Raw genomic sequence first — 57671 nt, 5'->3', positions numbered from 1 at the left:
ACTGAGGTCACTCCGGCAGTGAGCGCCGCCGAGGCACGGCGCCGGGTGATGGCGCTGCTTCGCGAGCTGCGCACCGAGGCCGCGACCCGGCCGCGCTATCAGGGCGCGGGCAGGGGTCTGGTGATCACCTTCCCCGGCTATACCCTCTCGATCAACGATCTGCCCCCGGACGGCATGGTCGAGCAGTGGCAGGCGGACATCGCCAACCTGGTCGATCAGTATAATCTGATGAGCTACGGCATCGGCACCGCCTGGAACCAGGCGGGCTGGTACTCCTGGTTCAGCAGCCCGATCTTCGGCGCGAGCGGCACCACGCCGCGCGATCTCGCCACGAGTGTCGCTGCCTTCGAGAAGAGCGGGGTGCCGCGCGGCCGGATCGGCATCGGCATCGGCTTCTACGGCATCTTCTACGGACCCACGATCACCGGGCCGCGCCAGGATACCGAGCATAACGATATCTTCGAGGTGCAGGACGTTCCGCTGCGCTACTCGGAGCTCGTCCGGCTCGGCTATCTGAGCAACGGCACCTATCATTGGGACGCCATCTCGCAGGTCGGCTATCGCAGCTATGCTAACGGGGGATTCACGCCGCCGGGCAGCGGCATCCGCCCCGCCGGCTTCCTCTCCTACGAGGACGCGCAGTCGATCGCGGCCAAGGCGGCGTGGGTCCGCCAGACGGGGGTCGGCGGCACGATCCTGTGGGCCATCAACTATGACCATATGCCCGATGGCACGAACCCGCTGCTCGCCGCGGTCAAGCAGAGCTTCCAGCCGACCCCGCCTTGATCTCCCCGTTTCGGACGAGCTCTGTTCCATCGCGGAGGAAAGGCGGTAAGAATGTCGTCGAGGGGGAAGCCGCATGGTCGCGAGCGTTTCGACGGTGGCGTATCTGGGGCTGGAGGCGCGCGCGGTCGAGGTCCAGTGCAACCTCGTCGCGGGGCTGCCCAACTTCATCGTGGTCGGGCTGCCCGACAAGGCGGTGGCCGAGAGCCGCGAGCGGGTGCGCGCCGCGATCGCCTCGATCGGCCTGGCGCTGCCGCCCAAGCGGATCATCCTCAACCTCTCGCCCGCGGACTTGCCCAAGGAGGGGGCGCATTTCGACCTGCCGATCGCGCTGGCTCTGCTCGCCGCGATGGGCGTGGCCGACGCGGAGACGCTGTCGGGCTATGTCGTTGTCGGCGAGCTCGGCCTGGACGGGCGGATCGCGCCATCGCCGGGGGTGCTGCTCGCGGCGCTGCATGCCTCGGAGGAGGGCAAGGGGCTGGTCTGCCCGGCAGCGCAGGGATCCGAGGCGGCATGGGCGGGATCGGTGGAGGTCGTCGCGGCGCCCGACCTGATCGCCCTGCTCAATCACTTCAAGGGCAACCAGTTGCTGCCCGCGGCGCCCGCGGGCGAGATGGAGGTGCCCGGCTATGGCCCCGATCTCGCCCAGGTGAAGGGGCAGGAGACCGCCAAGCGCGCGCTCGAGATCGCCGCGGCGGGCGGGCACAACATGATCATGGTCGGGCCGCCCGGGGCGGGCAAGTCGCTGCTCGCCTCGTGCCTGCCCGGAATCCTGCCGCCGCTCGATGCCGCCGAGGCGCTAGAGGTGTCGATGGTCGGCTCGGTGGCGGGGACGCTGAGTGGCGGACGGCTGACGCGCACAAGGCCGTTCCGCTCGCCGCATCACTCGGCCTCGATGGCGGCGCTCACCGGGGGAGGGCTCAAGGTCAAGCCGGGCGAGGTGAGCCTAGCGCATCTGGGCGTGCTGTTCCTCGACGAGCTTCCCGAATTCCAGCGCGCGGTGCTCGATTCGCTGCGCCAGCCGCTCGAGGCGGGCGTGGTGAGCGTCGCGCGGGCCAATGCGCACGTCACCTTTCCGGCGCGGGTCCAGCTGGTCGCGGCGATGAACCCGTGCCGTTGCGGGCATCTGGGCGATCCCGCGCTCGCCTGCGCCCGCGCGCCGAAATGCGCGGCGGACTATCAGGCCAAGGTCTCGGGCCCGCTGCTCGATCGCATCGACCTGCATGTCGAGGTGCAACCGGTGACTGCCGCGGATCTCGTTCTGCCGCCGCCGGCCGAGGGATCGGACGAAGTCGCTGCGCGCGTGGCGCAGGCGCGCGCGGTCCAGACGGAGCGCTATCGCGACGCGGCGGCACGAACCAATGCCGAAGCCGAAGGCGAGACGCTGACCGCGTTCGCGACGCCCGACGAGCCGGGCCGCAAGCTGCTTGCCCAGGCCGCCGAAGCGATGCGGCTGTCGGCGCGCGGCTATACCAGGGTGCTGCGCGTCGCGCGGACGATCGCCGATCTTGCCGGTGCGGAGGGCGTGGGGCGCATCCATGTCGCCGAGGCGCTCAGCTATCGGCGACAGGCGCCGCGCGCCTGACAAGTCGAAAGCCAATTGCAGAGGAACAGCTTTCATGTTCCTCTCGCATGGTCGGCCAAAGATAATGAAGCAGGGGAGAGACGACATGGAGTGGATGACGCTGCCGCTGAAGCGGTATTTCGACTTCGCGGGACGTTCGCGTCGCAAGGAGTTCTGGATGTGGGTGCTCGGCGTAGTCATCGTGACCATCGTGCTCAGCCTGATCGACACGATGCTCGGACTGGGCGGTCGCTCGGCGGTCGATACGACCGTGACGCCCGACGGGTTGAACTACAGCGCCAGCGCCTGGACGAGCGGCGGATGGCTCACGAACCTCTTCGCGCTCGCCATCCTGATCCCCAACCTCGCGGTGGGCGTGCGGCGGCTCCACGATACCGGGCGCTCCGGCTGGTGGATCGTGCTGCCGATGCCGTTCTACCTCGTCGGTCTCGTCGCCGCGGTGATGGCGATGTTCGGGGGTGCCGGCGCGATGGCCGGGCTGTTCGGGATCGTGATGTTCGCGATGCCGCTCGGCTTTCTCTGCGCGCTCGTGCTGCTCGTGTTCTTCTGCCTCGAGGGAACGCGCGGCCCCAATCGCTACGGGCCCGACCCCAAGGCTTCGGAAGCCGCGCCCGCCGACGGACAGGCGCTGAACTGATGCGGGCCTTGCGAGGGCGGGGCGCTTCGTCTAGCGCTCTGCCCTCGCTGCCCCTGTGGCGAAATTGGTAGACGCGACCGACTCAAAATCGGTTGCCGCAAGGCATGCTGGTTCGAGTCCGGCCAGGGGCACCATTCCTTACTAGACCTACGCGCCCCGAACTGGGGCGGCTGCGCAACGCGATGAGCCGCCGCGGTTCCGACCGGCGGATTACGCTCGAAAGATCGCATTCGATGCGGTACAGTCGGCGGGCAGGATGAAGACCGTGCTTCGCGGCCTCCTGCAGTGAGAGGATGCAATGTCGGAAGGATCGGGCGGGCCGTGGACCTCGGCGGGAGCGCATCTCTCCGCGCCGCCGCGCGAGGCGGACCTCGTGGAGTCGTTCGAGCCGCGCGAGGGGCGTCTGCCGGCTTTCCCGACCGAGCGCGCCGAGCGCGGTATCGAGATGCTCTCGCGATTCGCCGGACCGACGATCTTCTTCCTCGCGCTCGGCGGAATAGCCTGGTGGCTGATCGAGTAGCGAATCCGCCGGGCATTCGCCCGAAGCTGCCCTGAACGACGAGAAGAGCGGTTCGCAAGCCACGGCGAAGTCTTCCGATACGCGAACGTATCGATGATCTCTCTCCCGGCACGGGTCGTCCCGAAAAGCCCCCTGGTTCGCCGCCGCCCGCTTGCCTTCGCCCGGAGCCTGTGCCCTGCTGCATTGCAGCAAGCTTCTGACGAACCTGCGCGCAGAAGCTGCTGGCCCGCCATGGGTGTGTTGCGTCAAGGAGTTTCGGGGTGTCGCATGTCAAAGATTGACCTGGCGATCCATGGCTTTCCGAGCCGAACGCCATTCGCCTCGGCGGCAAGGCGAAGCGCGAAGGTCTGGCTCTGTTTGGCCCTGATCGGCGCCGATGCGCTCGCGCTGCTCGTCGGCTTCGCGATAGGCGTCCGCGTCGAGCAGCCCGGCACCTTGTCCGGCGACGTGCTGACCTCTTTGGTCGGCGTGATCCTCGTCCATGCCGGCATCTCCTTCCAGAACCAGGCCTATGCCACCAAATGCCTGACCAGCTCGCTGGTCAGCTCGCGCCAGGCCCTGCTGTCGATTGCCGGGACGCTGCTGATCTTCCTGCTGGTGGTCTTCTCGCTCAAGGTGACCGGCCGGCTGCCGCGTCTCGCGCTGTCGGTCGGCATCGTCTCCTCGGTGGTCCTGATCCTCAGCCAGCGGCTGCTGATCTGCCATCTGGTCCGCCGCGCCTACGGCAATCGGCTGCACACCGAATTGGTGATCGTGGATGGCGGAAATGTACCGGATGCGTGCCTTGGCAGCGATATCGTCGATGCCGGGGTCGCCGCGTTGCGCTCGGACCTCGACGATCCGTACATGCTCAACCGCCTGGGCATATTGCTGCGGCACTATGACCGCGTCGTCATCAGCTGTGCGCCCGAGCGCAAGGTCGAATGGGCGCAGGTGCTCAAGGGCGCCAACATCCAGGGCGAGATCATCGTCCCCGAGATCGGGGAGTTGGGGCCGCTCGCGGTGCACCAGCTGAGCGGGACGACGACGGTCGTCGTCTCGCGCGGGCCGCTCAATCTCGCCAATCGCGCGAAGAAGCGCGCGCTCGATATCGCGCTCACCGTGCCCGTGCTGATCCTGCTGCTGCCGCTGATGGTGGCGGTGGCGATCGCGATCCGCCTCGATTCGCCGGGCCCCATTTTCTTCCGGCAGGAGCGAATGGGCCGCGGCAACCGCATCTTCCCCATCCTCAAGTTCCGCAGCATGCGCGTCGAATCGAGCGATTCGAGCGGGACCCAGTCCGCCAGCCGCGACGACGATCGCATCACGCGCGTCGGCCGCCTGATCCGCCGGACCAGCATCGACGAGCTGCCGCAGCTGATCAACGTGCTCCTCGGCGAGATGAGCCTGGTCGGGCCGCGCCCGCACGCGCTGGGATCGCTGGCGGGGGACGAATTGTTCTGGCGCGTCGACCGGCAATATTGGCACCGTCATGCGCTCAAGCCCGGTATCACCGGCCTGGCGCAGGTCCGCGGCTTCCGCGGCGCGACCGAGCATCGTCGCGACATCGTCAACCGGCTCGAGGCCGATCTGGAATATCTCCAGGGCTGGAGCCTGCTGCGCGACATCGGCATCCTCGCGAAGACCGCGCAGGTGCTCGTGCACAAGAATGCCTATTGAACAGAAAGAGAGGCGTGACCGCGCGTTAATCGTCGCGCGAAAGCGTCCGTAAAGGATTTTCGTTCAGAGCTGCGTCCGGGCAAAAAGGATCTCGGGCGTGGCTGAAAATCTGGTGGTGGCGAGGGATGCCAATGCGCGCTCTGCCGATCAAGCGCAGGTGGAGCCGATGTGGCTGATGCCGGCGGATATGGTCCGCGATCCGTTGTCGGAGCGCGTGATCCAGGCCGGATCGCGTTGGGCGGGAATCGCCAGCTTCGTCGTCGCGCTGGGCGCCGTCCTGCTCTGGCTGCTCGGCTGACGCGCCTGGCCTGAGCGATCGGCGGCTCGCCTCGCCGCCCAAAACGAACAAGACGTGCCGTTGGCGCGACCAACCGCATTGGCTGCGGTGGGCACCGACGCTCGAACGCACTAGCATGACCAAATTGCTGCACTGCAACGAGGTCACGAGCGCGTGCTTTGCTCTGGCGAAAGAGTAACCGGTCAAAATTCTCCCGCAGCTGCGAACGGCTGTGGAAATGTGCGGCGACGCGTTGCCGCATTGCGGCGAACGCCGATTCTGCTGCTTGGCGGCGCGCTGCTCTGCGCGGTGCCGATCGGATCGGCATATGCGCAGGAAAAGGAGAAGCCGGAGCCCCGGCAGGGCCTGCGGATCGAGCCGTCGCTGACCGCGGTCTATGACGACAACGTCTATCGCGTCGACTCACGAACCGAGGATCCGGTCGCCGACGTGATCATCACGCCCGCGATCGAAGTCGGCTTCGACCGCGATATCGGCATCGCCGCCTTCAGCCTTCGCGCGCTCGCGGGTTATGACCGGTTCATTTCCGAAGGCGACCGGAGCAAGCCGCGCCTCGAACTCGAGGGTTCGGGCAAGTACGTCATCGCCGGGCAATGCTGGGTGCGGCCGACTGCGAGCTATCGCCAGCAGCGCGCCGATTATGGCGACATCAACAGCGCCTCCGAGAATCTCCAGAAATTCTCGACCCTCGGGGTCTCGGCAGATTGCGAGCGACCCGCGGGCCTCTATCCGGTCGTCGCGTGGCGGCGCGATACCACGCGCAACGGCGACGGCTTCGATTATGCCGACCAGACGAGCAACCTCTATCGCGCGGGCGTCGGCTATGCGCGGCCGAGCTTGGGCAAGCTGACCGCTTATTACGAGCGCGTCACCAGCGAGCGGCCCGCGCTCGGGCTCGAGAATCGCAGCGACGCCTATGGCCTGTCGTTCACGCGATCGGTCTCGCCGCTGACCTCGATCGATGCCGACATTCGCTGGATGCACGTAACGAGCACCGCCGACGCGATCGGCAGCTATAACGGCCCCGGCTGGACGGTGCGCGTCTCGACCATGGCGATCCCGCGCGTGAAGATCACCGGATCGACCGAGCGGACCATCGTCAACGACAGCCTGATCGCGTCGGGCTTCGCGGTGCGGACCGCGCATCGGCTCTCGGCCGAGCTGGCGCTGAGCGAACTCACCACGATCGGCGCGTTCGGCGAGTTGGTGCGGCGCGATTTCCGTCAGGACGCGGCGATCCGTCCCTTCAACTACACCCACGACCGTACGAACCAATTCGGTTTGATCGCGCGTCGCAAGATCACCGAGGCGCTCGCCCTCGATCTATCGCTCACGCATCTCGACCGTGCCACGAACAGCGATGTCTCGAACTATCGGGCAAATCGCGTGTCGCTCGGCGCCACCATGAGGTTCTGAACCTATGAGGTACATCATCCTAGCCCGATCCCTGAGCGTCGCACTCACCGCATCCACCGTCCTCGCCTTGCCGGCGATGGCGCAGACCAACGGAGCGGGCGTCACCCTCGCATCGACGCCGCCGGCCCCCGCCGCCGCGCCGGCCAAGGCCGCTGCCCCCGCCGCACCCGAAGGCTATCGGCTGGGCCCCGACGACGAGGTCAAGGTCGCCGTCTACGGCCAGCCCGATCTCTCGGTCACCACGCGGGTGAAGGCGGACGGCACGATCCGGTTGGCGATGCTCGGCGCGGTCGACGTGCGCGGCAAGACCACGGCCGAACTCGCCGACGCGATCGCGGCGGGCTATTCGAACGGCGGCTATCTCGAGCGGCCCTCGGTCAATGTCGAGGTGTCGCAGTTCGTCAGCCGCTTCGTGACCGTGCTCGGCAACGTGCCGCAGGCGGGCAATTATCCGCTCGACCGGCCTTATACGGTAGCGGCGATGCTGGCGCGGGCCGGCGGCGCGAATGCGACGGGCGCCAATGCGGTGATCCTCACCCCCGCCGACGGCAGTGGCCCGGTGCGCATCTCGCTCGCCGAGATGAACGCGGGCGCGAGCCGCCGGCTGGTGCCCGGCGACATCCTGTTCGTGCCCCCGGCCGAGAAGATCTACGTCTACGGGCAGGTGCAGGGGCCCGGCGCGTTCAACTTCGTCCCCGGACAGACCTTCCGCCAGGCGCTCGCGCTCGCCGGCGGACCCACGCTCGCCGGCTCGACCAAGCGCATCAAGGTGCGCCGCGGCGGCAAGGAGGTCGAGAACCTCACGCTCGACGACGCCGTCCAGCCCGAGGACGTGCTGGTCATCCGCGAGAAGCTGTTTTGAGCGCGACCCAGGATTGGAGGCACAGCATGAGCTGGACCGAGCGACTGCAGCATTGGCTGCGCGGGCTGACGGGGGGCGGTGCCGGCGGGCGTCGCATTCCCGAGCGGCTCGAATATTTGCCTGAGGTCGAGGAGGAGTCCGTCGTGCCGATCTCGGCGGGGCGGGCCTCCACGGCGCAACCGAGCATCGCTTTTCGCCGCAACGCGGTGTTCGCGGCGTTCAACACCGCGGTGCCGGTCACCGATCGTCATGGGCTGGCCGGGCGCAAGAAGGAGCTCAGCCGGCTGCTCGACGCGGTGGTCAAGCAGCGCAAGCACGCGCTGATCTATGGCGCGCGCGGATCGGGCAAGACCTCGCTGGCGCGCGTGTTCGGCGATCTCGCCGACGAGGCGGGGTGCGTCGCGCTCTATGGCTCGGCAAGCGAAGGTGCCGATGTGGACGGGCTGTTCCGCCCGTTCCTCGACGAGCTGCCGCTCCAGCGCGGGGTCGCCGCGACGCTTCCGGCGGACCGGCCGGCGAGCGTCCAGCAGCTCGCCAACCTGTTCGTGCAGGGGGTGAACCAGCGGACGCTGCTGATCGTCGACGAGTTCGACCGCGTCGCCGCCGAACGCACCCGGCACGAGGTCGCGACCTTGCTCAAGCTGCTCACCGACATGCATTCGGCGGTCCAGATCGTGCTCGTCGGGATCGCGGGGAACGTCGATGGGCTGCTCGCGGCGCATCCGTCGCTCCGGCGGCATCTGTTCGCCCAGCCGGTCGCGCCGATCGAGCGCGATGAGCTCGCCGGTTTGCTGCGGCTTTGTGCGCAGCAAGCGGGGCTCTCGTTCGAGGAGGAGGCGGTGCAGACGATCGTCTCCGCCGCGATCGGCTCGCCTTATCACGCGCGGTTGTTCGGGATGCACGCGGCTCTGACGGCCGAAGCGCAGGGGCGCGAGCGCGTCACACTCGCCGACGCGCAGCGCGGCCTCGCCGAGGCGATCGCCGAATGGAGCGAGCTGACGCCCGACGTCTGCGCGGTGTTCGAGCGTGCGCTCGCCCAGGCGGGTTCGCTGCGCGGGATGATCGCGCTGACCGGGGTGCTCGCGGCGCATTCGCCGGTGCTCACCTTCGATCGCATGGCCGCTGCGGGCACCGACCTGTTCGGCGACGAGCTCGGCGGTCCCGCCGCGGTCGATCGTACGATCGGGCTGATCGCGCCGGCGCTGAGCGAGGACGGGATACCGGGCCAGCTCCAGTTCGTGGATTCGCTGTCGCCGCAATTCCTCGTGCTGATGGCCAATGGCGCGACGGCGCGGGCGCGGGAGGATGCGTCGAGGGCGCGCGACACGCTCGACGCGCGTGAGCTTCTGCAGGGAGTCGGGCTATGACGATCAAGGCGGCCGACCTGGTCGAGGCGCTGAAGGCGCGATGGCTGCTGGTCGCGGCGATCGCGGGGGCGCTGTTCGCGCTCATCGCGGGCATCGCATTGGTGCAGCCGCGGCAATATCTGGCAACGTCGTCGCTGCTCCTCGATCTCTCGCAGACCGATCCGACCGACAGTACGCAGCAGCAGCAGGGAAGGATAGAGACCGATTCGATCATCGCGACGCAGCTGGATCTCATCCGCAGCGCCAAGGTGATCAACCTCGTCGCGCAGCGCGCCGGCTTCGTCGATGCGACGCCGGCCGATCTTCCGCCCGAGGCGCGGCTTCAGCAGGCGGCGGCGCGGGTGCGGGCGGGGCTGACGGTCACGACCGGGCGGCAGAGCAACGTGCTCCAGATCCAGTTCCTCGATCCCGATCCCGCGGTCGCGGCGCGCGTCGCCAACCTCGCCGCCGCCATCTACATGCGCGAGCAAGTCAGCCTGCGCGCCTCGGCGGCGCAGGGCTCGGCGCAATGGTTCGAGGCGCGGACGGCGGACGTCCGCCGCCGCTACGAAGTGGCGCAGAAGAAGCTCTCGGACTTCCAGCGCGCGCACGACATCATCGGCATGAACCGCATGGATCTCGAGGCCGAGAAGCTCAAGAACCTCTCGGCGCACCTCGTCCAGGCGCAGGCCGATGCCGCCGCGGCGCATTCCAAGTCCGGGTCGGCGGCGGTGCCGGAAGTGGCTACTTCGCTGGTCGTCCAGAATATCGAGGAGGCGGTCGCGACGCAGGCGGGCAAGGTCGCTGAGCTCGCCAAGACGCTGGGTCCCAACCATCCGCAGATGATCGCGGCCAAGGCCGAACTGGGCGAGCTGCGGGGGAGCCTCCAGGGAGCTCGCGCCAACCAGGCGTCGTCGATGACCGCCAACAGCAGCGCGGCGAGCCGGCGCGAGGCCGAGCTTCGCGGCGAGATGGCGGCGCAGGAGGATCGCATGATCCGCATGTCGGGCGTGCAGGACCAATTGATGGTGATGCAGCGCGACGTCGAGGCGGCGCGGCAGACCTATGACACGGTGCGCCAGCGCTTCAACGAAGCCGCGCTCAAGAGCCAGATCTCGCAGCCCAATGCGAGCTCGCTCGACGAGGCGTCGGTGCCATTGTTCCCGGCCCGACCGAACCTGCCCTTGTGGTTCGTCGCGGGGATCGCGCTCGGGCTGCTCGCGGGCATCGCCACGGTGGTGCTGGGCGAGATCCTCCGGCCGCGCGTGCGGACCGCGAACGGCCTCGCGGCCTCGACCGAAGTCGAGGTGATCGCCGATCTTTCCCCCAAATCCCGGCCCGTCGGCGGCTGGTTCGTTCCCCGAGAGGAGGCAGCATGAGGCTCCGTTCCACTGCGGGCGCCAACCCGCTCTTCGCCGACGCGACGCTCCACCCGGCGGGCGGTGATGCCGACACGCCGGTGCCGGGCGGGCTCGGGCTGCTCGAGGCCGGGGACACGCGCGTCGATCCGCTGGTGACCGCGGCCTTCGATGCCGACGATCCCTATGTCGCCAAGGTCCGCAAGGTGCGCGCCAAGCTGCTGGCGACCGCGCGCGAGGCCAGCGCCGCCGACGGCAAGTTCCGGCTCGCGATCCTTTCGCTCCAGGCGGGCGACGAGGCGTCGATCCTCGCCGCGAACGTCGCCGCGGTGATGGCGCAGATGGACGGCCCGACGATCCTCGTCGATGCCGATATCGAACGGCCCTCGCTCGATCGGCTGCTGCGCCTGCCCAATCGCATCGGGCTCGCCGAGCAACTGGGCGGGATGGCGCTGCGCCTGCCGGTGCTCCAGACCGCGATCGACCGGCTCTGGCTGATGCCCGCCGGGCAGGCCGCGGGCGGCGCGTCGACTTTGGTCGAGAAGGGCTCGCTCGCCGAGGCGGCGGAGGGCTGGAACCTGCCCGACGCCAATCTGCTGGCCTTCCTCGCCGAGCGTCCGCGTGGCGGAACCGCCTTCGGCAACATCCTCGAAAAGTTCGACGCGGTGGTGGTGGTCGCGCGGCGCGGCGTGACGCCCGTCAGCGAGATTCGCCGCGTCATCGACGATCTCGACCGGCATCATATTCCGATCGCCGGCTCGGTGGTGAGCTGAGGGGCGCGCGATGCACGGAACCACGATCGAGCTGGGGCTCGGCGGGAGCGGGACGGACGACAGTGGCCATTCGGAGAGCGTCCGCGTCGGCGGCGTGCCGGTGTCGACGCTGTCGCTCCGCGCGCTGATCGAGAAGATGCTGCGCGATGCGCCGCTGCGGCTCGCGGCGGGCGCGCCACCGCTGCTGGTGTTCGACTGCAACGGCCACGGCCTGTCGCTCAACGCGACCGACAAGGTCTTTGCCGCCGATCTCGCCAAGGCCGACCTGATCCACGCCGACGGGCAAGTGATCGTCAAGGCGTCGCACTGGCTCGGCGGGCCGCAGATCGCCGACCGCTCGAGCACCACCGACATGTTCATCGACAGCCTGCCCGGCGCCGCGGCGGGGAAGGTGCGCTATTACCTGCTCGGCGGCACCGAGCAGGTGAATGCCGACTGCGCCGAGCGGATCACCGGCTCGACGCCCGGGCTCGAGTTGGCGGGACGCCGCAACGGCTTCTGGAAGCCGGACGAGGAAGATGCGGTGATCGACGCGATCAACGCCGCCGCGCCCGACGTCCTCTGGGTCGGTACCGGCAAGCCGCGCGAGCAGGCCTTCTGCGTGCGCAACCGCAGCCGGATCAAGGCCGGCTGGATCGTCACCTGCGGCGGGCTGTTCAACTACATCACCGGCGATTATCCGCGCGCGCCGCTCTGGATGCAGAGCGCCGGGCTCGAATGGCTCCACCGGATGGCGACCAATCCGCGACATCTGGCGTGGCGCTACCTTACCACCAATCCGCACGCGCTCTGGCTGATCTGGAAGCACCGACGTGGCTGAGGCGTCTGCCATCCCTGTCGAGAAGAAACCCATGCGCGCAACGCTGGCACGGTTCGGGCTGGCGAGCATGTCGTCGGCCGCGGTGTCGGTCAGCCATCTGCTCGTCCAGCTCGTCTCGGTGCGGCGGCTGGAGGCGAGCGAGATCGGCACGCTCGCCTTCCTGCTGGTCATCATCCAGTTCGGCTACGGCCTGTCGAATGCCCTGGTCTCGACGCCCTATGCGATCGCGGTGAACCAGCGCGAGGACGGCGAGGACCAGGGCTTCGACTTCTTCTACCCCGTGAACCTGCTGCTCGCTTTGTCGCAGGGGCTGCTCTGCGCCGCGATCGGCTGGATCATGGCGGGGCCCTGGGCCGCCGCGGCGTTCGGGCTGGCGGGACTGTTCTCGCTGCTTCGCTGGTTCGGACGCGCCAATGCCTATGCGCACCACACGCCCGGCGGCGCGGCGGTCTCGGACCTGGTCTATGCGGTGCTGGTCGTCGCGGGCGTGGGCGCGACCCTGGCCGTCGGTGCGCGGCTCGAACTGTTCGGAGCGGTGCTCGCGGGTGCGGGGCTGCTCGCGCTGATCCCCTTCGGCGCGGGCTTCCTCGCGCGGCACCGCCCCGTCGGGCTCGGGCGCGCTTTTGCGAGTTATCGCCCGGTGTGGAAGCGGCAATCGGCCTGGACGCTGATCGGCGTGATCACCACCGAGGCGACCTCGAACGCGCACAGCTACATCGTCACCCTTTTCGCCGGGCCCGCGGCTTTCGCGCCGATCGCCGTCGGCATGCTGTTCTTCCGGCCGGTCAATGTCTGCATCACCGCGCTGACCCAGCTCGAGCGGCCGCGCATGGCGCGTGCGGTGGGGCAGGGAAATGAGCGGTCCGCGCGCGGATCGGTCCGCGCCTTCCTGGCGGCTTTGCTGGTTATCTGGGTCGCGACCGCGGTCACGGCGGCGCTCATCCTGTTCGTCTTCCCCCACATCATCATCAAGCCGACGCTCTCGGTGGAGACGGTGATGATCGCCGTCGCGCTCTGCGCCGCCTTGTCGCTGGTGCAGTGCATCCAGGCGCCGATGAGCGTGCTCACCCAGGCGCGCGGCGCGTTCAAGCCGCTCGCGGCGACGAGCGTGCGGAGCTGCTTCGTCGGCGTCGCGGCGGTGGTCGCGGTTACTTTGCTCGCGCCCTCGGTCTATACGATCGCGGGCGTGGTGCTGGCGCAGCTGGTGATGATGCTCGGCATCTGGCGGCTCGACCGCCGCTGGCGCGCCGAGCGGGCGGAGGCGGAGTGAGCCTCGCGCTTCCCTGGCATCGCGGGCGCGTGCCGCTGCGCGCGACCGGCGCCGCGCCCGCGCGGAACCTGGTCGCCGCGAACCGCGCCGAGGCGCTGATCCCGGTCGCGCAGTTCGTCTATTTCGTCTTCCTGATGCTGATCTTCATCGGCCAGCAGCCCTTCTCGTCGCGCAACCAGGAGCAGCTGGTCGCGATGGCGGCGAACAATGACGGATCGGACCCGTTCAAGCAGGCCTTCTTCATCGGCTTCGCGCTGCTGCTGACCTTGCTCGAGCTTAGCCGGCGCTATCGGTTGCAATATCGCTTCACCTATTGGCCGCTGCTGCTGATGCTGGTCTGGTTCCTGATCAGCTGCGCCTGGGGCGTCGATCCGTTCGTGTCGTTCAAACGCGCGATGCAACAGGTGATCGTGATCTACATCACCTTCCTGTCGCTCGCCTTGCTGGGGCCTGAGCGGATCTACCGCACGCTGGTGGCAGCGCTGGTGACGTCGCTGCTGATATGCTGGATTTCGCTGCCGTTGACTCCCAACGCGGTCCACCCGCCGACGGAGAGCGACAAGGCGCTGATCGGCGCGTGGCGCGGCTTCTTCTTCCACAAGAACATCGCCGGCGCGGTGATGGCGCTCACCTTCGTGGTGACCGCGCACGCCTTCTTCACGTCGCGCAAATGGTATTTCGCCTTGTTCTCGGTGATGGCGTTCGTCTTCGTGATCGGGACGAAGAGCAAGACCTCGCTCGCGCTCTGTTTCGCGATCCTCGCGGTGAGCTCGGTCTACCGGCTGCTCAGCCAGTCGGTCGCCAAGCGGGCGGTGCTGCTGCTGCTCGTCGGGCTCGGCATGCTGCTCTTCCTCGCGCTCTACATCGCCTTCCAGCCGGTGATCGAGCGCTGGTTCGCCGATCCCACCGCCTTCACCGGCCGCGTGTCGATCTGGAAGGTGGCGATCGATTACCTCGCCGACCATCCGTATCTCGGCGCCGGCTTCGGCGGCTTCTGGCAGGTGGGCGATCTTTCGCCCGCGCACGACTATCTCAACCAGCAGTTCCAGCTGCTCACCGCGCATTCGCACAACGGCTATCTCGAGATCCTCGTCACCACCGGCCCGGTCGGGCTGGTGCTGCTTCTCGTCTCGTTCGTCGTCCTGCCGGCTTACTGGTTCCTCACCGGCACCACCCGCCAGAACGCCACGCTGATGGCGAGCGCCTTCGCGATCTGGAGCTTCGTGCTCTACCAGAACCTGCTCGAGACCTCGTTCTTCGACAAGGACCGCCAGGTCTGGGTGATCTTCCTGTCGTCGCTCGCGATCGCCCACGCCTCGTTCAAGGCGGTCGAGCGCCCCCGCTGGCACCGCCGCGCATCACGCACCCCCGAACTGGCCCCGGGAGGTGCCGCATGACCGAGATCGCCATCTGCATCGCCACCCGACAGCGTCCCCAGGGCATCACCCGGACTTTGCGCTCGCTCGCCGATCTGGTGACCGAGCGCGCGGTGACGGTGATCGTCGCCGACAACGACGCGGTGAAGCGCGAGGGGATTGCCGCCGCGGAGGCGCTGCAGGCCGAGGGCTATCGCTGGCCGCTCAAGCTGCTGACGGTCGCCGAGCCGGGGATCCCGCAGGTCCGCAACGCGCTGGTCGAGGCGGCGCTGCGGCTACCCGACATCCGCTTCGTCGCGATGCTCGACGATGACGAGGCGGCCGATCCGCACTGGCTGCACGCGATGCTGGCCTGCCAGGCGGCGACGCGCGCCGACGTGGTCGGCGGCGCGGTGCTGCGCGAGATGGAGGGGGATGTGCCCTCGTGGATGCTGGAGCATCCGATCCTCCGGCCCAAGCAGCGCGGCGCATCGGGCGTAGTCGACCTGGTCGACAGCACCGCCAATGTGCTGATCGCCGCCGAGGCGCTCCGCGTGCTCGGTGACAAGCCTTTCCACGAGGCGATGGCGCTCACCGGCGGCTCGGACAAGGAGCTCTTCACCCGGATGCAGCGCGGCGGGCGTCGCTTCGCCTGGGCCGAGGATGCGCGCGTCACCGAGCTGATCCCGGCGAGCCGGATCACGGCGAAATGGCTGCTGATGCGCGGCTACCGGGTCGGGATGACCGACACGATCACCGCGATGACCCACAGCACCCCGTTCAAGGTCGCCACCGCCGAGGCGCACCGAATCGTCGGCGGCTTCGTGCTCGGCTCGCTCGGCGCGCTCACGTTCGATCCCGGCAAGAGGGTCGTCCGGCTCGGCAAGCTCTATCGCGCGGCGGGCAAGGTCGCCGCGCTTACCGGCCATCGCTACGAGGAATATCGCAAGGTGCACGGCGCATGAGGAACGACACCGGCCAGCCCACCTTCTCGGTGGTGATCCCGCTCTACAACCGGGCGGAGATCGTCACGACGACGATCCGCTCGGTGCTGGCGCAGGATTTCACCGACTTCGAGATCATCGTCGTCGACGACGGATCGAAGGACGATCCCGAGCCCGTGGTCGCCGCGATCGGCGATCCGCGCATCCGCTACGTGCGCCAGGACAATGCCGGCGGTGGCGCGGCGCGCAACCGCGGGATCGAGGAGGCGCGTGGGCGCTACATCGCCTTTCTGGATTCCGATGATCAGTTCCTGCCGGGCAAGCTCTCGATCATGGCGGCGGCCCTGCCCGACGAGAACGACACGGTCCTCTATTCGCAGATGAAGGTCGATCGCGGCGTCGATCGCTACTGGGTGCGCCCCGATCGCGGCATCCGCGAGGACGAGGATGTCGGCGAATACCTCTTCTGCGCCAACCAGTTCATGCAGACCTCGACGCTGGTCGTGCCGACCGCGCTCGCCAGGCGCGTGCGCTTCGATCCGGCGCTCAAGAAGGGGCAGGACCTGGATTTCAGCGTCCGGCTGCAGGTCGCCGGGGCGCGTTTCCGGATGATCGAGCAGCCGCTGACGATCTGGCTCGATGCGAGCGAGGCGGGACGCACCTCCTATGTCCGCGGCTACGAGACTTCGCTCGACTGGCTCGAGCGGTGCGGCCACCTGCTGACCGACCGGGCGCGGCACGGCTATCGCGCGACGGTGCTCGCTTATCACATGGCGCCGATCCGGCCGATCGCGACCGTGCCCGAGCTGGTGCGCGGCCTGTTCTACGGGCGCGTGCCGGCGCGCATCCTCGCGCGGCAATTGCTTCGCTCCTACCTTCCCAAGTCGCTCTACCGCTCGCTCGTCAACCAGTTCGTCCATCGCTTCGGCAAGACCGAGGCGCTGGCTGGCAAGGCGGGCAAGTGAATGGACGCGCGCGCTCAGCCTGAGCCCATGGCGACTGGGGAGGCCCCGCTGTTCACGGTGGTCATCCCCACCTTCAACCGGCGCGACGCGGTGGTCGAGGCGGTGCGCTCCGCGCTCGACCAGAGCGTCCGCGATCTCGAGGTGATCGTGATCGACGACGGCTCGACCGACGGCACCGCCAGCGCGGTCGCCGCTGTCGGCGACGAGCGGCTTCATGTCATCGTCCAGCCCAATGCGGGCGCCGCCGCGGCGCGCAACCGCGGGATCGACTATGCGCGCGGCCGCTACGTCGCCTTCCTCGATTCCGACGACCGCTTCTTCCCCGATCACCTCGCCGACCTGCTGCCCCTGCTCGCGCAGGGCGACGACGTCGTCGCTTATTGCCGCGTGGTCGTCGATCGCGGGTCGGGTCGGCACTTCCTCAAGCCCTATCGCGAGATCCAGAGCGGCGAGAGCGTCGACCGCTACCTGATGTGCGAGCGCGGCTTCATCCAGACGAGCAGCCTCGCGCTCCGCCGCACGCTCGCCAATGCGGTGCGCTACCGCGAGGATGTCGGCTTCGGCGACGATACCGATTTCGCGGTGCGGCTGTCGCTCGCGGGCGCCAGGTTCCTGATGGCGGCGCGCGCGACCGTGCTCTGGGCCGATCGGCGGACCGAGAACCGGTTGTCGCAGGTGCGGGCGAACATCGGCAACCTCGCCTGGCTCAAGGACCTGCGCCCGCACATCTCGGCGCGCGCCTATTCGGCCTATATGGGCTGGCACGCCGCCAAGAGCGTCTGGCCGACCAGCCGGCGCACCGCGCTGCGCTATTATTTCGACGCCTTGCGCCACGGCGCGTTCCGCCCGCGCATCGCCGCTATCGTGCTATTGCAAATCATTATTCCCGATAATCACTATCGCAAGGCGGCCGATCGATGGATCGCACTGACCAGCCGGTTGCGGGGCGTGCGGATATGAAGCGCCGCACCTTCATCGCCGGCGCCGCGGCGGCGTGCAGCGTTCCGCTCGCCTCCAGCGCGGTGCCCTTCGTGCCGCCGATCCCGGATACCAGCGGGCCCGGCCTCGACGCCCGGGCGCGGCGCAGCGGCCGGCATTTCGGCTGCGCGATCAAGTCGAGTCAGCTCGCCAAGGACGCGCCGTTCACCGCGGCGGTGCTGCGCGAGGCGGGGGTGATCGTCCCCGAATACGAGCTCAAGCGCCACGTCACCCAGGCCAAGCCCGGCAAATATGATTTCAGCGGCGCCGACAAGCTGGTCGACTTCGCGCAGGAGCACGGGCTCGCCATGCGCGGGCATACTTTGGTCTGGTATGCGGCGAATCCGCCCTGGCTCGAAGCGACCGTGCCGCAGGCCGACCCGCGCGGCCGCGAGGACCTGCTCGGCGGTTATATCCGCACCGCCATGGGGCGCTATGCCGGCCGCATCAGCGAATGGGACGTGGTCAACGAGCCCGTCGAGCCCAACCAGGGCCGCCCCGACGGGATGCGCGTCAAGAACATCTGGGAGCAGGCGTTCGGCGACCGCTATGTCGACCTGGCCTTCAACCTCGCCCGCGAGGCCGATCCGAAGGCCAAATTGTTCCTGACCGATTTCGGGCTCGAGCACGCCTCGCGCCGCTGCGCCGCACGCCGCGACGCGATCCTGCGGCTGCTCGAAGGCGCGCTTTCGCGCGGGGTGCCGATCGACGCGCTCGGCGTCCAGGGCCATCTCAAGCCTTTCCGCGAGCCCTTTGACGAGCGGACCTTCGCGTCGTTCCTCGATGAGGTTCGCGGCATGGGGCTGGGAATCGCGATCACCGAGTTCGACATCGCCGATCGGGGCGGCCCTGCCGACGTCACGCAGCGCGACGCGCAGGTGGCCGCGGTCGGCCGCGCCTTCCTCGACGTGGCGCTCGACAACCCCGTGATGGAGTCGGTGCTCAGCTGGGGGCTGTCGGACCGCTATTCGTGGCTGTCGACCTATCCCGAATATCGCTGGCCCGACGGGCAGAAGTCGCGCGGGCTGCCGCTCGACGCCGATCTCAACCGCAAGCGGTTATGGGCGGAGATGGCGGCGGCGTTCGACGCGGCGCCGATGCGCAAGGCGGAAGTAAAAGGGCAGGGAGTGCCGGCATGAGAATCGCGTCCTTGACCGGCCTGCGCGGCATCGCCGCAGTGGCGGTCCTGCTCTACCACATTCCGCATTCGCCTGCCTTCCAGGATTACGCGCTGGGGCTGTTCTCGCGCGCCTATCTCGCAGTCGATTTGTTCTTCGTATTGAGCGGCTTCGTCATCTCGGTCGGATATTACGAGCGCGTGGTGAAGCGGCCGAGCGCGGCGAGCTATGGCGATTTCCTGCTCAACCGGATGGCGCGCGTCTGGCCGCTCCACTTCGTCGTCGCGATGGTGTTCCTCGCGCGCATCCTCGTCAACGTGTCGGGCGACCAGCCGGTGGCGCTGACGCCCGCGAACCTCTTCACCAATTTCTTCATGATCGAGAGCTGGGGCTGGGGAACGCAGGCGCTCGCCGGCAACAGCTGGTCGGTGAGCACCGAACTGGTCGCCTATCTGCTCTTCCCGCTGGTCGCGATCCTCGCTTTCTCGCGGCTGGTCTGGCTTGAGGTCGCCAGCGCGGTGCTGCTGCTGATCGTCGTGGCGACGTACGGACACGGCTCGCGCGGGCCGCTCGACGTCAACGACGGCAACACGCTCCTGCCGGTGCTGCGCTGCCTCGCCGGCTTCGCGTTGGGGGTCGTGGCGTTCCGCGTCGCGCGGCATCCGAAGTGCGAGCGCGTGCTGGGCGGCGAGCACGGCTTCCTCGCAAGCTGCGCGCTGCTCGTCGTGGCGTTGCTGGTCCCGGGCGGCGACGTGGTGGTGGCCTTGTGCTTCCCGCTGCTGGTGATCGCCTGCTATTATGACGGCCGCACGGCGCGCGCTCTGCTCGCCAACCCGGTCTCGTTCCATCTCGGGCTGATCAGCTATTCGATCTATCTCTGGCACCCGCTGGTGCGCGACGTGTTCGCGCGCGCGATGGGGATCTCCCACCGCTATGGCCTTGTCGGGTTCGACTGGGTTTTCGTCGCCGGCACGCTGGTGGCGACCTGGCTGGTCTGCTGGGCGAGCTATCTGCTGATCGAAGTGCCGGGGCACCGCGCGATTAAGAAGCTCGAGCGCCGCGTCGTCCCGCGGCCGCCGCTGCCCTTCCAGCAGGCCGCCGAATAGATGATCGGCACGGGCGCCTCGACGCTCATCGCGGTGCCGACCTTCCGGCGCCCGGAGCAGCTGCGGCATTTGATCGAGGCGATCGCGCGGCTGGACCGGCTCGAGGGCACGGCGCTGCTCGTCGCCGACAACGACACCGCCGGCGAGGGCGCGGCCGCCGCGGCGAAGGCGGTGGCGGAGGGCTTCCCGATCCCCGTCGAGATCATCTGCGTGCCGACGCCGGGCCTATGCCATGTCCGCAACGCGATCGTCGCGCAGGCGCTGGCCATCCCCACGGTGCAGCGGCTGGTGATGATCGACGACGACGAATGGCCCGAGCCGCAATGGCTCGCGGCGTTGCTCACCGTCCAGCAGCGCACCGGCGCGGCGGTGGTCGGCGGACCGGTGATCCCGGTCTTCCCCGAAGGCGCGCCCGACTGGGCCGAGCAGACCCTCGTCTTCCGCCCCGAACGGCGCCCCGAGGGCCCGGCCGAGATGCTCTACGCCAGCAACAACCTGCTGGTGATCCGTGCGGCGCTGGAGGCGCTGGGATCGCCGTGGTTCGATCCCGCCTTCAATCGCAGCGGTGGCGAGGACTTGGATTTCCTCACCCGCCTCAAGGCGCTCGGCTTCACCTTCGCCTGGGCGCCGGGTGCGCGGGTATCCGAATGGGTCGGCGCCGAGCGCGCGCGCAAGGCCTGGGTGCTCCGGCGGATGTGGCGGATCGGCGTCACCGACACACGGGTCGCCCGCAAGCAGCGCGGGCTGTTCGGCCGCATCGGCCTCGGCCTGCGCTCGCTGGCCTTGCTCGGCCTGCGCACCGCCGCATTGCCCGCGCTGGCGTGGCGGCGCGACCGCCGGCTCGACATCGCCGGGCAATGGGTCAAGGCGGTCGCCCGCCTCTACGCGCTGGCGGGCGGGAGCGACGCGATCTACGCCGCCCCCGCTCCGGTCAGTTCTGCCAAGCGCGGAAGCTTTTGACGATCATGTCGCCCGAACCGTCAGTGTAGCTGCCGGTGGTCTTCACCGCGACGTCCATGATCGGATACCAGCGGTGCCCCCGGAACGGGTTGACGCTCTGGTAGGTTTCGAGCCCGTCGACGAACCAGGTGATGTATTCGGGGCCGATGTCCACGGCATAGCTGTGATAGCCCTGCGAGAAGCCCGACAGCCCGTAAGCCTGCTCGGCCTGGATGTTGGAGCCGCGCTGGAACGTCCGCCAGCCGCCGCCGTTGCCGCCATGGATCGTCGCCGAGATGTGCCGGTCGAAGTCCCAATAGCTCTGGTATCCGAAGCCCTCATACACGTCGATCTCGGGCGGCCAGCCGGACGTGGAGATCAGCCAGAAGGCCGGCCAGGCGCCGCGCCGGTTGGGCATCTTGGCGACCCACTCGTACTGGCCATAGCCGATCTGGGTGGCGGGGGTGTTGTGCCCGCTCAGCACGACCGCCCCGTAACTGTAGGCCGTGCCATTATAGGTGATCGGCGACCAGAGATTCTGGGTGTGGAACACCAGCCCCTCGTCGGTGTAGCGCAGCGGCGCCTCGACCCACGGGTAGAGACTTTCGTCCAGATAGAGGCCGGTCTCGCCGTTCGCGGGCTGGGCGCGGCCGTGCGACAGCTGGGTCGCCCAGGCGCCCGACCAGCCGACATCGGACCAGCGCATCGTCTCCTTGGTCATCTGGTACTGGAGCGTGCCATAGGAGCGGAAGGTCCGCGGGTTGCGGAAGCCCCAGGTGGCCGGGGCCGTCGCGGTGGCGCCGGCGTCGGCCGTGACGGTATTCGAGGCGGTACCCTGATTCGCGCCCCACGGTGCCTCGCGCAGCTTGAGCGAGAATTGCTGCCCGTCGACGACGTCGAGGATCGGCACCGACACCGTCTTGGTCAGCGGATCGCCGGGACGGAAGATCACGACGTCCTCGGTCGCCTTATAGTCATAGCCCGAGATCGCCCGGTTGGTGCCCGATCCGTTGACGGTGATCACGCGGGCGATGACCGTGTTCGGCGTCGCCTGGTTCAACGTTACCGGCACATAGGCGACCGAAGCGTCAGGCTTGAACACCGCCGCGCCGATCGAGAGCGTCGCCTTGGGAGGCAGCTTGGTGCCGTTGGCGAAGTCGAAGCTCGCGAAGCTGTTGGTGCTCGCCGTGGTCTCGGTCTGCGCGAGCGCCGCCACTGCGGTGGTCGCCTCGGGCGTTGCTGTTGCAGAAACGGCAATCGTGCCGGACTGTTGCTGTGAAGAGCTGGAGTCATCGCCCGAACATGCGGCGAGCGCGCAAAGCGACAGGGCGCCCGCGAACGGGCGCAGATAGTGGATACGCATGAAAACACCCCCCGGTGTCGACGGCCAACTACTGTGCCGCCTGAGGAGTATTTAGAAGAGAAAGGGCGCCCGAACCAAGTCCGGGCGCCCTGTTTGCGTCGAGTTGAGTTCGAAAGGCTATCGATTGATAACCAGGTTACTCCGCTGCAATCGCGAGTGTTTCGGACGCAACTGCCAGCCCGCGTCCCACGCCGGTATAGGTGAAGCCCGCGGCCTCCACCGCGTCGGGACGGTAGATGTTGCGCAGGTCGACTAGCGCATCGCCGTCCATGCGCGAACGCAGCGCCTCGAGATCGAGCGCGCGGAACGCGTTCCATTCGGTCACGATCACCAGCGCCGTCGCGCCATCGGCCGCCTCATAGGGCGAAGTCGCGAATTCGACATTGGGCAGTAGCGGCCGCGCCGCCGCCATGCCCTCGGGATCGAACGCGCTGACGCTCGCGCCGCCGTCCTCGAGCGCCTGGATGATCGCCAGGCTCGGCGCGTCGCGCATGTCGTCGGTGTTGGGCTTGAAGGTCAGGCCGAGCACCGCGATCTTCTTGCCGCGCACCGATCCGCCGCATGCCGCGATGATCTTCCGCCCCATCGCGCGCTTGCGGCTGTCGTTGACCGCCACCGTCGCCTCGACGATGCGGACCGGCGTCCCCGAATCCTCGGCGGTCTTGACCAAAGCGAGCGTGTCCTTGGGGAAGCACGATCCGCCATAGCCCGGGCCGGCATGGAGGAACTTCGAGCCGATGCGGTTGTCGAGCCCGATCCCGCGCGCGACCTGCTGGACGTCGCCGCCCACCGCCTCGCAGAGATCGGCGATCTCGTTGATGAAGGTGATCTTGACCGCGAGGAACGCGTTGGCGGCATATTTGATCAGCTCACTCGTCCGCCGGCCGGTGAACAGGATCGGCGCCTGGTTGAGATAGAGCGGGCGATAGACTTCCTCCATCACCGGGCGCGCACGCTCGTCCTCGATGCCGATGACGATGCGGTCGGGGCGCTTGAAGTCCTCGATCGCCGCGCCCTCGCGGAGGAATTCGGGGTTGGATGCGACGGCGAACTGCGCCTCCGGGTTGGTCTCGCCGATGATCCGCTCGACGTCGTCGCCGGTGCCGACCGGCACGGTCGACTTGGTGACCACGACGGTGAAGCCCTTGAGGCACGGCGCCATCTCCGCGGCGGCGGCATGGACATAAGAGAGGTCGGCATGGCCGTCGCCGCGGCGCGACGGCGTGCCGACCGCGATGAACACCACGTCCGCCTGCTCGACCGGCCCGGCAAGCTCGGTCGAGAAGGCGAGGCGGCCCGCCGCGACGTTGCGCGCGACGAGATCGTCGAGGCCCGGCTCATAGATCGGGATCTGCCCGGCGTTCAGCCGCGCGATCTTGCTCTCGTCCTTGTCGACGCAAGTTACCTGGTGTCCGAAATCGGCGAAGCAGGCGCCCGAGACGAGCCCCACATATCCCGATCCGATCATCACGATGCGCATGCCGATACTCCTTTACTGATACGCGTTCACGCCGCGCGGCGCGGCTGGCGGGCGGCGAGCAGTTGGCTCGCGAACAATTCGACTTCGTCGGCGAGGTCCTCGCGCGCGAGCGCCATGGCGAGGTTGGCGTGGAGGAACCCCGCCTTGTCGCCGCAATCGTAGCGCGTGCCGGCGAAGGTCACGCCGTGGAAGGGCTGCTCGCCGATCATCCGCGACATCGCGTCGGTGAGCTGGATCTCGCCGCCCGCGCCCTTCTCCTGGCTCGCCAGCACGCCCATCACTTCGGGCTGGAGGATGTAGCGGCCGATCACCGAGAGGTTCGATGGCGCGGTGCCGGGGGCGGGCTTCTCGACCAGTCCCTTCACCTCCGTAAGCGAACCGTCGCGCGTGCCGGGCGTGATGATGCCATAGCGATGCGTATGCTCGTCGGGCACGGTCTCGGCGCAGATGACGTTGCCGCCGACCTGCTCGTACGCGTCGATCATCTGCTTGAGGCAGCCTGGCTTGCCGACCATGAAATCGTCGGCGAGCAGCACCGCGAAGGGCTCGTCGCCCACCACGTCGCGCGCGCACCACACTGCGTGGCCGAGCCCCATCGGCTCCTGCTGGCGGACATAGGCCACCGCGCCGGGCTTGAGCCGGGTGCGGCCGAGGATGTCGAGCGACTTGCCGCGCCCGCTCATCGTCGTCTCGAGTTCGAACGCGATGTCGAAATGGTCCTCGATCGCCGCCTTGCCGCGGCCGGTGACGAAGATCATCTGCTCGATCCCCGCCTCGATCGCCTCTTCGACCGCATATTGGATCAACGGCCGATCGACGACCGGGAGCATCTCCTTGGGAATCGCCTTGGTTGCCGGGAGAAAACGGGTACCGAGCCCGCCCACGGGAAACACTGCCTTACGCACACGCCTTGGAGCCATAAACGCCACCTCCTTCGCTGCGATGCAGCATAGATGGCTGACGGCATGGCGGCAATTTCGCCTCGACGTTCGGGCGGCACCACTGGTCTGCGTTTTACGACTTTCGGCGAGGGTCAGCCCGAGGCCGGCGCCACCGAAGCGCGGCGGATCAGCGTCGATACGAACAGCGACGCCTCGCCATCTTCGCTCGCCACGCCGCCCTCGCCGCTGACCAGCTTGAGCGCCGCGGCGCGGGCCATGGTGGCGATCGGCCAGCGCACCGTGGTGAGCGGGGGCCAGAGGTGCGAGGCGATCGGGGTGTCGTCGAACCCGATGATCGACAGGTCCTGCGGCACGTTGAGCCCGCGCTGGCGGGCGACGTGGAGCACGCCCGCCGCCATCTCGTCGTTCGAAGCGAACACTGCGGTGGGGCGGGGAGCGAGGTCGAGCAGCTGCTCGGCGGCGCGCATCCCCGATTCGAAGCGATAGTCGCCCTGGACGATCAGCGTGCGCTGGATCGGCAGCCCGGCGCGTTCCAACGCCTCCTCATAGCCCTTCTGCCGCTCGAACGCCGAGCGGAAGCCGTGCGGCCCGAGGACCAGCCCGATCCGGCGATGCCCGGATTCGATCAGATGGTCGACCGCGCCGCGCACTGCCTCACGATCGTTCGAGACCACCATGTTCGACGCGTCGTCGAGCGGCGCCGAGCCCATGCGGACATAGCGCACGCCGAGCTCGGCGCAGAGCGCTGCCAGCTGGTCGTTCTCGGAGATCGGGGGCAAGATCATCACCCCGAACGGGCGCTGCCGCTCGAGGAACTGGCCGATATCCTCGAGCATCGTCGGCGAGCCGCGATTGACCGGGTGGACGATCAGCTCGAACTCGGTGTCGCGCAGCGTCTCCAGCATGCCCTGCTGGACGTTGAGCACCATCTGCGCGTTGGGATTGTCGTGGATCAGCCCGATCAGGAAGTTGCGGCGGAGCGCCAGCGCGCGCGCCTGCGGATTGGGGACATAGCCGAGCTCGGCGATGACTTCCTCGACGCGCCGCCGCGTATCGCCGTTCAGCAGCGGCGACTGGTTGATCACCCGGCTGACGGTCTTCTTCGAGACGCCGGCGATGCGGGCGACGTCGTTGATCGTGGGTTGCGAACTGCGCTTCATTGCGGAAGGCATAACCCGGTCCGGCGATTGCGCCAAATGCAGGCGTGCACGCGCGCTCGTCCGGCAGTTGTTGCCAATCCCACCCATTACTTGATACCGGTGTCATGAGCGGCCGCGAGAGCCGATGCAGGCGAGAGGGATGCGATGCTGATTCAACCTTCGCGGCGCGATCTGCTGCGCTACGGCGCGCTCGGCGGCGCGGGTGCCTTGCTGCCCGGGCGTGCCGGGGCGGCCGCCGACCCCTGGCGCCGCGCCGCCGAGATCGCGCGCACCGTCCGGGCGCCGCGCTTCCCGGCCCGGACCTTCGACATCACCCACTTCGGCGCAAAGGGCGACGGGACCATGCTCAACACCGCCGCCATCGCCGATGCGATCGCGGCCTGTTTCGCGGCCGGCGGGGGCAGGGTGGTCGTTCCCGCCGGCACCTTCCTCACCGGCGCGGTCCATCTGAAGTCCAACGTCGAGCTCCATCTCGCGGCCGGCGCGACGCTGCTCTTCAGCACGGATCCCGCGCATTATCCGATGGTCTTCACGCGCTGGGAGGGCGTGGAGCTGATCAACTATTCGCCTTTGGTCTATGCCTATAAGGCGAAGAACATCGGGATCACCGGTTCGGGCACGCTCGACGGGCAGGGCAGCGCGCGGCATTGGTGGTCGTGGAAGGGCCCCTGGGGCGGCACGGTCGAATATGGCTGGCGCGAGGGGATGCCCGATCAGCGCAAGAGCCGCGCGATACTGTTCCAGATGGCCGAGGATCGCGTGCCCGTGGAGAAGCGCGTGTTCGGCGACGGCCATTATCTGCGCCCGCCCTTCATCCAGCCCTATCTCTGCGAGAACGTCCTGATCGAAGGCGTCAGGATCCGCCGCTCGCCCTTCTGGAACGTCCATCCGGTGCTCTCTCGCAACGTCATCCTGCGCGGGCTCGATATCATGGGGCACGGCCCCAACAACGACGGCACCGATCCCGAATCGGTCGACATGATGTTGATCGAGGATTGCAGCTTCGACACCGGCGACGATTGCATCGCGGTCAATTCGGGGCGCAACGAGGACGGCCGCAGGCTGGGCGTGCCCTCGCAGAACATCCTGATCCGCAACTGCCGGATGAAGGAAGGCCATGGCGGCATCACCGTCGGCTCGCAGATATCGGGCGGCGCGCGCTGGGTCTTCGCCGAGAAATGCCGGCTCGACAGCCCCGATCTATGGTACGCGATCCGCTTCAAGAACAACGCCTTGCGCGGCGGTCTTCTCGAGAACTTCCACTATCGCGACATCGATGTGGGGCAGGTGGGCCGCGCCGCGATAGCCTGTGACTTCAACTATGAGGAAGGCACGAACGGCCGCTTCAAGCCGGTCCTGCGCCACATCAACATCCAGCGGCTGCGCGCCACCAGGGCGACGCGGGTGCTCGACAGCCAGGGGCTGCCCGGCGCGCCGGTGACCGACATCGCGCTCGAGGATTGCAGCTTCGATGGCGTCACCCAGCCCAGCGTGATCCGCCATACCGAGCGCGTGACGCTCGCCAATGTCCGCGTGAACGGCAAGGTCGTCCACGCGCTCGACCAGCTTCAGCCCGCATAGGAACCCCATGCTCGCACTCGTCCTGCTCGCTCTGACCCCACCCGATCCCGGGCAGCAACTCGCCTTTCCCGGCGCCGAGGGGGCGGGGCGCTTCGCGCTGGGCGGGCGCGGCGGGCAGGTGCTGTTCGTCACCAACCTCGACGACAGCGGCCCCGGCAGCCTGCGCGCGGCGGTGGAGACGAAGGGGCCGCGGACGATCCTGTTCCGCGTCTCAGGCACGATCAAGCTGCTCAAGCCGCTGGCGATCCGCGAGGGCCGCGTGACCATCGCCGGCCAGTCGGCGCCCGGCGACGGCATCACGCTGCGCGACCACATGCTCCAGGTCTCGGCCGACGACGTGGTCGTGCGCTACATCCGCACGCGGCTCGGCGACGAATCCAGGACCGAGTCCGATGCGCTGACCATCACCAAAGGACGCCGGATCATCCTCGACCACGTCTCGGCGAGCTGGTCGGTCGACGAGACGCTGTCCGCCTCGGCCAACTACACCAACGCCGATCAGGGCTTCTACGACGTCACCGTCCAATGGTCGATCATCGCGGAATCGCTGACCCGGTCGCTCCACGCCAAGGGCGAGCACGGCTATGGCAGCCTGATCCGCGGCGGGCGCGGGTCGCGGGCGAGCTTCCACCACAATCTCTGGGCGAACCATTCGGCCCGCATGCCGCGCCCGGGCAATTACAGCGGCCCCGACGTGGACCCGGTCGGCGCGTTCTTCGATTTCCGCTCGAACGTCTTCTACAATTGGGGCCGCACCCGCGCCGGCTACAATGCCAACAAGGCGACGCTCGTGCGCTACAATTTCGTCGACAACGCCTATGTCCCCGGCCCCCAATCGCTCAAGCCGATCGCGTTCGACGAGTCCGATACGCTCGCCAGGGCCTATTTCGCCGGCAACAGCATGAACGGGGCGATCCCCGCCGATCCGTGGAGCCTCGTGACCGGCGTCCAGCCCGAGGGCTACCGGCTGGCCGCGCCCGTCGATGTGGCACCCGTGACGCCCGATCCGGCGCCCTCTGCCTATGCGCGCGTGCTCGCAGGGGCCGGCGCGTCGAAGGTCCGCGATGCCGTCGATACGCGCGTCGTGGCGGGTGTCCGCGATCGCACGGGCAGGCAAATCGACAGCCAGAGCGAGGTCGGCGGATGGCCCGAACTCAAGAGCCTACCCGCCCCGCGTGATGGCGACGGCGACGGCATGCCCGACGCCTGGGAGCGCAGGCACGGCCTCGATCCCGTTACCACGGATGCGAACGGTGACCGCGATCGCGACGGCTACACCAATATCGAGGAATGGCTGGCCGACCTGGCCGGGAGCTGAGCGCAAGCGCATATGTTTCCGGTTTGTGACACCGGTAACCTGGCGCCTTTGATCAGATAATGCTCGATATTCCAAATAATGGGATCGCACCGCCGATTTTCGGCTGTTGCTGAACTACAACAGGTGCTCCGAGGAAAAGCAGGCGAGGGTCATCCAGTCGGTTGACACCGGTGTCCAATCATCGGAAGCTGGCGCGATACCGAAGCTGCGTCGCACATCGCGCGCAGCAGCAGGGACACAAGCGTGCCGGCTTCGGGCGGCGCGCATATCCCGGAACCGCCAGCAGAGCGGACCGGAAGAACAGGCAAGGAGGCTGTCATGAAGGTGCGCGTTTCTCGATTCCATTGGCGTTGCGGCGTGTCCGCGACGGTCGTCGCCCTGGCCCTCGGCGCGGCCGCGAGCGCATCGGCGCAGACTGTCGAGCCGGCGCCCGCCACTCCCGACGCGCAGACTGCCCCCGCCGAGGAGCCGCCGGCCGACGAGATCGTCGTCACCGGCTTCCGCCAGTCGCTCGAGGCCGCGCTCAACGTGAAGCGCAACTCGGTGTCCGCAGTCGACGCGATCGTCGCCGAGGACATTGCCAAGTTCCCCGACCAGAACCTCGCCGAATCGCTCCAGCGCATTCCCGGCATCTCGATCCAGCGCGATGGCGGGGAGGGGCGCGCGATCACCGTCCGCGGGCTCGGCTCGCAATTCACCCGCGTGCGGGTGAACGGGCTCGAGACGATCGCCACCTCGCATGACGGCGCCTCCTCGAACCGCGACCGCGCGTTCGACTTCAACGTCTTCGCCTCCGAGCTGTTCACGTCGATCGTCGTCCACAAGACCGCGGAGGCGAGCCTTGACGAAGGCTCGCTCGGCGCGGTGGTGGACCTCAACACCGGCAATCCGCTGGCGGGCAAGGAGGGCTTCACGCTCGTCGGCTCGGCGCAGGGCAGCTACAACGATCTCAGCAAGAATTGGGGCCCGCGCTTCGCCGGGCTGATCGGCTGGAAGTCGCCCGACGGCACCTTGGGCGCGTCGATCTCCGCCGCCTATCAGAGCACCGACACGCTCGAGCTCGGCAACAACACCGTCCGCTGGGCGCAGGCGCGCTTCGACTCCGTGGGCGGCACGCCTTGCTTCTATTCGGCGAACACCGGCGGCACGCCCGTCGCCAATTCGGGCGGCAATTATCGTCCGAGCGCCGCCTGCGATGCCGTGGCGCTGGCCTTCCACCCGCGCATCCCGCGCTATGGCGAGGTTCGCCACGATCGCGAGCGCCTGGGCATCACCGGCAGCATCCAATGGGCGCCCACCGACGCCACCAAGATCTCGATCGACGGCCTGTTCTCGCGCTTCAGCGAGAATCGCGAGGAGAAATGGGGCGAAGTGCTGCTCCGCTCCAACGAGCGCTCGATCAACGTCAGCAACTATGTGATCGACGACGACAACAACCTGATCAGCGCCACGCTCGACGACGCCTGGGTGCGCACCGAGCATTTCCTCAAGCAGTCGAAGACGACCTTCTACCAGATCGGCGGGAGCTGGGATCAGGACCTCGGCGACAATTTCCGCTTCACGCTGCTCGGCGGCATCTCCAAGTCCGATGCCGACGTGCCGGTCGAGACCACCTTCGTGTTCGACGATCGCGATGCGCAGGGTTATCGCTACGACTATAGCGACATGAACAGCCCGGTGCTGACCTTCGGCACCAGCGTCACCGATCCGGCCAATTTCCAGCTCGCCGAATTGCGCGACCGGCCGTCCAACGTTACCAACAAGTTCCGCACGGTGCAGCTGCGCACCGAATGGGACGTGGCCGAGGGTTTCCAGGTCAAATTGGGCGGGCTCTACCGCCGCTTCGACTTCGATTCCGAGGCCTTCACCCGCGACACCGTGGTGTGCGGCAATGGCGGGCTCGATCGCGTGCTCGGCACCGTGACCTGCTCGCCCTCCTCGGCGTTCGGCCCGACCGCGGTCTACGGCCTGCCCGTGACCTCGGGCATCAGCGAACTGTTCCAGCTGGGTAACGCCGGCCAGCCGAGCGGCACCACCACCGAGTGGCTGGTTCCCAACATCGACGCCGCCGCGGCCTATACCAACCTCTACAACCGCCCGACCGCGATCGACGCGGGCAATACGCGCGGCGTGACCGAGGAAGTGAAGGGCGGCTATCTCCAGTTCGACGCGAAGACCGAGCTGGGCGGCGTCGAAGTCGCGGTCAATGCGGGTATCCGCTATGTCCGCACCGATCAGGCGTCGCGCGGCCTCACCAGCGGCACGCCGGTGACGGTGAACCGCGACTATGAGGATTGGCTGCCGGCCGTGAACGTAGCGATCACGCCGGTGCACGACGTGATCATCCGCGCGGCGATCGCGAAGGTGATGACGCGCCCGACGCTCGGCAATCTGACGCCCGGCGGCTCGGTCGACGGGTTCAACTATCGCATCAACTACGGCAATCCGTTCCTCGAGCCGTTCCGCGCAACGGCGTACGATCTCGGCCTGGAATGGTATTTCGCGCCCGGCTCGATCGCTTCGGTCGCGTTCTTCCGCAAGGAGATCCAGAGCTTCCCGGTGGCCGAGACGCGCAGCGGCACCTTCGCCTCGACCGGCCTGCCGCTGTCGATCATCCCGCCCAGCTCGCCCGCCGCGATCAATCCCGAGGGCCAGCTCTGGACGATCAACTCGATCGGCAACGGCGCGGGCGCCGAGCTCAACGGCATCGAGCTGTCGCTCCAGGCGCCGTTCCGCTTCCTGCCGGGCTTCCTCTCGAACTTCGGCGGCATCGTGAACGCGACCTTCGTCGATTCCGACGCGACCTATACGGTGGCGGGCCCCACGGTGAACCCGTGCGTGCCCGGCGCCACGCCCACCGCGGCGTGCGCCTTCGGCCCCAACGTCGCCGCGACGCGCAGCTCGACGCTGTTCGGCCTGTCGAAGAAGGCGTTCAACGCGACGCTCTATTACGAGGACAGCCGCTTCAGCGCGCGTGCCTCGGTCAGCTATCGTGGGCCGTACAACGATCAGAACAGCGGCACCGGCAACGTATTCGAGGGCTATGACGCGATCACCAATGTCGACGCCTCGATCCGCTACAAGTTGACCGACTGGGTCGAGCTGTCGGTCGAGGGCACCAACCTCACCGACGCCTATCGCGAACGCTTCACCGACACGGATGCGCAGCGCAACTACGAGTACAACCATTTCGGCCGCACCTTCTTGGTGGGCGCGCGCTTCAAGATGTGATTGTGACGAATGGCGCGGGAGCAATTCCGCGCCGTTTCCCTTTGTACGGAACAACCCCTCCGTTCGCCCTGAGCTTGTCGAAGGGCCATCCTTCCTTCGAAGAGAAGAACGGTGCTTCGACAAGCTCAGCACGAACGGAGGGGGCGTCAGCCCAGCCCCTGGCTCCGCGCCCAGGTCAGGAACAGCTCGGGCCACACTCCTGCCGGCTTGCCGATCGCCTTGGTCATGCCGAAGCCGTGTCCGCCGCTCGTGAACAGATGCGTCTCCACCGGCACGCCCGCCGCCTTGAGCGCGGCGCGCAGCAACAGGCTGTTCTCCACCGGCACCGCGCCATCGTCCTCGGCATGGCAGAGGAAGCAGGGCGGGGTGGCCTTGGTCACGTTGAGGTGCGGCGAATGGGCGGCTTCGCGCTCGGGGCTCGCATCCTTGCCGATCAACTGCTCGCGCGATCCGGCATGCGCGATCGGCGCGGTCATCGAGATCACCGGATAGATCGGCGCCGCGACGAACGGTCGCGCGCCGAGCTTGTCGGCCGCGTCCACCGGCTCGTAGGTCTTGACCGCATGGCGCGTCGCCAGGTCGGCGCAGAGATGCCCGCCCGCCGAGAAGCCGATCGCCGCGACCCGCTCGGGATCCAGGCCGTCGCGGATCGCCCGCGCGCGGATCAGCCGCATCGCGCGCTGCGCGTCGGACAGCGCGACATCGGGGCCCGCGGCCCAGCCGTCGCCGGGCAGGCGATAGAAGAGCACATAGGCCGTGAACCCCTGCGCCGCGAGCCAGCGCCCCAGCACATAGCCTTCATGATCGAGCACGATCCGGACATAGCCGCCGCCGGGCATGATCAGCACCGAGGCGCCGTTGGCGACGCGCGGGCGGAACACCGCCATCCGCGGATTGGAGACCCCGGTCACCGAGCGATCGGTCAGCGCCGCGTCGGTGCTGCGCTCGGCCACCTTCTCCACCGGCAGTTTCGCCGGCTTGCCCGGTGCGCCTTTGGGCCACAGGTCGATCGTCTCGGTCGGATCGGTCAGCCCCGCTGGCAGCGGCTTGTCGCTGAGCGGCGGCGCGGTCTGGGCCTTGGCGGCCAGGGGCGCGACGAGCCCGGCGAGCAGGGCGGAACGACGATCGAACTTCATCCGGCAAACCTCCTGGAAGCCGCCCGGCGGTCAGGTGCCGGGCTGGATATAGGGTACGCGCGCGAACAGCTCGCGCTGCCATTTGCGCGGGTCGTTCTCGACATGGCTGCGCGCATCGAAGACCATCGTCGCGCGCTTGTCGAGGCCGTAGCGCGGCCAGCGCGGCAGGCCGGCATGGTTGGGGTCGCCGGCGCGCGCGAAGGCGACGAAGCTGTCCTGCATCGCCTTCGAAGCCGCATGGGCGTCCGCACCGGTCCCGGTCTGCGAACCCTCGGCAGCGAGCGTCCCGAATACCAGCGGGATGTCCATCGTATGGAAGGCGCCGCGCCGCGGATCGGTGCGCGAGCCGAAATCGAGCTGGTAGACAAAGCCGGGTGCGCCGGCCTTTGCGCGCTCCTCGGCCTCGATCACCTGGCCGCGCCAGCTCCGCCCGCAGGTGGTCGCGTCGTAGAAGACCTGCTCGGGAGTCCAGCCCGGATAGCGAGTGCGATATTCGGAGACGACCCATTCGGGCAGGATGTCGATGCGCAATTCGGGCGCGATCCGCTCGGCGATATTGCCCCAGCCGAGGTCGCGCATCTTGGCCGAATCCGGCGCGATGAAGGCGCGCGTCTCGTCATGCGTGTTGCCGAGGATCATCGGAATGCCGAGCGACTGCGGGTTGGCGTCGGGCCAGAAGGGGTGGCGGGTGAGCCATTTCATGTCGAGCACCGGCCCGAAATAGACTCCGCCGCCGAGCACCGGATCGGTCGCGGCGAGGCCCTCGATCAATTTCTCCCGCGGCATCGCCAGCAGCGCGCCGAGGTCGTTCTCCTTGACGCCGAGCTTGCCGAGATACGCCCGGGTCCGCGCCGTGGCGTTGAGCGGGCCCGAGGCGGTGACCTGCTGCCCGCTCATCGTCGCGGCGCGGTGGAACAGGCCCTTGGCGGCGGGCATGCCCATCATCGTCGCGATCTTGGCGCCGCCGCCCGACTGGCCGAACACCATCACGCGCCTCGGGTCGCCGCCGAACGCTACGATGTTGTCGCGCACCCATTGGAGCGCGAGGATCAGGTCGAGCTGGCCTAGATTGCCGCTGTCGGGGAAGCGCGGGTCGAGCCGCGCGAGGTAGAGATAGCCGAAGGCGTTGAGCCGGTGGTTGACCGTCACCGCCACCACGTCGCCCCGCGCCGCTAGCGCCCGTCCGTCGTTGAGCGGATCGGTGACGCTGCCGCCCGAATAGGCGCCGCCATGGATGTAGAGCATCACTGGCTTCAGCGCGCGCGGGTTCGCCTCGGCGGTCCAGATGTTGAGGAACAGGCAGTCCTCGGACTGCGCGCCGTAGCGGTTGCCCGATTGCGGTGCGGTCGGCCCGAAGCCGTCCACCGGCTGCACTTCGGCAGGGGCGGGGACGGGGACCGGCGCGCGGAAGCGCTCGGCGCGGCCGTAGCGGATGCCGCGAAAGACGCGCACGCCGCCCTCGATCACGCCCTGGAAGGCGCCCGCGGCGGTGCGGACCGGCGCGGCCGACTGGCCCCAGGCACGCCCGGCGATCAGCGTCGCGGAGGCGGCGGCGCCCCCCAGCAGCGCGCGGCGGTCGATCATCGCTCACTCCCCTAACGCATTGCTATGCTTGCCTAAGCCGGTAACCGGTGTCAGATGGGTTTGCAACGGCATTGCGTCGCGAGCCGTTTCGACCCACATAGCCAGCGGCGCACGGGCGCCCCGGAACGCGCATGACGACTGCCCTCAAGATCCATTCGAACGACCATGTCGCGACCCTGCTCGAGGCCGTTGCTGCGGGCGAGACGGTCGACATCGGCGGAACCGCGATCGTCGCCCGTGCCGACATCCCCAAAGGTCACAAGATCGCCCTCGCCGATATCGAGGCGGGTGCCGAAGTCAGAAAGTTCGGTTTCCCAATCGGTTGCGCCACCGCACCGATCGTGGCCGGCGACCATGTCCACAGCCATAACCTTGCGACCGGTCTCTCGGGCACGCTCGACTATCGCTACGACCCGCACCCCGAGCCGCGCGCCGTCGCGCCCGGCGCGCGCACCTTCCTCGGCTATGTCCGGCCGGACGGCCGCGTGGGTACGCGCAACGAAATCTGGATCCTGCCCACCGTCGGCTGCGTCGGCCGCACCGCCGAGCGGATCGCCGCCGAGGCCGGGCGCCGCCATGCGGATCAGGTCGACGGCGTCCACGCCTTCGCGCATCCCTATGGCTGCTCGCAGCTCGGCGACGATCTCGGCGCCACGCGCCGCATGCTCGCCGCGCTCGCCGCGCATCCCAATGCCGGCGGCGTGCTGCTGATCGGGCTGGGCTGCGAATCGAACCAACTCGCGCGCCTGCTCGAGGAAGTGCCCGAAAGCTATCGGGCGCGTATCCGTACCGTGATCGCGCAGAATTCGGCCGACGAGTTCGAGGACGGCCTTGCCGCGGTCGCCGAACTCGCCGCCGAGGCCGCAAGGACGAAGCGCGAGCCCGTGGGGCTCGACCGGCTGGTGCTCGGCGTGAAGTGCGGCGGCTCGGACGGTTTCTCGGGCCTCACCGCAAATCCCCTGGTCGGGCGGATGAGCGACGTCGTCACCGCCGCGGGCGGCAGCGCGATCGTCACCGAGATTCCCGAGATTTTCGGCGCCGAGCAGATGCTGATGGACCGCGCCGAGAGCCGTGCGGTGTTCGAAGGCGTCGTCGGTGTGGTCAACGACTTCAAGACCTATTTCCTCAGCCATGGCGAGCCGGTTTCGGAGAATCCGTCGCCCGGCAATGTCGCGGGCGGCATCACGACGCTGGAGGAGAAGTCGCTCGGCGCCGTCCAGAAGGCCGGTCACGCCACGCTCACCGATGTCAAGCGCTATGGCGAGCGTATCGAGCGCACCGGGCTGACTTTGCTCGAAGCGCCCGGCAACGACGCCGTCTCCTCCACCGCGCTCGCAGCGGCGGGGGCGACCGTGATCCTGTTCACCACCGGGCGCGGCACGCCGCTCGGCTTCCCGGTGCCGACGGTCAAGATCGCCTCGAACAGCGATCTCGCCAACCGGAAACCCGGCTGGATCGATTTCGACGCGGGGCAGGTGCTGACCGAGGGTTTCGAGGCCGCGGAAGAAGCGTTGATCGACCGCATCGTCGCGATCGCTTCGGGCGCGGAGACGGCGGCCGAGCGCAATGGCGAGCGCGAGATCGCGTTCTGGAAGCGCGGGGTTACGCTCTGATCCGTCATCCCGGCGGAAGCCGGGATCGCGTGCGATGAGCGGTTCGCCCGCGGCCTGAGGTCCCGGCGTTCGCCGGGACGACGACGTGGCGACAAAATCCACATCCGGCGCGCATCCCCCGTTGCCAATGACACCGGTTTCCCCTAATCCTCGGCGAAACTGATCGAGAGGAAGGGGCCTGGTGGGATCCGTTCAATTTGCCGAGGAAGCGCGCCGGATTGCCGAGACGTTCGTCGCGGCGCGTCGCGAGGGGCGTGCGCTTCCCGAATATCCAGGCGCGTTGCCGCCAGCGCTCGACGACGCCTATGTCGTGCAGGACCATGCCATCGCGTTCGATGGCCGGGCGATCGGCGGCTGGAAGGTCGGCCGCATCAATCCGCCGCGCGACGGGGTCGACCGGTTGGCGGGTCCGATCTTCACCGATCGCATCGTCGCGGCGCGTGACGGGCTCGAGATGCCGATCTTCGGCGAAGGCTTCGGCGCCGCCGAGGCCGAGTTCCTCCTGCGGCTGCGTGCCGCGCCGCCCGCCGGCAAGCTCCGCTTCACCGAGGAAGAGGCCGCCGACCTGGTCGACGCGGTCCATATCGGGATCGAGATCGCCAGCTCGCCCTTTCCGGGGATCAACGCGCTCGGCCCGACGGTGACCATCTCCGATTTCGGCAACAATAACGGTCTGGTGATCGGCGCCGAGATCAAGGACTGGCGCTCGGCCGACATCAAGGCATGGCCGGTCGAGTTGGACATCAACGGCGAGCGCATCGGCGCGGCGACGGCCGAGACGATGCTCGACGGCCCCGTCGGCGCAGTGCGCTTCCTGCTTGAGCTGATGGCCGCGCGCGGGATCGCGCTCGAGGCGGGGCAATGGGTGTCGAGCGGCGCTGTCACCGGTGTCCATCCGGTCAGGCCGGGCGATCTGGTCGAATGCCGGTTCGGTGAGGGCATGGAAGTGGCGTGCAGGATCAGCGCCTCGTAAGAAGGCGGGCGAGCGAAGTGGAGAGCGCATGGGAGAGGCGAGTGCGGCGGCATGGAAGGTCGCTGCGCACCCCCGGTTTCGCATGACGATCGGAACGTTTGCGCTGCCGGCGCAGGCGCGCCGATGATCGCGCTGCGCCGCCGCGAACTGCTCGGCGGGCTGGCCGCCGCGACGGTGTTGCCGGCGCTTCCCGCCTTGGGCCAGTCCGGCGGCGACGCAAGCCTGCGCGAGGCGCTCGACGGGCTCGCCACGCTTCCCGACTATGAAACGCGACTGGCCGGGCTCGAAGGCGTGGGCCTAGCCTCCCTGTCACCTTCGGCAGCCATCGATTTGCGAACCATTCGCAGCGCTCTTGCGATAGATTCGCAACTTGCGCGCCTGGTTCCCGGCGGTAAGGCGGACGGGCCCTATCGCCTGCCGCGGTCATCCGAGGGCATCTGGCAGCAAGCCAATGGCGCCGCGGCCTATGCACTCCTGCTCGAACGCCATGTCGGCGAACGCGTCGATCCCGAGGCCGCGCACCGCCGGTTCGAACGCGAAGCCGCCCGGCTCGGCGCGCGTGCCGACCGGCTGATGCGCGCGGCGGGGTTCGCCAAGGGCGATGTCGGCGCGCGCTTCACTGCGATGTTCGCCGATCCGCGCTGGCATTATGCCGACGACGATGCCGGACGCGACGCCGCGGTCGCGGACATGAACCGGTGCCTCGACGCGGCGCGCTGGGCGCTGCCCGCGCTGATCGGCCTGGTGCCCCGCGCCAGCCTCGACGTCAGCGTCCGCCGCATAAGCCGCGCCGACGAGGCGGCGGGGAAGCAGGGCTATCGGCAGCTGCCTTCGCCCGGCCAGTCCGGCGCCTATTTCGTCGACCTGAAGCATATCCGCCGCCGCCCGCGCTGGAGTCTCGGCAGCGTCGTCCATCACGAGCTGCTGCCGGGCCATATGGTCCAGCTTCCGATCGAGGCGGCGGCGAACCCGCATCCGCTTCGCATCGCCTATCTGCCGGCCTTCAGCGAAGGCTGGGCGATCCATGCCGAGCAACTGATGGCCGATCATGGCGCCTGGCGCGGCAAGCCGCTCGATGAGCTCGGCCACATTCACTGGCTGCTGTTCCGCGTCGTCCGCGGGCTGGTCGATACCGGTATCCACCACCGCCGCTGGAGCGTCGCCAGGGCCCGCGCGGCGCTCGACCGCCTCCAGGGCGTTCCGGCCTATTTCGCGCCGTTCGACATGGATCTCGATCGCATCGTCGGCGATCCCGCGGTCCGCGCCGCCGAGGCCCTGGTCTGGCTCGGGCTGGCCGATCGCGCGCGCGGCCGACGAGGCGTTGCGCTCCGGCGGATCAACCAGCAGATCCTCGCCGGCGGCCGCAAGCCGCTGTCCCTGCTCCCGAATATTGGGAGCGAGGTATGACATGCGAAACCATGGCTTTCCTCTGTGGAGGGGACAGGCTAACCAACGACCAACCAAGCTGCGGGCCGGGAACCAGGCGGCGAACAGGAGAGGCTGAATGAGCGATACGCGAGAAGCGACTTTATCCGGCGCGGCGGAACGCGCCGGGCGCTATCGCTGGATGATCGTCGCGCTGCTGTTTGCGGCGACGGTGATCAACTATGTCGATCGCCAGATGATCGGCGTGCTCAAGCCGACGCTGATGCAGGACCTGGGCTGGACCGAGAAGGACTTCGCCGGCGTCATCATCTGGTTCCAGTTCGCCTATGCGATCGGCTACATCGCCTTCGGCAAGATCGTCGACAGCGCGGGCGCGCGCGTCGGCTATGCGATCGCCTTCGTGATCTGGCAGGTCGCGCATATCGCGCATGGCGCCGCATCGACCATGACCCAGTTCGCCATGGCGCGTTTCGGGCTCGGCATCGGCGAATCGGGCAATTTCCCCGCGGGCATCAAGGCGGTGACCGAATGGTTCCCGGCCAAGGAGCGTGCCTTCGCGATCGGCGTGTTCAACGCGGGTTCGAACATCGGCGCGATCCTCACGCCGCTGATCGTGCCGCTGATGGTGATCGCCTGGGGCTGGCGCTCGGCCTTCGTGATCACCGGCGTGGTGAGCTTCGTCTGGCTGGTCGCCTGGTGGATGATGTACCGCAGCCCGCGCCAGCACCCCAAGGTCGGCCAGGCCGAGCTCGCCTGGATCGAGCAGGATCCCGCCGACCCCACCGTGCCGCTCGGCTATGGCGCGGTGTTCACCCGCCGCGAGACCTGGGCCTTCGCGCTCGGCAAGTTCTTCATCGATCCGATCTGGTGGTTCTTCCTGTTCTGGCTGCCCGGCTATCTGTTCGAGCGCTACGATCTCAACCTGATGACCTTCGGCCTCCCGCTCGCGGCGATCTACCTGATCTCGGACTTCGGCAGCGTCGCGGGCGGTTGGCTGTCGTCGCGGCTGATGAAAGCGGGATGGACCGCGAACCGTGCACGCAAGCTCACCATGTTCCTCTGCGCCTGCCTTGTCCTGCCGGTGGTGGCCGCGGAATCGATCTCGAGCGTCTGGGTGGCGGTGCTGGTCATCGGCGTAGCGACTGCGGCGCACCAGGCCTTCTCGGCGAACCTCTACGCCGTGCCCGCGGACATCTTCCCGCGCGCGGCGGTGGGGTCGGTGATCGGCATCGGCGGCACCGCGGGCGCGGTCGGCGGCATGCTGATGTCGTTCTACGCCGGCGAGGTGCTCGAGCGGCTGGGGACCTATTGGCCGCTCTTCGCGGTCGCGGCAGGCGCCTATTTCACCGCCTTGCTCTGCATCCATCTGCTCTCGCCCCGACTCGAACGAGTCGATATGGCCTCGCGGGCCTGACAGCAGCGTAACGGAGAAGATCGATGGCCCGGCCCCTCAAGCTTGACCCCGACCGGTTGTTCCCCGCCGACGAGCGGACGCGGAGCATCGCGCGGTCGCTCTATGCCGAGGTGGCCGGGCTGCCGATCATCAGCCCGCACGGGCATACCGACCCGAAATGGTTCGCGACCGACGAAAACTGGTCGAACGCGACCGAGCTGCTGCTCTCGCCCGACCATTATATCTACCGCATGCTCTATTCGCAGGGCGTCGCGCTCGACGATCTCTGCGTGCCCAGCAAGGCCGGCATGCCGGCGACCGATCCGCGCGCGGCGTGGCGGACCTTCGCCGAGAATGTCCACCTGTTCCGCGGCACGCCGTCCTCCGTGTGGCTCGGCCATGTCTTCGCCGAGGTGTTCGGCTTCGACGTCGCGCTCGATGACTCGACCGCCGATCTCTATTACGACCGCATCAACGAGAAATTGGCGAGCGACGCGTTCAAGCCCCGCGCGCTGTTCGACCGCTTCGGGATCGCGTTCCTCGCGACCACCGAGGGGCCGCAGGACGATCTCTCGCCGCATCACGCGATCCATAAATCGGGATGGAAGGGAAGGGTGGTCACCACCTATCGCCCCGACGCGGTGATCGATGTCGAGCATGAGCAGTTCGCCGGCGCGATGCGTACCTTCGCCGATCTGACCGGCGAGGACGTCTATTCGTGGGACGGCTATCTCGCCGCGCACCGCAAGCGCCGCGCCGACTTCCGCGCCGCCGGGGCGACCGCGACCGATCACGGCCATCCGACCGCGCAGACCGCCAACCTTTCCTATGACGAGGCCGAGCGGCTGTTCCGCACGATCCTGTCGAAGAACTGGACCCCGCAGGACGCCGAGCTGTTCCGCGCGCAGATGCTCACCGAGATGGCGGCGATGTCGGTCGAGGACGGGATGGTGATGCAGATCCATCCGGGCTCCTTCCGCAACCACAATGGCGGGCTGTTCGAGAGCCATGGCCGCGACAAGGGTGCGGACATCCCGATGCGCACCGATTACGTCCATGCATTGAAGCCGCTGCTCGATCGCTTCGGCACCTCGACCGAGCTCTCGATCATCCTCTTCACGCTCGACGAGACGACCTATGCGCGCGAGCTCGCGCCTTTGGCTGGGCATTATCCATGCCTCAAGCTGGGCCCGAGCTGGTGGTTCCACGACAGCCCCGAGGGCATGCGCCGCTTCCGCGAGCAGGTGACCGAGACCGCGGGCTTCTACAACACCGTCGGCTTCAACGACGACACCCGCGCCTTCCTCTCGATCCCTGCGCGCCACGACGTCGCGCGCCGTGTGGATTGCGGCTTTCTCGCCCAGCTGGTGGCCGAGGGGCGGCTGCTCGACTGGGAGGCCGCGGAGCTCGCGCACGAGCTCACCAACGGCCTCGTGCGGAAAGCCTACAAGCTCGACCAACCCGCGCCGGCGCCCGTCGCCGCCGCGGCCTGAACCAGACACAGAACCAACGGAGTATCCCATGTTCGACCGTACCTACTACGCCACGCATCCCGACATGATGGAATGCGTCTCGAACGAGGAGCTGCGCGATCGCTATCTGATCGACGGGCTGTTCCGCGAGGGCGAGTGCGTGCTCAACTACACCCATGCCGACCGCTTCGTGATCGGCGGCGTCGCGGTGGGCGCGAGCGCGGTGAAGCTGCCCGACCAGACCGAACCGGCGTCGGCGGCGGGCCATCCCTTCCTCGAGCGCCGCGAGCTAGCGGTGGTCAATGTGGGCTCGGTCGAAGGCACTGTCACCGTCGATGGCGAGACCTTCACGCTGGGCAACAAGGACTGCCTCTACGTCACCATGGGCGCCAAGGACGTGCAGTTCTCCGGCAACGGTGCGCGCTTCTACCTCGCCTCGTGCCCGGCGCATAAGGGCTTCCAGACGCGGAAACTGTCGATCGCCGACGCCAATGCGCTCGAGCGCGGCAGCCTCGAGGAATCGAACGAGCGGACGATCTTCCAGCTCGTCATCCCGGGCGTGTGCGACAGCGCGCAGCTGGTGATGGGCCTGACCGTGCTCAAGCCCGGCTCGGTGTGGAACACCATGCCCCCGCACATCCACGAGCGCCGCAGCGAGATCTATTTCTACTTCGAGCTCGACGGCCCCAACGACCGCGTCTTCCATTACATGGGTGAAGGCGAGGCGATGCGGCACATCGTCATGGCCAACGAGGAAGCGGTGATCTCGCCGCCCTGGTCGATCCACATGGGGAGCGGCACCAAGGCCTATGCCTTCATCTGGGCGATGGCCGGCGAGAACCAGGACTATACCGACATGAACGTGCTGGACATCTGCCAGCTGGCGTAACTTTGGGCGTCACCCCCGCGAAAGCGGGGGCCCAGCTCCCACGCGATGATCTTGGCGCGACGGCGGGAGCTGGGTTCCCGCTTTCGCGGGAATGACGGAGTAGAGATGAACCCCTTCGACCTTACTGGCCGTGTCGCCATCGTCACCGGTGCGAATACCGGTATCGGCCAGGGCATCGCGCTGGCGCTGGCCGGCGCGGGCGCCAGCATCGCCGCGGTCGGCCGCTCGGCCGCGACCGAGACGGTGGAGAAGGCCCGTGCGCTCGGAGTGAAGGCCGAGATCATCTCCGCCGACCTCTCCACCATCGAGCCTGTGGGCAGAATTGTGGACGAAGCTGTGGAAAAGCTCGGCGGGCTCGACATCCTCGTCAACAATGCCGGGATCATCCGCCGCAACGACAGCCTCGACTTCACCGAGGAAGACTGGGACGCGGTGATCGACACCAACCTCAAATCGGTGTTCTTCCTCTGCCAGGCCGCCGGCCGCCACATGGCCGCGCAGGGTCGCGGCAAGATCATCAACATCGCCTCGATGCTGAGCTTCCAGGGCGGAATCCGCGTGCCCAGCTACACCGCCTCCAAGTCGGGCGTGGCTGGCCTCACCAAGCTGCTCGCCTGCGAATGGGCGGCCAAGGGGATCAACGTCAACGCGATCGCGCCCGGCTATATCGCCACCAACAACACCACCGCCCTCCAGGCCGACGAGACCCGCAATCGCCAGATCGTCGAGCGCATCCCGGCAGGCCGCTGGGGCGATCCCGGCGATCTCGGCGGCGCCGCGGTATTCCTTGCGTCCTCGGCTTCGGATTACGTTCAGGGCCATGTCCTGGCGGTCGACGGCGGGTGGCTCGCGCGATGACCATCGCATTCTTCGGCGAGGTGATGCTGCGGCTCTCGCCGCCCGGGCGCGAGCTGCTGCTGCAGACCCCGAAGCTCGAAGTGAATGTCGGCGGCGCCGAGGCGAACGTCGCCATCGGCCTTGCCTGCCTCGGCCATGCCACGCGCATGATCAGCGCGGTCGCCGACAATCCGTTGGGCGGCGCGGTACTCGGCGAATTGCGCCGGCGCGGCGTCGATACCTCGACCGTGGCGAGCGAGGAGGGGCGTCTCGGCCTGTACTTCCTGACCCCCGGCGCGGGCCTCAGGGCTTCCGAAGTCGTCTATGACCGGGCGCATTCGGTGTTCGCCACCCGCCCGGCCGCCAGCTGGGACTGGGACCGTCTGCTCGAAGGCGCCACCCGGCTCCACCTGTCGGGCATCACTCCGGCGCTCGGCCACAACACGGCGGAGGCCGCGATCGGCGCAGCCGAGGCGGCCTCGGCCAAGGGCATCCCGGTCTCCTTCGACGGCAATTATCGTGCGAAGCTGTGGGAAGCCTGGGACAGCGATCCGCGCGCGGTGCTCAACCGGTTGGTCGCGCATGCCGACGTGCTGTTCGGCAATCACCGCGACGTGTCGCTGCTGCTCGGCAAGCCCTTTTCGGGCGAAGGCTCGGACCGGCGGCGCGAGGCGGCGGAAGCGGCCTTCGCGCATTTCCCCAAGCTCCAGACGATCGCCTCGACCGCGCGGCATGTCGACGATGCCGACAGCCACCGCATCTCGGCGCGAGTCGATACGCGCGGCGGCGCACACCAGACCGACGAAGTGCTGATCGCCGGCGTCGTCGATCGGATCGGCGCGGGCGACGCCTTTGCGGCGGGCGTGCTGCACGGCCTGATCGAAAGCCATGGCGATGCGCGCGCCGCGGCGAAGGCGGGGCTGGCGCTGACCGCGCTCAAGCATTCGCTGCCGGGCGATGCGAGCCTGTTCACGCGCGCGGATATCGCCGCCTTCGAGGGCGGCGGACTGGACGTGCGGCGATGACGATAACGAGAAAATGCGAGGACTTCCCGGGGAGGGTGCATGTTGAAGGAGAGGATCGCAGCCGCCGATGAAGCGGCGCTGCCGCGGCCCGATGCCGCGGCGTTGCGGCATAGCTACGCGATCGACGACGGCTTCGAGGCGGAGCTGCGCGAGGCCTGGACGTTCATCGAGCCGCGCATCGCGGGCATCGCGCGCGACTTGCTCGAGCGGCGTGCGGGCGGGTCCGTATCGGACGATCTCGTCGCGTCACGTGTCGAATATGCGCGCGCCAAGCTGGCGCGGCCGATCAACCAGCTATGGCTGGATACCGTCGTCGCCGAGGCCGATCGCATCGCGCAGCACGATCTCGATTTCTCGGTGGTGGCGGCATCGATGCTCGTCGCGCAGATGCGGATCCATGCGCTGTTCTTCGAGCTGACGCAGGATCCCGCCCAACTGGAGCGACTCACCCGTTCGACCCAGAAGCTCGCCGGGATCGAGTTCGAGATCATCGCGAGCCGGCTGCGCGCGATCGCCCGCGTGCGCGCGCAGGCCGCGATGCGCGAGGAGACGGCGGCGGTCCGCACGCAGCTGGGCGAAGCGATAACGAGCAGCGCGCGTGCCAGCCGCGACGTCGCGGAGTTCACCGAACGCACAGCGGCGGAGATGCAGTCGCTCAGCAAGCCCGCCGCCGAAGTCGCCACCGCCGCGGATCAGTCGGCGACTGCGATGAGCCAGTCGGCCGAGAGCGCCGCGGTGCTGATCTCCGCCTTCGATCGCGCGCGCGAGGAGGCGCAGGCCGCGTCCGAAGTCGCCGGTCGCGCCGATGCGATCGCGGTGCAGGGTGCCGAGAACGCCGCGAGCCTCGCATCGCATACGACGCAGATCGAATCGGTGCTGACGCTGATCGCCGGCATCGCCCAGCAGACCAAGCTGCTCGCGCTCAATGCAAGCATCGAGGCGGCGCGGGCGGGCGAGCGCGGGCACGGCTTCGCGGTGGTCGCGCAGGAGGTCCGCAGCCTCGCGGATCAGGCGGCCGACGCCACCGGCGGCGTTACCGCCACCATCCGCGAGGCCCAGAGCGCCAGCGAGATCATGGCGCAGACCAACCAGGCGATCCTGGCGATCGTGACCGAGCTGATGGAACGCGTGCGCGGCCTCTCGTCCGAGATGGAGGCGCAGGTGTCGACGGTCGGGGCGATCCTCGCCTCGATCGACGAAACCGCCATGTCCTCGCGCGAGATCGCGGTGCTGATCTCGCAGATCAGCGGACGCATCTCCGAACTGTCCGCCGCGGCGCAGGACGCCGGGTACAGGGCGGCCGAGGCGGGCAAGGCGCTGCATCGCATCGAGGAGACGGTTGGGCAGCTCATGACCGAGGTGGCGCGGTGAGTTCGATCGCCATGGACCGCCGCGCGATCCTCGCGACGGGGCTGGCGCTCGGTCTCGCCGGGATTCCCGAGACGCGGGCGGCGCCGGCTGCCGAGCGCGTCCACCTCTGGCCCGGTGTCCCGCCCGGCGGCGAGGGGCTAGCGGTCCGCGACGAAACCGTCCAACGCTCGCCCTCGGGGCCGCCCGACGACATCGCCTGGCCGCATGTCGGAACCCCTGCGATGACCGTGGCCCGCGCGGCAAGCCCCAACGGCGCCGCGGTGCTGCTCATTCCCGGCGGCGGCTATACGCGCGTCGCGGTCGGGCGCGCGCCCTCGAAGATCGCGCGGATGTTCGCCGCGCAGGGGATCACCGCATTCGAATTGCTCTATCGCTTGCCCCACGACGGATGGAAGGCCGGGCCCGCCGCGCCGCTGCAGGACGCGCAGCGCGCGATGCGCCTGATCCGCGCCGGCGCCGCCAGATGGCGGATCGACCCCGCCCGCGTCGCCGCGATCGGCTTTTCGGCGGGGGGACATCTGGCGGGACAGCTCGGCGAGCATGTCGACAATGCGGCCTATGATCCCCTCGACGCCGCCGACGGCCAGCCGATCCGTCCGGTCGCGCTCGGGATGTTCTTCCCGGTGGTCTCGATGCTGCCGCCGATCGCGCATGGCCAGTCGCGCCGGGAGCTGCTCGGCGCCAATCCGTCGGACGCGCTCGCCCAGGCCTGGTCGCTCGAGCGCAACGTGCCCGCATCGATGCCGCCGACCTTCGTCTGCCACGCCGCCGACGACAGGACCGTCAAGGCGACGAACAGCCTGGCGATGTTCACGGCGCTGCAGGCGGCCGGTATTCCCTCCGAGCTGATGATCGCCGAGAAGGGCGGGCACGGGATCCCGCTGATCGGCGCGGACGGCAAGCCGCATGTCTGGTTCGAGCTGTTCAAGACGTTCGCCGCGCGCCACGGCTGGCTTTAGGGGGATGGTGCCGAGTGCAGGGATCGAACCCGCGACCTTCGGTTTACAAAACCGCTGCTCTACCAGCTGAGCTAACCCGGCGCACCACCTGAAACCCGCAGAAATCTGCGGGTTTTCGACCTTTGATGTCTTCGTGAGGATTGGTCAACCCTCGTTTTTGGGACAACTTCAGGGCCAAAAGCCGATATGGATTCGCCTGCGCCGGCCGTCGGTTTTTGCAGGCGCCAACCCGGCCCCGTCGGGCTATGCTGGCACCGCATAAGCGGGCCTCGCTGGCAGAGGGTATCACGTGACGCACACCGTCGAGGCTGGAACGGGACGGATCGGCCGAGTGGTCATCCTGGGCGGCGGCACCGCCGGCTGGATGACCGCGACGGCGCTCGCGCGGACCTTCGGCCCGCGGCTTTCGATCGCGCTGCTGGAATCGGACGAGATCGGGACCGTTGGAGTGGGCGAGGCGACGATCCCGACCATCCACTGGTTCAACGAGCTGATCGGGCTGGATGAGGCCGCCTTCCTCCGCGCCACCGGGGCGACGTTCAAGCTCGGCATAGAGTTCGTCGACTGGGCGCGGCCTGGGCATCGTTACTTCCATCCCTTCGGCCAATACGGCATCCCGCTTCCCGGCGTCGCCTTCCACCATCGCTGGCTCAAGGCCCGGGCCGAAGGGCTGGATCTGCCCCTCGCCGCTTTCTCGCTCGCCACGCGGCTGGCGCGAGAGGGCCGTTTCGCCAAGCCGGCGAACGATGCCCGGTCGATCCTCTCGACCCTCGGCTATGCCTATCATTTCGACGCCAGCCTCTATGCCCGCCACCTGCGCGGGCTCGCCGAGGCGAGCGGGGTGACGCGGGTCGAAGGCAAGCTCGAGCGTGTCGAGCGGCATCCCGAGACCGGCTTCGTCACTGCGCTCTTCACGGCGTGCGGGGACCGGCTGGAAGGCGAATTGTTCATCGACTGCTCGGGCTTCCGCGCGCTGCTGATCGAGGGAGCGATGCAGGCCGGCTATGACGACTGGTCGCACTGGCTGCCCTGCGATCGCGCCGTCGCGGTGCCTTGCGCGCGCGTGGCGGCGACGACGCCGCACACCCGCGCCACTGCCCGGCCCGCGGGCTGGCAGTGGCGCATCCCGCTCCAGCACCGCACCGGCAATGGCTATGTCTATGCCAGCCGGTTCGTCAGCGACGACGCGGCGGCCGCGTCGCTGCTTGCCAATCTCGACGGCGAGGCCTTGGCGGAGCCGCGCTTCCTCCGCTTCACGGCCGGACGGCGGCGGCGCACCTGGATCGGCAACGTCGTGGCGATCGGGCTCTCGTCGGGCTTTCTCGAGCCGCTCGAATCGACCAGCATCCACCTGATCCAGAGCGGCATCGCCAAGCTGCTCGCGCTGTTTCCGGACCGCGACTGCGATCCCGCGCTCGCACGCCGCTTCGATGCGCTGTTCGCCGCCGACATGGACAATATCAAGGACTTCCTGATCCTCCACTACCACGCCCAGGACCGACAGGACCCCCTCTGGGAGCAATGTCGTCACATGGCGCTGCCCGAGACGCTCGTGGAGCGCGAGGCGCATTATCGCCGTTCGGGCCGGGTGATTGTGGGCAGCGACGAGCTGTTCCGCGAGGCGAGCTGGCTCGCTGTGCTCAACGGCCAGGGTGTGCTTGCCGAGGGCTACAATCCCCTTGCCGATACGCTCGATTCCGCCACCAACCGGGCCCAATTGGAGCAGATCGCCGATCTGGTCGCGCGCGCCGCCGCGACGCTGCCGCTGCACGATGCCGCGCTGGCGGAGATCCAGGGCAAGCCGGTCTGACGATCACCGCCGCCCGGTGACTGGCGGGCGCACCGCGAGATAGACGGTGCTCCACAGCTGCGCGGCGTTGGATTCGTCGACGTCCTGCCGGCCCGCGCCGAACGGCACCAGCCGATAGCTCCCGCCTTGATAGGCCCAGGACCAGAGCTCGGAGCTCTGCAGTTCGCGCGACGCCGAGATGGCGCGCCAGAGCCGCGCCTGCACCTGGCCGAGCCGGCCGCGCGTCGCCGCCGGCAGGTCGCGACGCGCCAGCTGCCGCTCGAGCCCCGCGGCAAGCAGCGCCTGCTGCCACGACCAGACCACGGTGCCGTGATAGGCCGAAGGCGTAAAGCGCGCCTGCATCGCCGGCTCCGCCAGCACAGGGTTGGCGACCAGCAAACCGATATCGGTCATCAGCCCGGCGGGGAAGGGCCGCATGATCGCCCCGACGAAGATGTCGAGATCGGCGGGCGGGGGATCGCCGAAGAGCAAGGCGAAACCCTCGTCGGAGTTGAGGATCGGCACCGGCGCGCCCGCCGCGTCGAGCGCGATCGCATGGAAGGTGAGGGGTCCCTTGCCCAAGGCGGCGAGGGCAGGCTGGGCAGGGACGCCGAACCCCGTCGCATAAGTGCGGATCATCGGCGCAGCCTTGGCGGCCGGAACCGAGACGCGGAACAGCCCGGGCACGCGGCTCCGCCACAGCTCGGCCATCGCGCCGGCCCGGCCGAACGCCGCCCGGTCGCCGGCGGTCAGATAGGGATCGAGCAGCCCGGCCCTGAAAAGGCGGGCGGTTGCGTCCAGCGCCGCGGGGACGAACACCGCGTTGACGTCATAGGGATAGCGCCCGCCGCCGATGCCGTCGCCGCTGTCGCGCCACTGGCCCGCGGTCCGCCCGGGCTTGAGCGAGACGAGCCGCGCGACGGCCGGCGCCTCGGCGAAAGGTCGTGCCTGTTCGAGCACGAAGCGCAGGTTGCGCACCAGCGCGGCGCCGGCGCGTTCGGAGCTGCCCGGTTTGGTCTCGCTCGGAATGTCGCGGCCGAGAAAGGCGCGCGCCACGTCCGGCGGGGCCTGATCGAGCAGGTAATGCGCCGCGACCGGGGCGAGCATGAAATCGTCGTCGATCATCGCATAGTCGAGCGTCGGCGCATCGCCGCTGCCGCCATGCTGGCGCCGATCGAGGATCGCGAATTCGGACAGCCCCTCCTCGTGCGCCACTTCGCCGGCTTCATCGAGCCGCGCGAGCACCGCGCCGAGCCCGGCCTCGATCGCCGCGGGCTGGAGCGCGGGCATCAGGAGGCGCACCGACATCAGCGTGTCGCGCCCGAAATAGGTATTGAACCGCCAGGAGCCGGCGAGGAACTTCTCGCGATAGCTGAGGAAATGCAGGGCGTTGCGCGCCGCCGGATCGTCCGCGGCGCGGTCGTTGAGCAATTCGGGCAGCGTCAGCCCGGTCAGCGGCGTGTCCCCGCTCGCCGCGACGATCTCCAGGCGGATGTGGCCGCCCGTGCCGGCGGTGATCTCCCCCTTATCCGCTCGTCCGTCGAGCACGCGCAGCTCGAGCCGATAGCCCGGCGCGCCGTCCACCCGGTCGCGGACATAGATGATCCGGTCGCCCTCCACCCGCATCGGCGCGGCGACCTCGGCGGGGAATCTGCCGATCGCCTGATAGTCGCGCAGGAAGCGCACGTTCGACAGCACCGCCTGCTTGATGGCGAGCCGGGGCGCGGCGACAGTCGCCACCGCACGGATGCCGTGGAGCGGTCGCCCGCGGCCATCGGCCAGCGTCACCGGCTGCGGTGTGCCTTCGAGCCGCCACGCCACCGGCGCTGCGGTCCGGTCGAACCACAAGCCCACTCCGCTATTCCCCGCCGGGAACGCGACGAGGATGCGCGGATCATTGCCCGAGCGCAGCAGCAGATGCGCGGCGACCTTGCCGTCGCGGACGAAGGCGTTGAGATTCTGCCCCTCGGTCAGCTGATAGGCGAGCTCGGGCGCCTGCTGCGCCGGTCCAGATGCCGCGGCCATCAGGCACATCCCCGCCGCCAGGCTTCGCGCGAACCTCGCCGCCATCAGAATTTCAGCGTCACCGTGCCGCCATAGGTCGGGCCGACGATCCCGCGCGCGTAGAAGAAGCCGGAAGCGGCATTCTGCGTCTGGCCCTGGCGGGGATTGCCTTCGGTGAGACCGGTCACGTTGAAGATATTGTCGGCGTCGAAGCTCACCTGCAAGTTCCTCGTCAGATTGAGCGTGACGCCCGCCCCGGTCACGCCATAGCCGGGAAGCGCCACGCCGTTCCCCGAATCCGCGAAGATCTTGCCGACATATTTGTACCGCGCAAAGACCTCGCCCAGCCCGTTGGGCAGCTTGATCGCCGGCGTGATCGTGTAGAGCTGCGCGGGCGTGCGCTCGGGCCGGTTGCCGTCATAGGTCGGCTGCTGCACGCCGTTCAGCCGCAAATTGCTCAGCGTCGGATCCTGGAACACGCCGGTGAAGTCGACCGAGAACCAGTCGACCGGCCGCACCACCGCGTCGATCTCGACGCCCGTTGTCCGCAGGTCGGCGAGGAAGCTCGTCTGCTGGGTCGGGTCGGAGGGGTCGATGAAATTGTAGAACTGGTCGTCGAAGTTGGTGCGGAACACCGTCGCCGAGGCGCTGAGGAAGCGGCCGAGCTGGTAGCGGACGCCCGCTTCGTAGAGCTCGATTCCGGTCACCGGATCGGTGTTGTTGGTCTGGAAGCCCTTGGCATAGCGCCCATAGATCGCAAGATTGGGCGTGATCAGATAGCTGGCGCCGACCGTCCAGGCCGTCGCCGATTGGGTCCGCCGGGTGACGTTGAAGGTGCCGTCCCAGGTCGGCCCGACGGTCGGGATGACGCCCGCCGTGCCGGATGGCACCGGCTGGTTGACCGCGGCGGCGCGGCCGTCGCGGAACCGCGCCTCGTCGCTCTCCCAGCGGATGCCGGCGTCGATGTGCAGGCTGTCGCCGATCTTCAGCTCGTCGTTGATATAGACCGACATCGACTTGTCGTCGCGCTCGCGGATGCCGACGCCCCAGTCGCCATAGGAGATGAGGCCGTTGTCGCTGAGCGTGCCGATGACGTTGTTGTTCGCGTCGAGCGCGACGATGTCGTAGATGTCACTATTGTTGCGGACGTCATTGACCACGGGCGCGACCGCCGACTGGTTCTGCTTGCGGCGGACGTCGTAGTAGAGCACGCCCGCGGTCAGCGAGTTCTTGAACGCGCCGCTCTCGAACTCCCAGCGGAATCCGGCATTCGCGCCGAAATCGGTGCCTTTCAGATAATCGTGGTTGAGCACGGTTTGCTGGAGGAAGCCGTTGCCGTTCAACCCGTTGAGTATGTCGGTCTGGTTCGATCCGACCACGGTGCCGGTGCGCAAATTCTTGATGCCGTAGCGCACGGTGGCGGGGAAGGCTGCGGCGCCGAGGGTGAGCAGGTTGTTGATGGGGGAGTTCGCGCCCGGGGTGAGATAGTCGACCGCGCTGGTCAGCCCGGCATTGCCCGTGCCCGATCCGGGGAACAGCCCGTTGAAATCGTAGCTGTAATCCAGATAGCGGGCCCGCAGGAACAGCTCGAGCCCGTCGGTCACCGGCTTCTCGAAGTCGAGCCGCAGCTGCTTGGTCTTGGCGCGCACGCCTTCGCTCAGCCGGAAGTCGCGGAGCCCGTCGGCCTCGACGAAGGTCGAGACCGGCACCGAGATACGCTCGAAGGCATCGCCGCCGATATTGTCCCACTGCCTGTCGAGCCCGGGGACGCCACCCGGCCTGCCGTTGTTATAGGCATAGGGCATGCCGGCATAATAAGCCGTTTTGAGATCGCCGATCTTGCCGGTGAGCCGCAGATAGCCGCCGCTGTCGAAGCGATATTCGAGCATCGCCTTCACGCGATAGCCCTCATAGTCGAACGGGTTCCTGCGCACGCCGGGGCTGCTCTGGAAAAAGCCGCCGACGCTGAACGCCAGGTTGTTGGCGATCGGCGCCGAATAATAGAGGTCGCCGCGCTTCAGGCCGTAATTATAGGCGGTGGCACGGGCCATCCCCTCCGCCCGCTCGAAATTGGGCTTCTTCGAGATGAAGTTGATCGTCGCCCCCGCGCCGTTGACCGTCAGCACGCCCGACGATCCGCCTTTCACGGCCTCGAGCCGATCGATGGTCAGGTCCTGCGAGAAGAAGAAGTCGGCGCCGCCGCCCTGGTAGAGCACGGGCATTCCGTCCTCTTCGAGCTGGACGAAGCGCTGCCCGCCGCCCTGCAGCCCGCGGACCGAATAGTTGTTCGAAAGTTCGCCTGCCGTGCCCTCGACGAAGATGCCGGGCACGAGCTCGAGCATGTCGGCGGTCGAGCGCGGCGCCTTGCGGTCGATATCCGCGCGGGTCGCATAGGTGATGTCGGCCGAAGCGGTGATCAGCGGGCGATCGCGGCTGGTCTGGCCGGTGACCACGATCTCCTGATTGCCATCGGCCTCGTCGTCCGGCGCGGGCGTGGCCTGCGGCGTCGCGGCCTCGGCCTGGTCGGCGGGAGGGGGCGTTTCGCCCGGCCTGTTCTGCGCCAGCGCGGGTGCGGCCGGAAGGACCGCTGCGCTCAGCAGCAGCCCCGCTCGCAAGCTGAAGCGCTCCGTGGGCATGTCTCTCTCCCGATCGGCTCGGGAACCGGGCACAATGCGGGGTTCGCGAGCCGCTATTTTTCGGGGACAACCCGTGGGGCGCGCGCCACGATCCCCGTTAGAGCGCAGCCTGGCGTGTTTCTCACCGCGTCGGGCGCACGTCCGCGGTGGCCGGCTCGGGATAGCGCTTGAGGACCACCCTGACGGTGCCGTTGGCCCAGCCGGACTCGTCCTGCGGTGGATATCCGAGAAGATCGGCAATTCCGAATAGATCCTTTGATACGGATCAAATGATATAGAACAGACGGTACTTCAGGGTTCATCCCAGGGCGTATAGGGAATACTGCATGATGTCTGACGATGATATTGCGCATTATCATTGCTTCTGGTAGAATGTGGACGGGTTTTACATGAAAACCTAAACGATTCTAAAGCCCGCATGAACGCCGGGTCGCACGCCTTTAACCCGCCAAGCTTGGCTTGGCCCATGAAGAAGGTGCGCGATGGCAACCACGGTATTGATAGTTCTCGACGGCGGCTACCGCTTTGGAAGCGGGGCGATACCGCCAAGCGATTCCGATGTCGATTTCACCTATTCGACCCTGGTCGGCGCGCTTGAAGGTGCCGGAATGGCGGTGACCAAGGCGCATCGCCAGCTCGACAGCACCGCAACGGCAGGTTGGACTTCGTTCCGGTTCGATGCCGTGCCGGCGGGGCACAGCTTGCTCGAGTTCGACGCGATCTGGCTGATCGGCCTGCAAGGCCGGAACGTGCAGCTTCCCAATTCATCCGCCAGCGGCGCCAACGCGCTGGACGAGCCGCAATTGAAGGAAATCGCCCGCTATATGGACGCGGGCGGCGGCGTCTTCGCGACCGGCGACCATGACAGCATCGGCGCCGATATGTGCGGTCGCATCCCCAGGGTCCGGGCAATGCGCGCATGGTATGGCGAAGGGGACAGCTTCCCCGATATTCCCGCCAATTTGCCGCGGAACAATCCCAGAAGCGGACCCACCCGGGCGGATACGACGCGGCGCAATCCGGCGGGCCAATATGACGCCGCCAGCAATCCCAACGGCGCCACCGACCATGTCTGGTTCGAGAACCAGTCCGATTCGATCCCGCAGCCGATCGTCCCGGCAACCTCGCCCGCGCATCCGATCCTGCGCCGGAACGGGAACGACATCGAATTCTATCCGGACCACATGCACGAGGGCAAATGCCTAGGCGGTGATCTCGCGAGCTATGATTACGGCCAGACGCTGACGTTCGACGGCGATTCCTTCGTCGAATTCCCGACGATCGACAGTCCGCAGGAACGTCCGGAAATCATTGCCAGCGGTTCGACCCAGCCTTTCGCGTCGCGCAACGCCGTTTCCGGCAGCCTGGTCGAGGGCGGCGCCCTCGCCAATGCGGAATCGATTCCCACACTGAGCGTCTACGACGGCCGGGCCGTCGGGGTCGGCAGGGTCGTGACAGGCTCGACCTTCCACCATTATGTCGACATCAACCTGACCGGCGACACCGATATCGTTCCGGGAACGCCGCAGAACCGCACCGGCCCCGATGCCGCGAAAGGCGTGGGCTTCAACGCGAATTCGGGCCTGTTCGACGAGATCAAGGCCGTCTTCGTCAACATCACCAACTGGCTGGCAAGGCCTCGGCCGGCCATCACGCTCTATCTCGAGCGCAGCACCTTCGGCCAGGACGAGGTCACCGGGAATCCGCATTTCCCCGGCGCGGTCCGGGTCGTCGTGGATGGATTGAAGCCGAGCGACTTTCCGGGCGGATCGGTGACGGAGGGGCCCTTCAATCCCGCCTGGGCGCCGGTGGTCACTCCGGATGGAGCCGCGTTCATCACGATCACGCCCGTCGATGTATTCAGCGACGATCCGGGCATGCCGGAGCGGCTGCAGCGCTTCACCTTCATCTACGACGTGGACTTCGCCAACAGCGCGTTCGGCACGCAGACGGTTCCGGTCAACGCGTCGCTCAGCTCCCCCGCCGCGCCCAACCCGCTGACGGACACGGCGTTCTTCCAACTGGTCGTATCCGCGAATCCGTTCATGCTCGACCTCGATGGCGGGAACGATAAGACCTGGCTGAGCTCCGACCTCAAGGTGTTCCGGGTGGTCGCCGGCGATACGTTGCACGGCGTCACGCTGCCCACCGACGCCAACCGCGCGCAGGCGTTCACCTTCATCAATACGCTGAAGAACAACATCACCGTCGCGCAGTTCGAGTCGATGACCGGCAACCAGCAGGCATCGGCGCTGAGTTCGATGCCGACCACCACGGTGAGCGGCGAGAATGTCTACAACTTCGCGATCGCGCGCGTGCGGCGCAACGGGACGATGCTGTCGGCCGACAACGTGCGGGTCTTCTTCCGCCTCTTCACGTCGCAGACCACTGCGGCGCTGACCTTCAATGGCGGCATCGGCGACGGGTATCCGAAGACCGGCGGTGCTGCTCCGATCGCGCTGCCCGCGCAGTCCGGCGGCCAATGGCTGTCCTTCCCGTGCTTCTCGGAGAATCGCGACCCCGACCCGAATGCGCAGGACGACGACCAGAACGTCCGGACCATCGATACCAGCGAGAGCGAGGAGTTCTTCGGCGTCCTGCTGGATACCAATCTCGACGTGGACTATCTGCCGTTGACGCCCGGCGGCGGGGGCGGGAACAAACCGCTGCGCACCTTGCTGACCGGCGAGCATCAATGCCTGATCGCGCAGATCGAATTCGCCGGGACGCCGATACCCGATGGCGCGACGCCCTGGACCTCGGACAAGCTGTCGCAGCGCAACATCGCGATCAATGAAGTCGCCAACCCCGGCATGACCGCCTCGCGCGCGGCGTTCCACACCTTCGAGCTGGAGGCGACGCCGCAGCCCATTACCGACAGCATGCCGCCGGACGAGCTGCTGCTCGATTGGTCGCGCGCCATTCCCGACAACAGCTTCGCGCGCATCCACATTCCCGGCTGGAAAGCGCAGGACGTGGTCGAGCTGGCCGATCGCTTCTATCCGCGCCACGAAATCCGGGCGGTGGATGAGCGCACGATCGAGATTCCGGCCGGCGGGATGCGCTATGTTCCGCTGCCCCGCAGCCTCTACCGGCAGACCGGCGTGCTGACGGTCGACCTGCCTTTGGGGATCAAGAAGGGCCAGCGCTTCGATGTTTCGGTGCGCCAGATCACCAATCGCGGCCGCAATGTCCAATGGCCGGTGCCCAAGGTGGCCGAGATCTCGCTGGAGGAAGCGGCCCGATTGCTCGGCGGGGTGGAAGGCGCGGGCGCGACTCCGGCCGTCGCGCGCGGCGTCTTCGATCTGGGCGACAACCGCGCGCTGGTGACCGACCTTTCGGTCTTCGACGACGCGGGCGATCATGCCCTGCTGATCGAGCATCCCGATCCCGTGCTGGTCGCAAAGGCACAAGCCGACGCGCGGATGTGGCGGGAAACGATCGGCGCGTTCCAGCTGGGCATTCCGGTGTCCACGCGAAAGGCGATGCTGCTCGATCACATGCGCCTGTTTTCGCTGATGCACTGGCGCCTGGGGCACATGCCGCGCCAGAGCCGCTGGTACGCGACGATGCAATATTATGTGGGACTGTTGTCGGACAAGGTACAGGCGCTGGGCGGCAATCCCTGGGACGTGCCGGCCACCCCGGACGGAGCGATTCCGCAATTACCCTGGGTCGGCGACGATGCGGACGGCGACGGCGTTCCGGACGACGGTTCGCCCGGCGACGGCGGCTCGCTGGAAGAAATCATCAGGCGGCTGGCCTATCCCTGGGGATGCCTGCTGTTTGCCATATTGCTGCTCCTCCTGCTCTGGCTGCTGCTGCGTTGAGAAAGAGGTCAGGGAACGCCGAAGGTCCAGCCCTCGGTTCGTGCAAGACCGGGCGTGAGGCCGGCTGGCGACCATAATTCGGGCCGGGTCGCGGCGACGCGCAGCCATGCGGCCGAGAGGATCGCGTCGGTGGCATGGTCGTCATACCGCGGCAAAGGGCGGTGCGGTGCGGATCCGAACGCCGCAAGCAGCGCGTCGAGCGTCGCGCCGTCGCGGATCTTGGAGATGCCCTTGCGCATGCCGGCGAGACGGGCGGGCAGGGCGGTATAGATTTCGACGAGCACCGGCCCGGTCTCCGGCAACGGATCGAAGGGCCAGAGGCCGATCGTGCCGCGCAGTCGATGGAGCACGCGCATGCCGGTGAGGCTCGACTTGCCGACCTGCGACGCGCCGACGAGGTTGAAGCAGCTATAGGGCGAGAGCCGCATCGCCTCCTGCCCATGCTCGCAGATCCGGAAACGCCCGCGACCGGGCGGAAACAGATCGCCGCAATCGCCATGCTGGCGGAAATGGCGTCGGGCATCGGGATGGCCAACGAAGCTGGTCGCGGCGAGGTGGGGATCGCCGGCGCTGAGATCGTCGACCAGCTTCCACAGCGCGGGGCCGTCGGGCGGCGAGGCGTCCCAGCCGGGGAAATAGGCGCCTTCATCCTCGAAGGGGAAGGCAGGGGAGAGGTCGAGGCCGATCAGCGCGCGGGTGCCGCTTTCGGCTAGCGATCCGAGCCATTCGAGAATGTCCTCGCGCGACCAGGCCCGATCGACCAGCGCGGGTGCGGCCTGCCCGGCCCGCGCATGGGCGACCGCCAGCCCCTTCGGCCTCTCGACCGCCTGGCCCGACCAGTCGATCGCGATGAAATCGGTGAAGCTCATTCATCCTCCCCTGCCAGGGGGAGGTGGCGCCCGGAGGGCGTCGGAGGGGGAGGAAGCACGATGGTGAGTTGGTCGCTGACCTCCCCCTCCGTCAGGCTTCGCCTGCCACCTCCCCCTGGCGGGGGAGGATAATCCAAA

The 57671-nt window shown here is 68.0% G+C and carries 44 protein-coding genes and 2 tRNA genes (1 of these 46 running past the window's edge); 36 read left to right on the top strand and 10 right to left on the bottom strand.

The genetic code is table 11. The features are described from left to right. From MT490_RS07850 to MT490_RS07750, 21 genes are all read left to right on the top strand, one after another. Nucleotides 1–786: the 3' portion of a glycoside hydrolase family 18 protein gene (locus tag MT490_RS07850; protein WP_297385798.1), read on the top strand. The gene continues 774 nt to the left of window position 1, outside the view; the window shows 786 of its 1560 coding nt (coding positions 775–1560); the start codon falls outside the window, past its left edge; it ends in the stop codon at nt 784–786. A 73-nt stretch (nt 787–859) separates the two neighbouring features. After that, nucleotides 860–2368: a YifB family Mg chelatase-like AAA ATPase gene (locus tag MT490_RS07845; RefSeq protein ID WP_297385796.1), complete on the top strand. Its 1509-nt coding sequence runs from the start codon at nt 860–862 to the stop codon at nt 2366–2368. A gap of 85 nt (nt 2369–2453) precedes the next feature. Next, nucleotides 2454–3005, top strand: coding sequence for a DUF805 domain-containing protein (locus MT490_RS07840; RefSeq protein WP_297385794.1), 552 nt, complete (start codon nt 2454–2456; stop codon nt 3003–3005). Nucleotides 3006–3054: 49 nt separating this feature from the next. Further along, nucleotides 3055–3139, top strand: a tRNA-Leu gene (locus MT490_RS07835). 164 nt (nt 3140–3303) lie between these two features. Continuing rightward, nucleotides 3304–3525, top strand: a complete 222-nt coding sequence (locus tag MT490_RS07830; RefSeq protein ID WP_297385792.1) for a hypothetical protein — start codon at nt 3304–3306, stop codon at nt 3523–3525. 267 nt (nt 3526–3792) lie between these two features. After that, nucleotides 3793–5184, top strand: coding sequence for a sugar transferase (locus tag MT490_RS07825; protein ID WP_297385790.1), 1392 nt, complete (start codon nt 3793–3795; stop codon nt 5182–5184). A 97-nt stretch (nt 5185–5281) separates the two neighbouring features. After that, nucleotides 5282–5482 (top strand): hypothetical protein, encoded by a 201-nt coding sequence (locus tag MT490_RS07820; protein ID WP_297385788.1) that lies wholly within the window; start codon nt 5282–5284, stop codon nt 5480–5482. Between the two features lie 219 nt (nt 5483–5701). Then, nucleotides 5702–6898 (top strand): hypothetical protein, encoded by a 1197-nt coding sequence (locus MT490_RS07815; protein ID WP_297385787.1) that lies wholly within the window; start codon nt 5702–5704, stop codon nt 6896–6898. A 4-nt stretch (nt 6899–6902) separates the two neighbouring features. Then, nucleotides 6903–7760: a polysaccharide biosynthesis/export family protein gene (locus tag MT490_RS07810; RefSeq protein WP_297385785.1), complete on the top strand. Its 858-nt coding sequence runs from the start codon at nt 6903–6905 to the stop codon at nt 7758–7760. 26 nt (nt 7761–7786) lie between these two features. Next, a complete protein-coding gene (locus MT490_RS07805) occupies nt 7787–9127 on the top strand; it encodes an ATP-binding protein (protein ID WP_297385783.1) in 1341 nt (446 codons plus the stop codon). Next, on the top strand, nt 9124–10485 hold the full coding sequence (locus tag MT490_RS07800; RefSeq protein ID WP_297385781.1) for a GNVR domain-containing protein: 1362 nt from the start codon (nt 9124–9126) through the stop codon (nt 10483–10485). The genes MT490_RS07805 and MT490_RS07800 overlap by 4 nt, the downstream gene beginning before the upstream one ends. After that, on the top strand, nt 10482–11237 hold the full coding sequence (locus tag MT490_RS07795; protein WP_297385779.1) for a capsular biosynthesis protein: 756 nt from the start codon (nt 10482–10484) through the stop codon (nt 11235–11237). The genes MT490_RS07800 and MT490_RS07795 overlap by 4 nt, the downstream gene beginning before the upstream one ends. 10 nt (nt 11238–11247) lie before the next feature. Next, on the top strand, nt 11248–12057 hold the full coding sequence (locus tag MT490_RS07790; RefSeq protein WP_297385778.1) for a WecB/TagA/CpsF family glycosyltransferase: 810 nt from the start codon (nt 11248–11250) through the stop codon (nt 12055–12057). 31 nt (nt 12058–12088) lie between these two features. Then, nucleotides 12089–13327 carry a polysaccharide biosynthesis protein gene (locus MT490_RS07785; RefSeq protein WP_297385776.1) on the top strand — a complete coding sequence of 413 codons (1239 nt, stop codon included), beginning with the start codon at nt 12089–12091 and terminating at the stop codon, nt 13325–13327. A gap of 35 nt (nt 13328–13362) precedes the next feature. Continuing rightward, nucleotides 13363–14724: an O-antigen ligase family protein gene (locus tag MT490_RS07780; protein ID WP_297385829.1), complete on the top strand. Its 1362-nt coding sequence runs from the start codon at nt 13363–13365 to the stop codon at nt 14722–14724. Next, the gene (locus MT490_RS07775; protein ID WP_297385774.1) at nt 14721–15647 is read left to right on the top strand and encodes a glycosyltransferase; all 927 of its coding nucleotides are present in this window, start codon (nt 14721–14723) and stop codon (nt 15645–15647) included. The genes MT490_RS07780 and MT490_RS07775 overlap by 4 nt, the downstream gene beginning before the upstream one ends. After that, nucleotides 15644–16591: a glycosyltransferase family 2 protein gene (locus MT490_RS07770; RefSeq protein WP_297385773.1), complete on the top strand. Its 948-nt coding sequence runs from the start codon at nt 15644–15646 to the stop codon at nt 16589–16591. The genes MT490_RS07775 and MT490_RS07770 overlap by 4 nt, the downstream gene beginning before the upstream one ends. Beyond that, the gene (locus MT490_RS07765; protein WP_297385772.1) at nt 16592–17551 is read left to right on the top strand and encodes a glycosyltransferase family 2 protein; all 960 of its coding nucleotides are present in this window, start codon (nt 16592–16594) and stop codon (nt 17549–17551) included. Further along, nucleotides 17509–18708 (top strand): endo-1,4-beta-xylanase, encoded by a 1200-nt coding sequence (locus MT490_RS07760; RefSeq protein ID WP_297385770.1) that lies wholly within the window; start codon nt 17509–17511, stop codon nt 18706–18708. The genes MT490_RS07765 and MT490_RS07760 overlap by 43 nt, the downstream gene beginning before the upstream one ends. Next, on the top strand, nt 18705–19793 hold the full coding sequence (locus tag MT490_RS07755) for an acyltransferase (protein ID WP_297385768.1): 1089 nt from the start codon (nt 18705–18707) through the stop codon (nt 19791–19793). The genes MT490_RS07760 and MT490_RS07755 overlap by 4 nt, the downstream gene beginning before the upstream one ends. Next, the gene (locus MT490_RS07750; RefSeq protein ID WP_297385766.1) at nt 19794–20753 is read left to right on the top strand and encodes a glycosyltransferase family 2 protein; all 960 of its coding nucleotides are present in this window, start codon (nt 19794–19796) and stop codon (nt 20751–20753) included. Here the strand turns inward: MT490_RS07750 and MT490_RS07745 are convergent. The 4 genes from MT490_RS07745 to MT490_RS07730 form a co-directional block, all read right to left on the bottom strand. Next, the gene (locus MT490_RS07745; protein ID WP_297385763.1) at nt 20725–22095 is read right to left on the bottom strand and encodes a family 16 glycosylhydrolase; all 1371 of its coding nucleotides are present in this window, start codon (nt 22093–22095) and stop codon (nt 20725–20727) included. The genes MT490_RS07750 and MT490_RS07745 overlap by 29 nt on opposite strands. 136 nt (nt 22096–22231) lie before the next feature. Beyond that, entirely contained in the window at nt 22232–23575 is a 1344-nt protein-coding gene (locus tag MT490_RS07740) for a UDP-glucose/GDP-mannose dehydrogenase family protein (RefSeq protein ID WP_297385761.1), read from the bottom strand. A 26-nt stretch (nt 23576–23601) separates the two neighbouring features. Continuing rightward, nucleotides 23602–24495, bottom strand: coding sequence for a UTP--glucose-1-phosphate uridylyltransferase GalU (galU, locus tag MT490_RS07735; RefSeq protein WP_297385760.1), 894 nt, complete (start codon nt 24493–24495; stop codon nt 23602–23604). 113 nt (nt 24496–24608) lie between these two features. Continuing rightward, the gene (locus tag MT490_RS07730; RefSeq protein WP_297385759.1) at nt 24609–25637 is read right to left on the bottom strand and encodes a LacI family DNA-binding transcriptional regulator; all 1029 of its coding nucleotides are present in this window, start codon (nt 25635–25637) and stop codon (nt 24609–24611) included. A 144-nt stretch (nt 25638–25781) separates the two neighbouring features. On the opposite strand from MT490_RS07730, the gene MT490_RS07725 reads away from it, so the two are divergent. The 3 genes from MT490_RS07725 to MT490_RS07715 all read left to right on the top strand — a co-directional run bounded on the left by MT490_RS07725 (nt 25782) and on the right by MT490_RS07715 (nt 31767). Beyond that, on the top strand, nt 25782–27218 hold the full coding sequence (locus tag MT490_RS07725) for a glycoside hydrolase family 28 protein (protein WP_297385757.1): 1437 nt from the start codon (nt 25782–25784) through the stop codon (nt 27216–27218). Nucleotides 27219–27225: 7 nt separating this feature from the next. Further along, a complete protein-coding gene (locus MT490_RS07720; RefSeq protein WP_297385756.1) occupies nt 27226–28536 on the top strand; it encodes a pectate lyase in 1311 nt (436 codons plus the stop codon). A 318-nt stretch (nt 28537–28854) separates the two neighbouring features. Next, entirely contained in the window at nt 28855–31767 is a 2913-nt protein-coding gene (locus tag MT490_RS07715; protein WP_297385755.1) for a TonB-dependent receptor, read from the top strand. Between the two features lie 146 nt (nt 31768–31913). Here the strand turns inward: MT490_RS07715 and MT490_RS07710 are convergent, their stop codons facing one another. Both MT490_RS07710 and MT490_RS07705 read right to left on the bottom strand, forming a co-directional pair. Further along, the gene (locus tag MT490_RS07710; protein WP_297385754.1) at nt 31914–32903 is read right to left on the bottom strand and encodes an alpha/beta hydrolase; all 990 of its coding nucleotides are present in this window, start codon (nt 32901–32903) and stop codon (nt 31914–31916) included. Nucleotides 32904–32933: 30 nt separating this feature from the next. Beyond that, nucleotides 32934–34487, bottom strand: coding sequence for a carboxylesterase/lipase family protein (locus MT490_RS07705; protein ID WP_297385752.1), 1554 nt, complete (start codon nt 34485–34487; stop codon nt 32934–32936). Nucleotides 34488–34618: 131 nt separating this feature from the next. On the opposite strand from MT490_RS07705, the gene MT490_RS07700 reads away from it, so the two are divergent. From MT490_RS07700 to MT490_RS07655, 10 genes are all read left to right on the top strand, one after another. Continuing rightward, nucleotides 34619–36100: an altronate dehydratase family protein gene (locus tag MT490_RS07700; RefSeq protein WP_297385751.1), complete on the top strand. Its 1482-nt coding sequence runs from the start codon at nt 34619–34621 to the stop codon at nt 36098–36100. Between the two features lie 181 nt (nt 36101–36281). Then, complete coding sequence (locus tag MT490_RS07695; RefSeq protein WP_297385749.1) at nt 36282–37073, top strand: 2-keto-4-pentenoate hydratase; 792 nt, start codon at nt 36282–36284, stop codon at nt 37071–37073. Nucleotides 37074–37196: 123 nt separating this feature from the next. Then, nucleotides 37197–38480 (top strand): DUF885 family protein, encoded by a 1284-nt coding sequence (locus MT490_RS07690; RefSeq protein WP_297385747.1) that lies wholly within the window; start codon nt 37197–37199, stop codon nt 38478–38480. Between the two features lie 97 nt (nt 38481–38577). After that, nucleotides 38578–39873, top strand: a complete 1296-nt coding sequence (locus tag MT490_RS07685; protein ID WP_297385745.1) for an MFS transporter — start codon at nt 38578–38580, stop codon at nt 39871–39873. Nucleotides 39874–39896: 23 nt separating this feature from the next. After that, nucleotides 39897–41345: a glucuronate isomerase gene (gene uxaC, locus MT490_RS07680; RefSeq protein WP_297385743.1), complete on the top strand. Its 1449-nt coding sequence runs from the start codon at nt 39897–39899 to the stop codon at nt 41343–41345. A gap of 28 nt (nt 41346–41373) precedes the next feature. After that, nucleotides 41374–42213 carry a 5-dehydro-4-deoxy-D-glucuronate isomerase gene (kduI, locus tag MT490_RS07675; protein ID WP_297385742.1) on the top strand — a complete coding sequence of 280 codons (840 nt, stop codon included), beginning with the start codon at nt 41374–41376 and terminating at the stop codon, nt 42211–42213. A gap of 105 nt (nt 42214–42318) precedes the next feature. Then, entirely contained in the window at nt 42319–43071 is a 753-nt protein-coding gene (gene kduD / locus MT490_RS07670) for a 2-dehydro-3-deoxy-D-gluconate 5-dehydrogenase KduD (RefSeq protein ID WP_297385740.1), read from the top strand. Further along, complete coding sequence (locus tag MT490_RS07665) at nt 43068–44075, top strand: sugar kinase (RefSeq protein WP_297385738.1); 1008 nt, start codon at nt 43068–43070, stop codon at nt 44073–44075. The genes kduD and MT490_RS07665 overlap by 4 nt, the downstream gene beginning before the upstream one ends. Nucleotides 44076–44114: 39 nt before the next feature. Beyond that, nucleotides 44115–45446 carry a methyl-accepting chemotaxis protein gene (locus tag MT490_RS07660; protein WP_297385737.1) on the top strand — a complete coding sequence of 444 codons (1332 nt, stop codon included), beginning with the start codon at nt 44115–44117 and terminating at the stop codon, nt 45444–45446. Continuing rightward, the gene (locus MT490_RS07655; protein ID WP_297385735.1) at nt 45443–46405 is read left to right on the top strand and encodes an alpha/beta hydrolase; all 963 of its coding nucleotides are present in this window, start codon (nt 45443–45445) and stop codon (nt 46403–46405) included. The genes MT490_RS07660 and MT490_RS07655 overlap by 4 nt, the downstream gene beginning before the upstream one ends. 5 nt (nt 46406–46410) lie before the next feature. On the opposite strand, the gene MT490_RS07650 is transcribed toward MT490_RS07655, so the two are convergent. Next, nucleotides 46411–46486 (bottom strand) — tRNA-Thr (locus MT490_RS07650). 208 nt (nt 46487–46694) lie between these two features. Here MT490_RS07650 and MT490_RS07645 point away from each other — a divergent pair. After that, complete coding sequence (locus MT490_RS07645) at nt 46695–48215, top strand: tryptophan halogenase family protein (RefSeq protein WP_297385733.1); 1521 nt, start codon at nt 46695–46697, stop codon at nt 48213–48215. A gap of 3 nt (nt 48216–48218) precedes the next feature. Here the strand turns inward: MT490_RS07645 and MT490_RS07640 are convergent, their stop codons facing one another. After that, entirely contained in the window at nt 48219–50219 is a 2001-nt protein-coding gene (locus MT490_RS07640) for a hypothetical protein (protein ID WP_297385731.1), read from the bottom strand. Between the two features lie 44 nt (nt 50220–50263). Further along, on the bottom strand, nt 50264–52834 hold the full coding sequence (locus tag MT490_RS07635) for a TonB-dependent receptor (protein WP_297385730.1): 2571 nt from the start codon (nt 52832–52834) through the stop codon (nt 50264–50266). A gap of 482 nt (nt 52835–53316) precedes the next feature. Between MT490_RS07635 and MT490_RS07630 the strand changes: the two genes are divergently transcribed. Then, a complete protein-coding gene (locus MT490_RS07630) occupies nt 53317–56664 on the top strand; it encodes a hypothetical protein (RefSeq protein ID WP_297385728.1) in 3348 nt (1115 codons plus the stop codon). A gap of 8 nt (nt 56665–56672) precedes the next feature. Here the strand turns inward: MT490_RS07630 and MT490_RS07625 are convergent, their stop codons facing one another. Then, complete coding sequence (locus tag MT490_RS07625) at nt 56673–57533, bottom strand: hypothetical protein (RefSeq protein WP_297385726.1); 861 nt, start codon at nt 57531–57533, stop codon at nt 56673–56675. Nucleotides 57534–57671: the final 138 nt, after the last annotated feature.

The organism is Sphingomonas sp. (assembly GCF_026460985.1).
Classification (GTDB): domain Bacteria; phylum Pseudomonadota; class Alphaproteobacteria; order Sphingomonadales; family Sphingomonadaceae; genus Sphingomonas.
Note: the sequence above shows the minus strand (reverse complement) of the source record. Positions and strands in the feature narration are given on the sequence as shown.

Bases quoted from the DNA above. Each gene is read 5' to 3' on its own strand.
- MT490_RS07790 (WP_297385778.1), top strand. From the start codon at position 11,248: ATGCACGGAACCACGATCGAGCTGGGGCTCGGCGGGAGCGGGACGGAC.
- MT490_RS07715 (WP_297385755.1), top strand. From the start codon at position 28,855: ATGAAGGTGCGCGTTTCTCGATTCCATTGGCGTTGCGGCGTGTCCGCG.
- MT490_RS07700 (WP_297385751.1), top strand. From the start codon at position 34,619: ATGACGACTGCCCTCAAGATCCATTCGAACGACCATGTCGCGACCCTG.
- galU (WP_297385760.1), bottom strand. From the start codon at position 24,495: ATGGCTCCAAGGCGTGTGCGTAAGGCAGTGTTTCCCGTGGGCGGGCTC.
- MT490_RS07765 (WP_297385772.1), top strand. From the start codon at position 16,592: ATGGACGCGCGCGCTCAGCCTGAGCCCATGGCGACTGGGGAGGCCCCG.
- MT490_RS07800 (WP_297385781.1), top strand. From the start codon at position 9,124: ATGACGATCAAGGCGGCCGACCTGGTCGAGGCGCTGAAGGCGCGATGG.
- MT490_RS07775 (WP_297385774.1), top strand. From the start codon at position 14,721: ATGACCGAGATCGCCATCTGCATCGCCACCCGACAGCGTCCCCAGGGC.
- MT490_RS07690 (WP_297385747.1), top strand. From the start codon at position 37,197: ATGATCGCGCTGCGCCGCCGCGAACTGCTCGGCGGGCTGGCCGCCGCG.
- MT490_RS07720 (WP_297385756.1), top strand. From the start codon at position 27,226: ATGCTCGCACTCGTCCTGCTCGCTCTGACCCCACCCGATCCCGGGCAG.
- MT490_RS07730 (WP_297385759.1), bottom strand. From the start codon at position 25,637: ATGAAGCGCAGTTCGCAACCCACGATCAACGACGTCGCCCGCATCGCC.
- MT490_RS07745 (WP_297385763.1), bottom strand. From the start codon at position 22,095: ATGCGTATCCACTATCTGCGCCCGTTCGCGGGCGCCCTGTCGCTTTGC.
- kduI (WP_297385742.1), top strand. From the start codon at position 41,374: ATGTTCGACCGTACCTACTACGCCACGCATCCCGACATGATGGAATGC.
- MT490_RS07635 (WP_297385730.1), bottom strand. From the start codon at position 52,834: ATGCCCACGGAGCGCTTCAGCTTGCGAGCGGGGCTGCTGCTGAGCGCA.
- MT490_RS07840 (WP_297385794.1), top strand. From the start codon at position 2,454: ATGGAGTGGATGACGCTGCCGCTGAAGCGGTATTTCGACTTCGCGGGA.
- MT490_RS07755 (WP_297385768.1), top strand. From the start codon at position 18,705: ATGAGAATCGCGTCCTTGACCGGCCTGCGCGGCATCGCCGCAGTGGCG.
- MT490_RS07810 (WP_297385785.1), top strand. From the start codon at position 6,903: ATGAGGTACATCATCCTAGCCCGATCCCTGAGCGTCGCACTCACCGCA.
- MT490_RS07710 (WP_297385754.1), bottom strand. From the start codon at position 32,903: ATGAAGTTCGATCGTCGTTCCGCCCTGCTCGCCGGGCTCGTCGCGCCC.
- MT490_RS07760 (WP_297385770.1), top strand. From the start codon at position 17,509: ATGGATCGCACTGACCAGCCGGTTGCGGGGCGTGCGGATATGAAGCGC.
- MT490_RS07830 (WP_297385792.1), top strand. From the start codon at position 3,304: ATGTCGGAAGGATCGGGCGGGCCGTGGACCTCGGCGGGAGCGCATCTC.
- MT490_RS07630 (WP_297385728.1), top strand. From the start codon at position 53,317: ATGGCAACCACGGTATTGATAGTTCTCGACGGCGGCTACCGCTTTGGA.
- MT490_RS07740 (WP_297385761.1), bottom strand. From the start codon at position 23,575: ATGCGCATCGTGATGATCGGATCGGGATATGTGGGGCTCGTCTCGGGC.
- MT490_RS07750 (WP_297385766.1), top strand. From the start codon at position 19,794: ATGATCGGCACGGGCGCCTCGACGCTCATCGCGGTGCCGACCTTCCGG.
- MT490_RS07845 (WP_297385796.1), top strand. From the start codon at position 860: ATGGTCGCGAGCGTTTCGACGGTGGCGTATCTGGGGCTGGAGGCGCGC.
- MT490_RS07795 (WP_297385779.1), top strand. From the start codon at position 10,482: ATGAGGCTCCGTTCCACTGCGGGCGCCAACCCGCTCTTCGCCGACGCG.
- MT490_RS07725 (WP_297385757.1), top strand. From the start codon at position 25,782: ATGCTGATTCAACCTTCGCGGCGCGATCTGCTGCGCTACGGCGCGCTC.
- MT490_RS07805 (WP_297385783.1), top strand. From the start codon at position 7,787: ATGAGCTGGACCGAGCGACTGCAGCATTGGCTGCGCGGGCTGACGGGG.
- MT490_RS07825 (WP_297385790.1), top strand. From the start codon at position 3,793: ATGTCAAAGATTGACCTGGCGATCCATGGCTTTCCGAGCCGAACGCCA.
- kduD (WP_297385740.1), top strand. From the start codon at position 42,319: ATGAACCCCTTCGACCTTACTGGCCGTGTCGCCATCGTCACCGGTGCG.
- MT490_RS07770 (WP_297385773.1), top strand. From the start codon at position 15,644: ATGAGGAACGACACCGGCCAGCCCACCTTCTCGGTGGTGATCCCGCTC.
- MT490_RS07785 (WP_297385776.1), top strand. From the start codon at position 12,089: ATGCGCGCAACGCTGGCACGGTTCGGGCTGGCGAGCATGTCGTCGGCC.
- MT490_RS07685 (WP_297385745.1), top strand. From the start codon at position 38,578: ATGAGCGATACGCGAGAAGCGACTTTATCCGGCGCGGCGGAACGCGCC.
- MT490_RS07640 (WP_297385731.1), bottom strand. From the start codon at position 50,219: ATGGCCGCGGCATCTGGACCGGCGCAGCAGGCGCCCGAGCTCGCCTAT.
- MT490_RS07660 (WP_297385737.1), top strand. From the start codon at position 44,115: ATGTTGAAGGAGAGGATCGCAGCCGCCGATGAAGCGGCGCTGCCGCGG.
- uxaC (WP_297385743.1), top strand. From the start codon at position 39,897: ATGGCCCGGCCCCTCAAGCTTGACCCCGACCGGTTGTTCCCCGCCGAC.
- MT490_RS07625 (WP_297385726.1), bottom strand. From the start codon at position 57,533: ATGAGCTTCACCGATTTCATCGCGATCGACTGGTCGGGCCAGGCGGTC.
- MT490_RS07665 (WP_297385738.1), top strand. From the start codon at position 43,068: ATGACCATCGCATTCTTCGGCGAGGTGATGCTGCGGCTCTCGCCGCCC.
- MT490_RS07705 (WP_297385752.1), bottom strand. From the start codon at position 34,487: ATGATCGACCGCCGCGCGCTGCTGGGGGGCGCCGCCGCCTCCGCGACG.